Consider the following 55,871-nt stretch of genomic DNA (forward strand, 5'->3'; position numbering starts at 1 on the left):
ACCCCGCGAACACCAACAAGGTCGTGCCCGACTCCAGCCTCACCCCCGCGCTGCTCAACCGCATCACCGCCGACCAGCCCGTCCAACTCAGCAAGACCACCCACGGCTACAGCACGACCGCATCGAAGAGCACGCCGAGCACGAAGGTCGCAACGACCGCGCCAACGAAAACAGGCAGCACAACACCTGCGGGAAAGGCGGCAACCAAACCGATCAACGGCCTCCGCGGCCAGACCGCCGCGCAGGAGACCTGCTCCGTCGCAGCCACCGGCTGACACTTCGAGGTCTCCTAGCCGCCCGGACTTCTGCTCTCAGTGGAGCGGCGGCGAGCCGGTGTCAGCGGGCGTCCCACCGAACGCGCTCCCCAGGCTCACCGTTCGAAGGCAGGCAGGGCCTCGGGAGTCCGCTCACCGGGAGGCGGCAGCGCAGGCCAGGGTTGGTCCCCCTCCCCGTGCGCGGCGACACCGCCGCTCTCCAGCGCCGCCCGCTTGCGGCCGCGCCTGCCAGGTTCACAAAGCCGGCCGGCGGCGAGCATCGTGGGGCGATCAGGCCGCTTGGCCGCGCGGATGACGCGAAGAGATCCAGGACGAGAGAGGATCAGGGATGACCCCTGAGGCGATGCACGCGGCGCTTGCGTCATGGCGCGAGACGTCGACGAAGTCGGCGATCCTGGACTTCCTGCACCTCGTGACAGCAGGTGCAGGTGCGGTTCCGGTCGAGCGCCGGTTGGCGGCTTTCGACGATGACGGGACGCTTGCACCGGAGAAGCCGACCTCCGCGCTGTCGGCGTTCCTGGAGAGCCTGCCCGATGAGCGCCGGGCGGCAACGCTGGTCCAGCACGCAGGAGAGCTCTTCCCCGGTCTCACCGGCCCCGGCACGCAAGAACTCGTGGCTGATCGGTTCGATGGCAAGACGGTCGAGGAGTTCGAGTCGCAGGCTGCGGCGTTCCTGCGCGCGGACCTGCATCCAAGGTTCGGACGCCCGTGGCCGGCTCTGACTTACGCCCCCATGTTCGAGCTCGCCGCCTTGCTGCGCGAACTGCAGTTCACCGTCTACGTCGTCTCGGGCAGCTCCCGTGACTTCCTCCGGACGATGGCGGAGTCCGCGTATGGGGCGCGGCGCGAGCATGTCATCGGTACCGAGGTCGAGGTCGAGTACCGCGACGGACGCCTGGTCCGGAAGCGCAAGCTGAACCTCCCGGACCAGGGCCCAGGGAAGCCGGCGCATCTCTGGGATCGAACCGGTGGTACCGCTCTGCTGGCGGCGGGCAACACCATGGGTGACCTCGAGCTGCTGGACAGTGCTCGTTTCGCGCTACTCGTGAACCACGACGACGCCGATCGTGAGTACTCCTACACCGACCAGCAGGCCCTCGCAGCATCACGAACCCACGGATGGACCACGGTCAGCATGCGCCGAGACTTCGCCACGATCTTCGCGAACGTCTAGCCGACCTGCGGAACCGCGGGGCTGCCGACCGCAGGGCCCCCGATTGCACCGGGGTCCGGGCGACGGGGCCGGTTCGACGTGCGCTCGGTGGAGCCCCCGTCAGCTGCCGGTCGCCGCCCGAGATGACTGTCCGGGCTGCCGCGGTGGGTTCGCTCCGGTCGCCACGGCGACCACGCGTACTACGGGCGGGTCGGTCACGGGAGGTTCAAGAGGGCGGCGAGCTTCGGCAGTCCCCAAGCGAAACCGGCTGCCCCGGTGTTCCAGTTGTGCGCGACGCCGGGGAGCTTCGTGGACTGGACGGTCATGCCGGCCTGCTTGGAAGCGGCGAGCAGCGGAGGAAGCATCCGCCCGTAACGGGCGTCGCGGGCGCCGACGCAGTAGAGCCCGGTTGTGTCGTGGTACGTGCCCGTCCTCCGCATGACCGCGATCGGCTGCGCGGCCTCGTAGGCCGCTTTGCTGCCATGGAACGCCTCTCGCACTGTGCGAGCGACGGAGTGGTCGACGGGGGCGAGCTCCGGTGAGATGGCGAGGAAGGAACCGAAGATCTGCGGATCCGCGGCCGCGAACTGCACCGCGCACGTCGCTCCCTCGGAGAATCCGGCGACGCTCCAGTCCTTGCGGCTGGTCGAGACCGGGAGGTGTCCGAGCACCCAGGTGCGGACGTCGGTGGTGACGTACGTGGCGACATGCCCCATCGGGGAGTCGAGGCACATCGGGTTGTTGCGGAAGGAGCCGAGCTGGTCGGGTACGACGACGATGGGCGCGACGCCCTGGTGGGCCCGTGCGATCGCGTCGAGCTTCGCCTGCAGGCCGCCGGCGATGAACAGGTCCGAGGGGCCCCCTGGCTCACCGGAGAACGCGATGACGACCGGCAGCTTCGGCGGATCAGCGGTCCGCGCCGCGGGCGGCTCGTAGACCCACGCGGGGCGCCCGTTCCAATGCGAGACGAGGCCGGGGATATCCGCCGTCCCCACCGTCCCCTCGGCCGGCATCGACGTCGGCGGCTGCCACTGGTGGAGATCCACTGTCGCGACCGTGGAATGGTGGAGGGACAGGGTGGACGCGCCGGTGACCCCGAGGGCGTCCCCGAGCTTCGGGAAGTACGCGACATCACGGTTGATCATCAGACCGCCCGCGGCGAGGACCGCCGGAATCGCGATCACCGCGACGACCTTCCGCCACCACCGCGTCCGGACGAGATTGACGACCGCGAGCCCGACGCCTGCTCCGGCGGTCGCGGCCGCCGCACGGATGACCTCTGAGGCCGGCACCCCGAACACATCCTGGACGTCGAGGACGAGCCAGACCGCCAGGGATCCCAGCAGCGCGCCAAGACCCGCGGCGGCGAGGGCGATCGGCCACCAGACGCGGAGGCGCCCCCGCACCCCTGGTACCGGCAGCAGGAGGGCGACGACCAGCACCGCGGCGATCCCGTAGACGGGGGCGAGCACCCGGACGGCCTCGATCGGTAACGCGAGGATGGCGCTCACTTCGCTATCGACTGTCGGCTGACGAAGCCTCCGCGCGCGGGAGCGGAGTTCGACCTGCCCGGTCGGTGCTGCAGAAATCCCGGACAGGAGTACGGGGTGGTGTGGAGGCCGAGCGGCTGCAGGGCAGCCTCCCGCGGAGCCTGCGGAGCGGTTGATACCCGGTTCGGGACGTAGCCGACCGACTTGCTCAACTCGAACTTCTCCTCGGCTCGACCCACGTCGGGATTCTGGGCCTCAATCATTCGAGATCAACCGCAGGAGCCACTGAACCGCCTCGGCGAGTCCGAAGACTCAGTCGTCAGGAGGAGTGGAGTCAGGTCATCGGATGGCCGGCTTCCGGCGGAGCGTCGTGAGCGGTGCATGGGGCCCTGCGTGTCCCTCCTACGCGCGGGAGCCACGCGAACGGTCTTCGTCCGCCGGAGGCCTCACGCTCTTGGGGACCACGGTGGAGGACCGGGTGAGTGCGCGCTTGGCCAGTCGTCGTCCATGCCAGCCGACGAGGATCACGACCACTGCGACGACCACGATGATGGCCGCGCCCTCGCCGGCCCCGCGGCTGACGGCCTCGTAGGAACGCCCGGCGACGTATCCGATGATCACGAAGGAACTCCCCCACAGCGCACCGCCGATCGCGTTGAACGCGAGGAACTGTCGGTACGGCATCTCGGAGATCCCCGCGAGGGCGGGCATCAGCGCGCGGGTGAACGCGACGAATCGCCCGAGCAGCACGGCGGGGCGACCGTGCACGCGCATGAAGTCCTCCGCCCGGCGCACTCGTGATTCCAGGAGCCGCAACGGGCCCTTGCGGAGGAGCCGGGGCCCGACCCGTCGTCCGACCGCGTACCCGACGCCGTCACCGAGGATGGCAGCGGCCACCACGACGATGATCATGGCCGGCAGGACGGCGTGCCCTCGGTGGGCCAGCACGCCACCGACGACCGCTGCTGTCTCGCCGGGGATCAGGAAGCCGAAGAACAACGCGTCCTCGGAGAACACCAGCAGGCCGACCGCGAGGTAAGCCAGCCCGGCAGGCAGCGCCAACAGGGTGTGCACAACCGCATGCATCGCGGTCGTCCTTTCGCCGCCGCCATCGCCGCCGCCGGGGTCGCTGGCAGCGAGCTCTCTTGTGCCGAGATCTTGCTCCTTGTGGCTGTGTGCCGGTGCGGGCCTCCTCACGACCTCCGCAATGGGCCGAGGGCCGGCCGCGATCGCGGGTGGTGCTCGCGACGGGAACGAACTCGTTCAGCCGCTTTCGACATGGGAAGCGCTATATGACTGTGCCGTCCCACCCCACCGGTCTCGAGTTACCGGTGGCGAGTCGCATTGGATCCCCCCAACGTGTCCGGAGGCTCACGCGTGGGTACTCCATGGTTTGCCCGGTCTGATCACCTCCGCGAGAGGCGAGGGCGCCGCATCTCGAAGACCTGGCGTTGCAGGGGATGCCGGGACGGTCTTCCCGATCGCGAACCGGCTCCGGTCAGCCACACCGAGGCGGGCGTCCTGACTGCGACGAGACCAGCCACCCACGGAAGGATGAGGGCGAGCCCGAACTCGACGGGGCGGCCGACCTTGCCCGGCTCGACGATCCACAGGACGGCCGGGTGCAGCAGGACGACGATCAGCGCCGGCACTGCGAGCCCGGTCGTGACCGTGGACACTCTGGAAGGGAGCCGGTTGAACAGTGCTTCGGCGACGAGGACCAGCCCGAAGGAGATCGCCACCGCAACGACAGGGCTGAGGTACGGGGTTCCGAGATTGCCTGCCCTCAAGTCGACGGGAGCCGAGACGCGGAGCGCCACGAGGAGGGCCGAGACGGCCAGAAGGAGCGCCCCGACGAGTGCTGGTGCGGGCGTCGGGACGCGGCGCGCGGAAGCACCCGCGATCACGAACACGAGGCAGCTGACACTCGCCCCCACCGATAGTGGGGAATTCGCCAGCCAGGGGCCCGCGTACACGCCGATCGTCAGCGCGGCCAGCCCGACGCACCACTGCCCCCACAGGGGAAGCCAGCAGACGATCCGGTAGAGCAGCACGACGAAGAACAGGGCCGACACGAACCAGAAGGTCTGGAATGGCGGCAGGGCGTAGTAGTCCCGGTACATGAGGTCGGCGATCGACTGCACCGAGAAGGGGTGGCTGGCAAGTGCCGTGAACAAGACCATGACGAGGACAGACCACGTGAGGTACGGGTAGCCGAGAGCCTTCACACGGGCCGACCACTCCTGCCGGAAGGCGCGGTCCCATTTCCACAGGTAGCCGGTGAGGAAGAAGAACACGGGCACGTGCCAGGGGAAGAACAGAAGCCGCGTCGTGTCGTTGGCCCACACATGGGCGACGACGACCGCGACGACGCCGAGTACGCGGACGGCGTCGATTCCGCCAGACCGTTTCGGCCGGGCCAGGTCCGGACCGAGTTCTTGAATCGACATCGGACCTAACTCAGTCAAGGAACGAGCCACGGCTTCGGCCCTACCCGCAGGGGCGAGGCAGGACCGCCGCTCGCCCCAAGCGCCGCCCACCGGAGAGGACGGGTGCCCCCATGGTTGCCGAGCGACCGACTGCGGGTGGAGAGCTCAGGAGTCGAACCTGACAAGGCGCCCCAACAGGCACGCTCCCCTGGGCGGCGCGAGCACCGCGTGGACCACGGTACGGGGAGGCGCTGAGAGGAACGTGAGGACCGGGCAGGACCCCACCTCGACCCACGTCCCTGGGCACCACACCTCGGCCTCGGCGTCGGCGGCCGGATGCGGGTGAGCCGACCGCAGGTTCCCGATGTCGGGTCGCGGTGCTCCGCGCCGGGCGCAGCCCATGCCACCTGAATGGCGTCCTCGGCGTCGACTCGCGATCCAAGCAACCGAGTCCCGAGTGGGAGGCTGCGGCTCCCTCTTTGCAAGATGTCCGGTCGAATCCGTCCACACGTCATGCCGCTGATCGCGCGACGGACGGTCTCGCACCGCTGCACTCCTTGGCCCGTGGCACGGCGCGCGCTCAGTAGGCCGGTCGAGAGGGCAGACCAACCCTTGCGCCCAGTTGTGCTTTGTTCTATAACTCATAGATCATAGGAGGTGCGGCGAGGTGATCCTCACGGTTGATCTGTCCAGTGACGTGCCCCTCTACCAGCAGCTGCGCGACCGCGTGGTGGAGGCGATCGCCGCTGGCGACCTCTCAGAGGGCAGCCCACTGCCGGCGACGAGGACCCTCGCCTCCGACTTCGGGATCAACTTCCATACCGTGAACAAGGCCTACGAACTCCTGCGCCAGCAGGGGCTGATCCGGCTCAACCGCAAGACCGGCGCGGTCGTGATCGCACCCGTTGCCAACCCCACGTTTCGCGCTGACTGGACCGCGCGGGCACGAACGCTGCTCGCCGAAGCGGTCGCACGAGGGGTCCCGGCCGACGAGGTACTCACGGCCTGCCACGACGTGCTCCATACCTTCAACGCTTCACAGCTCGAGGACACCGCATGACTCTCGCAATCGTCCTGTGCTCGGCACTGCTCGCGCTCGTGCTCGCCATCGGTCTGGCGCTGCCCTCCATCGCCGACCCCACCGTGCCCTTCGGAGTGCGGATCCCACCCGCGCATGTCAGTGACCCCGCCATCACCAAGCAGATCCGCCTCTACCGCGGGAGGCTGCTCGGCAGCGGGGTCCTGGCCGCCGCGGGGAGCGTCACGCTCTATTCGGTGACCGGCGAGACGCTGATGCTGCCACTGTCAGTGCTCGTCCTGGTCGGCGCCTGGTACGGATGCTTCGTCCTCGCCCACCACGGGATACGAGCGGCGAAGGCCGCCGGCGGATGGTACGAGGGGACGCGCCAAGGCATCGCGGTGGACACGGAACTGCGGACCCGTCCCCCGCGATTCCCGTGGCTCTGGCTCGCCCCGCCGTTGATCATCACGATCGCGACCGTGCTCATCGGCGTGGTCCGCTACCCCTCGATGCCCGAGATCCTCGCAGTGCACTACACGGCGAACGGCGTGCCGGACCGTCTGGCGGTCAAGTCCGTGAGCACGGCGTTCTCGCTGGTGTTCGTGCAAGTGGGCTTGACCGCACTGCTCGTCGGCATCGCGGCAGCGATCTTCCACAGCAGAGCCGACCTCGACCCGGCCCGGCCCGCGGGCTCCGCCAGGTGGTTCCGCCGCTACACCGTCCTCGGCGCCAAGGCGCTCCTCGGGCTGGCCGCGATGATCGACCTCGGGATGCTCGCATCGTCGCTGCTGATGTGGTCCGGCACGATCACCCCATGGGCACCGCTGACCATCGTCGTTCCCGTCCTGGCCGGCGTGCTTGTGGCCGTCATCGTCCTCGCCCGGAACAACCGGGACTGGGAGCCCGTCGAAGAAGGAACCGGACTCGTTCATCGGGACGACGACAAGCAATGGCGAGGCGGACTCCTCTACATCAACCGCGCCGACCACGCCCTGTTCGTCCCCCGCCGCTACGGCCTCGGCTGGACGGTCAACGCGGGGAACCCACAAGCCGCGATCCTCCTGGCCGGCATCGCCGGCCTGATCACTCTTCTCATCGTCCTCCGCCTCGGGAGGTGACGCCGGCACAGCGAACCCACAGGCCGAACCGACCTGCGCGATCGGCACGACCCGCCTGCGGTCTTTGCTCGACGGCATGGGGCTATGAACAAGCCCGCGTCCCAGACCAACGGTTCATTGCCAATCACTCGCCGGATCGTCCGCACTCCCCCGCGCAGTAGAGAATGAACCAACCCCTCCGCGTCCCGCCTGCTGATTCGTCCTCCTCAACCTCCCACTCGCTCTCAAACCGCCCCCTTGCGTCTCAGCATCAGATCAGACCTTCCAACCACCGAGTTCCCCCGCCTGTCACCTCCTTTCCCTCTTCTCCTCCCATTCCCTCTTCTTCCCTCCTGTCTCTTCTTCTCTTCACTTCTTCTCTTCTTCGAGTTTTGTTCCGTCCTGGCCTGCCTCCTGCACTTGCGAACCACCCACAGCACAAGCCCTCTTTTGGCGCTGTGCTGCGGGTGGTTCGCAAGCAGCCCCGCCTGAGGAGGCAGGCCAGGACGGGACAAAACGAGCCGAAACCCGTCGCCGAACCCATCGTTCCGAACGACGGGGCGAACGACGGGTTCGTGCCGCAGCCCCGTAGCCGTACCCGTCACACGGCCTCCGGGTGGAACGCCGGTCGAGGCGGCGTCTCAATCCTGGCTCCGTAACGCCATGACGAGACGGAGTTCTGAGACAGCTTCTGAGAACCACTCCGGCGAAGCCATCTCAGAGACCGTCCCGTACGCGTACGCAGCAACCGCTCCCCCGCACGCGAGGACCGTCTTTCTCGCCGGAGCCTGCCCGCTCGACGTCGACGGGCACGTGGTGGCCCCAGGCGACTTCATTGAACAGACCTCCGCCTGCATCGAGAACATGGAGCGCGCCCTCGCCGCAGCAGGCGCCACCGTCCACGACGTCGTCTTCGTGCGAGCCCTCGTCGCTTCAGCAGTACAGACGGACCTTGCCAAGGTCTGGGCGGTCGTGCACAACCACTTCGGAAAGCGCACCCCGCCCAGCACCCTCATGGGAGTCACCGTCCTCGGCTGGCCCAACCAGCTCGTAGAGATCGAAGCGGTCGCCGCACTCGTCGACTGACCGCGCTCCTCCACCCAACGACGAGGTCCAGAACTCACCGCCGGCGGAATGCCACACGCCTGCTCGTGAGACGCGATCGATTTCCGGAACTACATCCGGGAGCGAAGCTTCTCCGGCTCGTCCCGGGCGTCTCGGATGCCGGCCGCAACTGCCTTACGGATGATCCAGTAGAGGAGCAAGAGGAGAAGTGCAGGCACGGCGAGGTACAGCAAAGGGATCAGCGCAAACGCGATGCTTGTCACACCCGAGAATCTAGGGCGACGCGCGGCTTTCACGGGAGTGCGGCGCGGCTTCAACCCGTCGAGTCTCAGAGGACGCCGCACCCTGCTGCGACGAATCGGAACCCTGCTCCGAGACGTGCGATCAAGTCGGCCCACTCCTGCCCGCTCGAATCTGTAGGGGCCGGTCGAAGCTGATCGAGTAGTCCACGACCGGACCGGTCGGATCGGCGCCACTACCGTCGAGGCATGGACAGGACGGCGGCGATGCGGCGCTGGGACGGACCGATCACGGTGGTGCTCGGGATCCTCCTCGCTGCGGCCGCTGCGTACGGCTTCGTGATGGTGGGGCTGTCCGCCTTCATCGCGGACAGCTGTGTGGACGTGCACTGCGACGACACCCGCTTCTCCGTCGGCCTCCTGATCGGGCTGGCGGGGCTCCCCGTGGTGCTGGTCGCCGCGACGGTTGCGGCCTTCCGACTCCGCGCTCGAGGCCGCGCCGCCTTCGTCGCTCCGCTGGTCGGGTTCGTCCTCGTGGCGGTCGTGGTGTTCGGCGCGCTCGGGATCGTCTACTCGGCCGTGCCGGGCGCCTCCCTGTTCTGAGTCGCGGACGCACCGACGCTGCGCGACTGCCGGCAGCGCAGGGATGCCCTCCACAATTACGCGATCGCGACACGGTGCTTTCCGGCGTCCGCCCCTGCCCCCGCCGAGCCAAAGGGCTCGCCCCGGGCAACGTGGAACAGCCCCTTCTTCTCGATCAGCCGTCGTGAACGGTCGCGGAGCCTGCCCTCGTCGGATCCGCTCTCGGGTCGGTGTCAGAGCCCTGCTGCTGACCCTTGATCTGGCCATGGAGGCCCGCGGAGACGTCCCAGTGTGTGACGTGACCCCGGACGCTTCCTTCCGGGAGTGGGCGCTTGCGACGCGAACCATCGGCTTCAGCACCTCCTCTGAGTCTCGTCCGGATCGGGAGCGCCGAGGGGCATCTGCGCGTGCCCGTCGTAGGTCGGCCAGTCCGCAGAAAGTCCGCAAAAAGTCCGCAAGCGAGCCACTCTCTGCCTCTACAGCCGTCACCGGGCAGGACAAAAACCGCGAGTTTCCGCGGCTCCAGTCACTGTCCAACACCGTGCGACACGCCGGGGAGAGTTCGAGCTCTACTTCGGGGTCTGACCCTCCGAACTGCGACTCGGGTCGCAGTTCGGGACGCTTCATCCGACGGATGGCTTCTCGAACTGCGACCCGAACTCGCTCGATCGGGCAGCGCGAGTTCGGAGTCTTCGCTTCACGCGCTCGACGAGTGCGTCCCTCCGTGAGCCGACGAGGTCGTCCCCGGTGACACGGATCACCTCCCATCCGGCGTCCCGGAACACCTCGTAGCGCTCGATGTCGTATCGGAACTGCTTCCGGTCGACGCGATGTCCGTCGCCCTCGTACTCGAGCACCAGCCGGGCTGCCCGCCAGACGAGATCGGCGTGGCCGAGGATCCGGCCGACGGAGTCGGTCACCGGCGCGTTGAGCTCCGTGGCCATGACTCCGGCTCGAACGAGCAGCAGTCGAACCCGCGTCTCACCCGGTGACCGCACTCCTTTCCTGGCCTCGCGGAGCGCGTCCTCGAGGTTCGCTGCACCGTTCCGCCTGGTGGCCGCGATGCGACGGCGAAGGACCGCGACGGCGTCGGCCTCGCACAGCGGTGCGCGCTCGAGGAGCTCGTCGGCGACGATGATCGTTTCGTCGAGCGTGAGGGTCGCTCCGAGCTGGCACCAGGCCTCGCTCGCGACGCAGACGGGGATGCCGTCCACCAGCACGGTGAGCGGAGGGCTGGAGAGCCGGTGACCCGCGACACCCGCGGCTCGTGGCGGCATCTGCGGCCGGACCGCACTGACGTGCAGGGGTGCGACGACCTCCAGCCGTTCGGGGAGCGGGAGCCCGTGCAGCAGTGCTGCGGTCGAGTGGCTGAACCACTGCCCCGGCCGGAGCCGGACGAGGTAGGCGCGGCATGCCTCCTCGACCGTGCTGGGCTTCGAGGTGACCTGGACGCCTCGGAACGGACGCGAGACATCACGCCGTCGGAGCCGGCCCTCGGACATCCCGGTCTCCCGGAGGGCGGAACGGTCGAACGGGACGTCGAGGAGGTGTGGTGGAAGCGGCCTCGGTGTGCGCACGCCGGAGAGGATGGCCGACCGAACCGCGCCGGGGGCGACCTATCCACAGGACGATCACCGCACCCGTGGCGCAGTTCGAGCCGCTCTGGGCACCATGCAGCGGCCGGAACTGCGCCATGAGCTGCCGGACCGGTGTTGGTGGCGCACTTCCGGCCGCTTCAGGCCCGGCAGAGCGTCCCGAACTGCGACGCGAACGTCAGGCGAAGAGGCGCTCGAAGACCGCTCGGGCCCGGCGGGTGGCGCGGAGCACGTCCTCCTCGAGGAGGCTCGCGGATCCGGGCGGGTACTCGAGGATCCGCGCGATGCCCTCGAGCTGGCCACGGTCGGTCGGCAGCAGGTCGCTCGTCCGGTTCGTCCAGAGCGTGATCGCGCTCCGCACCCGCGACGCGAGGATCCACGCGTCCCGCAGCTGGGCCGCGTCCTGCCGGCTGACCAGGCGGGCGCCGACCGCGGCGTCCAGCGCGGCGAGGGTGCTCTGCGTGCGCAGCGCCGGCACGCGCGCGGCGTGCTGCAGCTGCAGCAGCTGCACGATCCACTCGACGTCCGAGAGGCCGCCCCGCCCGAGCTTCAGGTGCCGCGTCGCGTCCGCGCCCTTCGGCAGCCGCTCGGTCTCCATCCGCGCCTTGATCCGGCGGATCTCGCGCTGCGCGGCGTCGTCGAGGTCGGCCGGGTACCGCATCCGGTCGGCGAGCTCCTCGAAGTCGAGCACGAGGTCGCGGTCGCCGGCGACGCCGCGGGCCCGGAGCAGGGCCTGGGACTCCCACGTGACCGACCAGCGCGCGTAGTAGGCCTCGTACGAGCGGAACGAGCGGACGACCGGGCCGTTCCGTCCCTCGGGCCGCAGGTCGAAGTCGAGGTCGAGCGGCAGCCGGGGGTCGGTGGTGAGCCGCTTCAGCTCCGAGACGAGCACCTCGGCTTGCCGCTGCGCGACCTCCGGCGCCATGCCCGCGAGACCGCGCTGCACCACGATGACGTCCGCGTCCGAGCCGAACCCGAGCTCCGCTCCCCCGTACCGGCCCATCGCGATGACGGCGAACTCGGGCCACGGCCCGTCGTCGCGCCGCACCGAGCGGAGCGCTCCGGACAGCAGGGCGGTCGTCACGTCGGCGAGCGCCGGCCCGATCTCCTGGATGCTCAGGATGCCGAGCAGGCCGCCGAGCGCGAGCCGCAGCACCTCGCGGCGGCGCGCGGTGCGGAGCGCTGCGGCAGCGGCGTCGCGGGTCGCGTGCCGCAGGACCGTGGCCGACGTCTCCGCCCGCAGGGCCGCCCGCGGCCGCGGCTGCAGGTCCGCGTCGCGCTCCAGCCACGCCACGGCCTCGGGATGCGTCTCCAGCAGCCCGATCACGAACCGCGACTCCGACAGCACCCGTGCGAGCCGTCGCGCCGCGAGGGCGGAGTCGCGGAGCATGCGGAGGTACCAGGCCGTGTCGCCGAGCCGCTCGGAGAGGCGCCGGAACGCGAGCAGGCCCTGATCCGGATCCGGTCCCTCCGCGAACCACTGCAGCAGCACCGGCAGCAGGGTGCGCTGGATCGCCGCACGCCGCGACACCCCCTCGGTCAGCGCGCCGATGTGGCCCAGGGCGCTGCGCGGGTCGCGGTAGCCGATGCTCGCAAGGCGCGCCTCGGCCGCCTCGCTGGTGAGCTGCAGGTCGTCCGCGGGGAGCCGCGCGACGGCGCTGAGCAGCGGGCGGTAGAAGAGCCGCTGGTAGAGCCCGCGGACCCGCGACCGCACGCGTGACCAGCGCTCGAGGAGGTCGTCGCCGTCGGGCGCGAGTCCGCTGCCGCGCGCGAGCTGCCGCAGCTCGCCTGGATCCTCGGGCATGAGGTGGGTGCGCGCCAGCCGCCGCAGCTGCAGTCGATGCTCGAGCAGCCGCAGCACCCGGTAGTCCTCGGCGAACTCGGCCGCCTCGACCCGGCCGACATAGCCGCGCTCGGCCAGGGCCCGGAGTGCCGGCAGCGTCGCCCGCTGCCGTACGCCCTCGTCGGTGCGGCCGTGCACGAGCTGCAGCAGCTGCACCGTGAACTCGACGTCGCGAAGGCCGCCGGGGCCGAGCTTCAGCTGCCGGTCGGCCTGCCCGACCGGGATGTGCTGCTCGACGCGCTCGCGCATCCGCTGCACGTTCGCGACGAAGTCGGGCTGCGCGGACGCCTGCCACACCTTCTCGCGGACGGCCGTCACATAGGCGTCGCCGAGCGCCCGGTCGCCGGCGAGGAACCGCGCCTTCAGCAGAGCCTGGAACTCCCACCCCTGGGCCCACCGCTCGTAGTAGCCGAGGTGCGAGCCGAGCGTCCTCACGAGCGCGCCGTTGCGCCCCTCCGGCCGCAGGTTCGCGTCCACCTGCCAGAGCGCCGGCTCCACGTCGGTGTCGTCGAGCACCCGCATCATCGTGATCGCGAGGCGGGTGGCGACCGGGATGGGATCGTGCGCGGAGCCCGGATCCACAGGGTCGGCGACGAAGATCACGTCGACGTCGCTCACGTAGTTGAGCTCCCGGGCACCGGCCTTGCCCATCCCGATGACGGCGAGTCGGGTGGCGGCCAGCGCGGCGGTGCCCCCGGTCTGGGCGATCTCCCCGCGGGCGACGGCGAGTGCCCCCTCGAGGGCGGCGGCGGCGAGGTCGGCGAGCGCCGCGGCGACGGCCTCGAGCGCCGTGGTGCCGGACTGCTGGCTGAGGTCCCACGCCGCGAGGCGGGTGAGCTCCCTCCGGTACGCGACGCGGAGCGCTCGCCGGCCCGCGACACCGGTCGCCTCCGCGATGCCGTCTCGGGCGCCGACCGCCGCGAGCAGCGCGGCGAGCAGCGCATCCGGCCCGAGCGGCTCGGGGATGGGCGCCTCGAGCACCGCGGACTCCCCCGGATGCCGGATGAGGAAGTCGGTGAGGCCGCTCGACGCGCCGAGCACCGCGACCAGCCGCCGCCCGAACCCCGGCTCCGCGACCGCCCTCGCGACGCGGTCCGGCGCCCGGTCGTGCAGCCGCTCGAGGCCCCCGAGGGCCTCGTCGGGGTCGGCGACGGGGCGCTCGAAGAGCGCGAGCAGCCGCGTGGGATCCGCGTCGATCCGCTCCGCCAGGGCACGGATCCGGTCGGCCGACCCGCTCAGATCGTCGAACCCGGCCCGGGCGAGGTCGGTCAGCCGCAGGGCGCCGGCCGGCGCCCGTCGGTCAGAGGAGCTCGAGGTTCGTGGCGAGCTCATACGGCGTCACCTGCGCGCGGTAGGCCTGCCACTCCCGTCGCTTGTTCGCCAGCACGTAGCGGAACACCTGCTCGCCGAGGGTCTCTGCGACGAGCTCCGACTCCTCGGCGATGCGGATGGCGTGGTCGAGGTTCGTCGGCAGCGGCGAGAAGCCGAGCGCGCGCCGCTCGCCGTCGGACAGCGACCAGACGTCGTCCTCCGCCTCCGGCGGCAGCTCGTAGCCCTCCTCGATGCCCTTCAGGCCCGCCGCCAGCATCAGCGCGAAGGCGAGGTAGGGGTTCGCGGCGGAGTCGATCGCCCGGTACTCGACGCGCGCGGACTGCCCCTTCCGCGGCTTGTAGAGCGGCACGCGCACGAGCGCGGAGCGGTTGTTGTGCCCCCAGCAGACGTAGCTCGGCGCCTCGTCGCCGCCCCAGAGACGCTTGTACGAGTTGACGAACTGGTTCGTGACCGCCGTGATCTCGGGGGCGTGCCGGAGGAGGCCGGCGATGAACTGCCGCCCGATCTTCGACAGCTGGTACTCGCCGCTCGCCGAGTAGAACGCGTTCGCGTCGCCCTCGAACAGCGACATGTGGGTGTGCATGCCGCTGCCCGGCTGGCCGGACATCGGCTTCGGCATGAACGTCGCGTAGACGCCCTGCTCGATCGCCACCTCCTTGATCACCGTGCGGAACGTCATGACGTTGTCCGCGGTGGTGAGCGCGTCGGCGTACCGGAGGTCGATCTCGTTCTGTCCCGGGCCGGCCTCGTGGTGGCTGAACTCGACCGAGATGCCGAGGTCCTCGAGCATCCGCACGCTGCGGCGGCGGAAGTCGTGCGCGGTGCCGCCCGGCACGTTGTCGAAGTAACCCGCTGAGTCCACCGGCTCGGGGCCCTCGGGCCCGATCGTGCTCGACTTCAGGAGGTAGAACTCGATCTCCGGATGCGTGTAGAAGGTGAAGCCGTGGTCGGCCGCCTTCGCGAGCGCCCGCTTCAGCACGTTCCGCGGATCCGCGGCGGCCGGCTGCCCGTCCGGTGTCGTGATGTCGCAGAACATCCTCGCGGTCGGGTCGATCTCGCCGCGCCACGGGAGGATCTGGAAGGTGCTCGCATCGGGCTGCGCGAGCACGTCCGCCTCGTAGGAGCGCGTGAAGCCCTCGATCGCCGAGCCGTCGAACCCGATGCCCTCGGCGAACGCCCCCTCGACCTCGGCGGGGGCGATCGCGACCGACTTCAGGGTGCCGACGACGTCGGTGAACCAGAGGCGGACGAACTTGATGCCGCGTTCCTCGATCGTGCGGAGCACGAAGTCGCGCTGCTTGTCGACCACGTCGGTTGCGTCTCCTCTTCCGGGGGAACCGGGCGCTCCCGGGGCCGTTCCTAAACTAGCGGCCATGCCCATCCTGCGCATCGCGCAGGCGCAGACGAGCCGCCCCGCCGACTGAGCCTCGCCGCGGGCTCCCGTCACTACGCTCGACCCATGGCAGATCCTCGCGCGAAGGTGCGCACCCGGCACTTCCAGCAGGCCAAGGAGTCCGGCATCCGGATCACGGGCCTCACGAGCTACGACGTGCAGACCGCCGAGATCTTCGACCAGGCGGGCATCGACTTCCTGCTCGTCGGCGACTCCGCCGGCAACGTGGTGCTCGGCTACGAGTCCACGGTGCCGGTGACGGTGGACGAGCTCATCCCGCTCACGCGCGCCGTGGCGCACGCCGTGCGACGGGCGTTCGTCATCGCCGACCTGCCGTTCGGCACCTACGAGCTCGGCCCCGACCAGGCGCTGACCACCGCCTTCCGCTTCATGAAGGAGACCGGCTCGCACGCGGTGAAGCTCGAGGGCGGGCGCCGCAGCGCCCGGCAGATCGAGCGGATCGTCTCCGCAGGCATCCCTGTCATGGCGCACATCGGCTTCACCCCCCAGAGCGAGCACCGGCTCGGCGGCCACCGCGTGCAGGGCCGCGGGGCGGATGCGGAGGAGCTGATCGCGGACGCTCAGGCCGTCGAGGACGCGGGCGCCTTCGCCGTCGTGCTCGAGATGGTGCCCTCGGGCGTCGCGAAGCAGGTGACCGAGCTGCTGTCGATCCCCACCATCGGCGTCGGGGCGGGCCCCCACGTCGACGGGCAGCTGATGGTCTGGACCGACTTCGCCGGCCTGACCGCCGGCCGCATCCCGAAGTTCGTGAAGCGCTACGCCGACCTCAGGGCGACGCTGACGGATGCGGTCGAGGCGTTCCGCGAGGACGTCGCCGAGGGCCGCTACCCGTCCGCCGAGCACGAGTACACGGACTGACGGCAGGCCGCCCGCCGGCCGGGTCAGCTGCGGCGGTCGTCCTCGGCCCAGCGGCGGCTGTTCTCGGCGATGCGAGCCGCGGCGCCCTCCGCCTCCTCGCGGCTCGTGTAGGGGCCCGCTCGGTCGGTCCAGGGCGACTGCGCGCCGTGCTCGACCTGGCCGGTCTTCGTGTTGAACCACCACGCGTCGTCGTCGGCCATCGTCGCTCCTCGATCCACCCGGCCCTGATCGGGGCCTGAATCGCATCGTAGGCCTGCAGGATAGATTGGCCCCGTGGCCCAGGCGATCGGCATCGACATCGGCGGGACCGGCATCAAGGGCGGCCTCGTCGACGTGACGACGGGCGAGCTGCTCAGCGACCGGATCAAGCGCCCCACCCCCGAGGGCGGCGAGCCCGATGACATCGTGGAGGTCGTCCACTCGATCCTCGCGGAGCTCGACGACCGCGCCGCGGACGCCCCGATCGGGGTCTGCTTCCCGGCGATCGTGCGGGGCGGCCGCACGATGTCGGCCGCCAACGTCTCGAAGAAGTGGGTCGGCCTCGCTGCGGAGCAGCTCTTCGAGCGCGCCCTCGCCCGCGACATCACGTTCGTGAACGACGCGGATGCCGCCGGCTACGCCGAGAGCGAGTTCGGCGCCGCGAAGGACGTCGACGGCCTCGTGCTCATGACCACGCTCGGCACGGGCATCGGCAGCGCGATCATCTACCGCAACCTCCTCGTCCCGAACGCGGAGCTCGGTCACCTCGACATCGGCGACAAGGTCGACTACGAGACGCACGCCTCCAACGCCGTCCGCGAGCGCAAGGAGCTCAGCTGGAAGCGGTGGGCTGCGCTGCTGCAGACCTACTACGAGAAGCTCGAGTTCCTCTTCTCCCCCGACCTGTTCATCGTCGGCGGGGGCGTCTCCAAGCACTCGGAGGAGTTCCTGCCGCTGCTCGACCTCGCCACCCCGATCGTGCCCGCGGCGCTGCGCAACAACGCCGGGATCCTCGGCGCCGCCGCCCTCGCTGCCCATGGCTCCGGTGACCGGCCCAGCGTCGGTGCAGAGCACCTCGTCCGCGCCACCAACGAGACCGCGCCCCCCGCCTCGTAGACTTGCCCCGGAACGGGCCGGCAGACGGTCGCGTCGGTCACCGCCTGGTGGCCGCCGAGGAACGTCCGGGCTCCGCAGAGCAGGGCGGTGGGTAACGCCCACCCGGGGTGACCCGAGAGCAAGTGCAACAGAGAGCAGACCGCCACGACCGCCTCCGGGCGGCCGGGGTAAGGGTGAAACGGTGGTGTAAGAGACCACCAGGGGTCCGGGTGACCGGACTCGCTGGGTAAACCTCGCCCGGAGCAAGGTCGAACAGGGACCGATTCGGCTGCTCGCCGATGGTCCCGGGTGGACCGCTGGAGGGCTGCGGCAACGCAGTCCCGAGATAGATGGCCGTCACCGCTCCTTCACGGAGCGGGACAGAACCCGGCGTATCGCCGGCCCGTTCCCTCAAGCGCCGAGCATCGGCCGGAGTCCCTGCACGAACGACCGAGGAACCGGCATCCGCGATCCTGCGGATGCGGATCCGAGGACCTGCTGCGTTTGCAACCTCGTCGATCGCGCCGCGGCCCGGTCAGGCGGACGGACCGCCGGCCGGCCGAGTCGGCTCGAGGCCGCTCTCCGCGGTGCGGACCAGGATGCAGTTGCTCTCCGGGTCCAGGACCACCGCGTCGGGCGCCGCAGCGCGCACCTCGGCGAGGTCCGCGCCGGTCAGGGCCATGTTGCTGCCCTGCGAGACGCCGCGCGTGAGCAGCGCCGCCCCGATGCCGTACCGCGTGCGCTGCCGGTCGTACAGCGCCACGAGCGGTGCGGGCAGCTCGGCGACGAGCGCCGCGCGCTCGCCCTGCACCCGCTCCTCGTTCTCCGCGAGGCCCGCCATCGCGTCGTCCCGGTCGGCCTGCAGGGTGCGCACGCGCTCCTCGGCCGCCGCGAGCGCGGTGGCCGTGTCGGACGCGGCCACCTCGGCCGTCTCGACGGCCTCCATCAGCTCCAGCTCGTCGTCCTCGAGCGTGCTTCGCCGCCGGATGAGCGACGCGATCTCCTGCTCGAGGCCCTGCGCATCCTTCGCCGATGAGGTCGAGTTCAGCCGCCCGCGGTCCCGGGTCAGCCGCTGCTCCACGAGGGCGACGTCCGACTCGAGGCGCTTCAGACGCGTCCGGAGGTCCTCCAGCGCGCCCCGCTCGTCGGCGGCGCGGCGGCGCAGCGCCGTCTGCTCGGCGGTCGCGGCCGCGAGGTCGCCCCCCTGCTGCAGCCGGCGGCGGTGGGCGGCGATACGGCCGAGCTCGTCGTCGAGCGCCTGCAGCTCGAGGAGCCGCGCCTGCACCTCCGGAGGGGCGGTCACTCCAGAGACGCTCATCCCTCCACACTATCGACGGCCTGGCGGCCGCCGCTGCGCAGCCGCGACGCAGGTGGGGCTGCGGCACCGGTGCCCGCGATGCGCGCGACCGCCGCGGCGAGGATGCCCAGCACGAAGGCGGCGGCCAGGCCGATCGCGGGCGAGCCGCGCCACGCGCCGTCCCGCGCAACACCGAGCGCGTCGAGCACAGGGCTGTGCTCGCCTGCAGCGAGCAGCCCGTCGACGAGCAGCCAGCCGACCACCACCGCCCCAGCTGCTGCCCAGGTGAGGGCCGCCGACGCCGAACGCACCGCGGCGCGCCGCAGCGGCGCGAGCGTCGCCACGCCCGTCCAGACCGCAGTGGGGACCCCGAGGACCGGGCCGAGCGTTCCAAGCGCAGTCCCCGCATCCATGCCGCCCGCGAGCAGCACGAGGGCCAGCGCCAGGGCGAGCAGCCCGGCCGCGACGGCCCCGAGGCGCGACGAGCGCCCGGCGCTGATCAGAACGGCGGCGGTCTCCCCGGCGGTCGAGACGAGCAGCGCGGGCAGCGGCAGCGCGGCGACGAGCAGCAGCACCGCGAGCGGTCCCGCGGCGGCTGCGGGCGTCGCCCCCGCGAGCACGTCGGCGAACGCCGTCGCAGGATCGCCCACCACCCCGGCGCCACGACCCACGGCCAGCGACAGGACGAGCACCACGAGCCCCGCGACGGCGCTGAGCGCCACCCCGAGTGCCGCGCCGCGTCCCCGCACCCGGCCCGCCGCGGTGCGGGTCGTGTCCGCGGCGGTGATCGCGAGCACGAGGCCGAGCACCGCGAAGGCGGTCGCGCCCGCGGCCACCGCGCTGCCGGGCGGGGGCTCCGCGGCGACGGTCACCGTCACCGCGGGCGCCATGACCGTCAGCAGCCCGAGCGTGCCGACCAGCGCGGCCGCCGAGAGGATCCCGAGCACGACTCGCGTGATGCGGCGAGCCCAGACGGTCGCCACGACCGCACCGAGGCCGGCGATCACCATCGCCGCGACGGATGCGGCCGCGGAGGACGCGCCGCCGACGCCGGTCCGGCCGACGAAGCCCGCCGCGAGATCGCCGACCGCGAGGATCGCGATCGCCGCGGCGAGCAGGCGTGCGGCGAGCAGGACGGCCGCCACGACGACGCCGCCGCGTGGTCCGAAGAGCCGGGCGGCGAGGGCCGGCGAGCCCACCCGATCGGTCTCCGCCGCGGTGACCAGCCGGACCGCCGCCGGCACGGCGACGGCGACGCCGAGGACCATCGCACCGGCGGCGGCGCCTCCCGCGCCGAGCGTGGCGAGCCCGAAGCCGGCGAGCAGCAGCACCGGGGATGCGAACGCGCCGCACCAGAGCAGCAGCATCGCGAGCAGCGAGGGACCGCCGAGCGGCGCCCGCCGTTCCGCGGCATCGGTACCGTCCGCGGCGACGGTGATGGTGCCGGTGACCGGCGAGGCGGGCTCGACCATCGGGGGTAGCGGCACCGCCGCGGTCGCGGCCGCCGAGACGGCGTGGATGCCGGTGTCGACCTCGTCGACGCCGTCGTCCTCCTCGTCCCGCGGGATCAGGGCAGGGATGAGCGCGGGTGCCGGTTCGAGCGCGGGCGGGGCCGCGGGCACAGCCACCTGCGGGTCGGCGCTGCGTGCACGGAAGCGGCGGCGGCGCACCGGCGCGACGGGTCCCGGCTCAGGCTCAGGCGCCGGCTCCGCATCCGCGCTCGGCTCCTGCTCCCGCGACGGGACGGCCGGGATGGGCAGGTCCGGCAGGGGTCCGAGCGACGCACGGGAGAGCGCCATCGTCGGTGCGTCCTCGTCGGCGTGCTCGGCGACGTCGTCGCCCGGCTCCTCCGGGAGGCGGGGACGACCGATCGAGCGCAGCGAGCGCTCCCACGACTCGTAGAGCGTCGGCGGCAGTGCCAGCGGGCCCGTCTCGTGGAGCGGGTCCTGCAGCGCACCCGGCGCGGGCGCGGACGGCGCGACCGCGCTCGCCGGTGCGAGGTCGGCCGAGTCCGCTGCCGCCGGGGCGACATCCGCGACCCCCGGATCCAGCGCGGCGGCCGGGCTCACCGCCGTGACGTCGGCCCGGTCGGGAGCCGCGGGGGCGACATCCGCGACCCCCGGCTCCGGCGCAGCGACATCGTCGAGCGGCCCGGCGTCGGGTGCCGCCATCTCGGGGACCACCGTGCGCACCGGCTGCGTCGTCGGCGGCTCGGCGACCGACTGGGCCGCTCGCCGGCGGCCGGGAGCGGCCACGCCGACGCGGTGCTCCCCCGTCGTGGAGAACGCCTGCGCGCGGGCCGAGCGCGGTGGCACCGGGACGGCGGAGTCGTCGGGGACGACCACGGGCGCCTGGCCGGCGCGGCGGCCGCCGTGCCGGGACGTCTCGACGTGCCGATGGTGCTCCTGGAGCGGCTGCTCCGGCTCGGCGGAGCCCGGCGGGGACACCTTGACCGCCGGAGCACGGCTTTCCGCGCGTCGGGCGGATCGCGGGGCCATCACCTCGGGCCGGGCGTCCTCGGCCTGCGTCGCAGCGGGACCGCGCTCGGAGCCGGGCGCTGCCGCCGCGTTCCGGGGCGCGGCAGCGGGCGAGGGTCTGGCGGCGTCGGCCGCGGGGCGCCGGGAACTGCGCGCCGCGGGCACCGGTGGTTCGGGCGAGATCGCGGGCGGAATCGGCGCTGCGCCCCGGGGGGCCGCAGGCGGACCGAACGGCACCGCGGAGGTCCGCAGCACCGGGACAGCGCCGGTGGGCGCGATCCGCTCGAGCTCGGCGGCGAGTGCGGCGGCGAGCTCGTCGTCGTCGACGATCTGGTCGCCCGGACCGGCTGCCGCATGCCCGCGGGGCCGGTCGTCCGCCATGGCGAGCATCGTATCGACCGCCTGGCGCCTGTCGGGGAGGCGCGGGGAGTTCCCCGCCCTACCCGTCCTGGCTCGCCGGGGACCGGCGCGGCCGCTCGTGCTCGGCGGCTCAGGCCACCGGACGGAGCGGCACGACGTCGTCGGCGACGGCCTCCTGCGAGGCGGGGTGCTCCACCATGGCGATGACCCTGCTCGCCATGAACCGGGCGGTGCGCACGGGCGTGCCGCCTCTGGTCACCTCGGTCACCTCGACGAGGCCGCGACCGTGGGCGATATCCAGCCGCCTGCCTGCCCGAGTCGCCTCGATCTCATACGTCTTCGTGTCGCCGCCCGTGTCCACGACGACCTCGACCCGATCACCCTTCATGACTGCCTCCCTGGCTCTTCACCAGATACAACACCCCGGGTCAGACAGTGATTCCGCAGCCGACGCCCTCGCGGTCGGAGAAGCCGTGGCAGCGTGTCCGGATGCCCGCGCGACAGCCACCCGGCCCGGAGGCGCTCGCGGCGTTCGGCGTGGTCGACGCCCGTCCGGAGCCCCTCCGCGGCGGCGCGGGCACGAGCTGGCGGGCCCGCGGGCACACCGACCTGGTGCTGAAGCCTGTGGGCGGCCCGTCGGCCGAGACGGAGGTCGGCTGGTGGGCCGCAGCGCTTCCGGACGTGCGAGCGAGGGTCTCCGGCATCCGCCTCGTCACGCCGGTGCCGACCGTGGGGGGACGGTGGACCGCCGACGGCTGGCGTGCTGACGTCTGGCTGCCGGGCGAGCCACGACCGGATCGCCCGCTGGATGTGCTGGCGGCCGCGGAGCGGTTGCACGCGGCGCTCGCGCCGCTGCCGGCGCCGTCCTTCCTCCGCGCGCGCTCAGACCGCTGGGCGCTCGCGGACCGGGCGGCCTGGGGCGAGATCGAGATCGAGATCGAGATCCCTGCGCCCTTCGAGGCGCTCGCGCGCCGGCTGCGCCGGCTCACGACACCGAGCGACGAGCCTCCGCAGCTCGTGCATCTGGATCTGCTGGGCAACGTGCTGCTCGCACCCGGCCTCGCTCCGGCGGTGATCGACCTGTCGCCCTACCGGCGCCCGGCCGTGCACGGGTCGGCGGTGGTCGTCGCCGACGCGCTCCTGCGCGGTGGGTCGAGCGAAGCGCTGCTGTCGAGCACGGGATGGGCGGGAACGCCCCCGGCGCTGGCTCGTGCTCTGCTCTTCCGGCTGCTCGACGAGGGGCAGCAGGCGGCCGACGGCACGGCGACGATCGGCCTCGCACCGTACGAGCGCGTCGCGACAACGCTCGAGCGGATGGCCGCGGCGGCCGACTGAGCACGGCCGACGAGTTCACCTGAGGCCGGGCGACGTCTCGATCCGCACGTCGGGGAGCGCGGCGAGGAAGGCGCTCCCCCATCGGCCGGACGCGGTGCCCGAGCCGGGCTCCGCGTCGCCCGCGAGCACGCGCTCCGCCGCGGCCACGGCCGCCTCCGCCGAGAACCGGAAGCCGTCGCCCGTGCGCAGCGACGCCCACGCGGTCGTGCCGTCGGCCACCGTCAGCTCGGCCCAGGCGCGACTGACCGGTTCCCGGTCCCCCTGTCTGGGTCTGGGTCTGGGCCGGCTCGGAGGCAAGGCCGGGAGCCGCTTGGCGGCCGCCGCCACCGCGGGGAGCACGAGCCGGGCCGCGGGGCGCGGCAGCGGCATGGCGACGCCGACCGCGACGGAGTGGATGCCGGTGGTCAGCGGCGTGATCGCGAGGTCGGCAAGTCCGACCGGGACGAGCAGCGGCCCGTTGTCCGGGGCGCGATAGGCGCCGCGGCCGAGCGGCGCTCGCTCGAGCACGCCCGCCTCCAGTCGCCGAGCGCCGGCCCGCACGACCTCGCGGGCGCTCGCTGCGACGCCCCTGCTGCCGCCGTCGGAGCCGATCGCCATGCCGAGCCGGAGCCGCACGCCGTCCGGGATCCGCTCCGTCAGCAGCCGGGCGAGCCCGTCGGTGGCGACGGTGCCGAACCCGACAGCCGGGGTGGCGCTGATTCCGGCCGCGGTGAGCGCGCCGTCGGCCCTCAGCACGGCGAGGACCGGGGCGAGGTCGTTGGAGAGATCGAGGTAGGAGGTGCGGGACGCGATCGCGGCCTTCAGCACCGGCTCTGCCGTGGCGTCGAACGGTCCGGCCACGTTCACGACCACGTCCGCCCGCTCGAGGGCCCGCGGCAGCGCGTCGCCGTCGACGGTGGCGGCGACCCACGGGCGGCCGAGCCGGCGTCCGAGCGCGGCCAGGACCACCTCGTCGCGGCCGACGAGGAGCACGTCGAGGCCGCGGGCGACGGCGACCTCGGCCACGAGCGACCCGGTCCTGCCGGTCGCACCGACCACTGCCAGCACGCCTGGATCCTGGCAGAGACGACACGCCGTGGCGAGGCTCGCTTCGAATCGTGGGCCCTGCCGGGTTCGACTCCCTGGCGCCCCCGCCAGCCGAGCCGGTGGGCCCTGCCGGGTTCGAACCGACGACATCCACGGTGTAAACGTGGCGCTCTACCGACTGAGCTAAAGGCCCTTCCTGACGGAGCCTAGCCACGAGCAGGTGGCGTGACGGAGGGCGATGCTCCCGCAGCGGCACAAGGTCGCCCCACTACACTCGCAGCGCCTCTTCTCTTCGACCAGGAAGTGAGATGCAGTGGCGGTCAACGATCAGAATCCGTACCTCGCCGGCACCCTCGACCGAGACCCGGCCGAGACCGCCGAGTGGAGGGAATCCCTCGACACCCTGGTGGCTCAGGCGGGCCACGAGCGGGCGCGCGAGATCATGCTCAGCCTGCTGAGCCGGTCGCAGGAGCTCCACCTCGGGATCCCGATGGTGCCGACGACCGACTACGTCAACACCATCGCGCCCGAGGACGAGCCCGAGTTCCCCGGCGACGAGGACATCGAGCGCCGGTACCGGGCGTGGATCCGCTGGAACGCGGCGATCACCGTGCACCGGGCGCAGCGGCCCGGCATCGGCGTGGGCGGCCACATCTCCACGTACGCCTCCTCGGCGGCGCTGTACGAGGTCGGCTACAACCACTTCTTCCGCGGCCCCGACTTCCCGGGTGGCGGGGACCAGGTCTTCTTCCAGGGCCATGCCTCGCCCGGCATGTACGCCCGCGCCTTCCTCGAGGGACGGCTCGGCGAGGCGGACCTCGACGGGTTCCGGCAGGAGCGCTCGCGCGCGCCCCACGGCATCCCCTCCTATCCGCACCCGCGGCTCATGCCCGAGTTCTGGCAGTTCCCGACCGTCTCGATGGGGCTCGGGCCGATCAACGCGATCTACCAGGCGCAGCTCGCCAAGTACCTCACCAACCGCGGCGTCAAGGACGCCTCCGAGAGCCACGTGTGGGCGTTCCTCGGCGACGGCGAGATGGACGAGGTCGAGAGCCGCGGCCAGCTGCAGGTGGCGGCGAACGAGGGCCTCGACAACCTCACGTTCGTCGTGAACTGCAACCTGCAGCGCCTCGACGGCCCCGTCCGCGGCAACGGCAAGATCATCCAGGAGCTCGAGAGCTTCTTCCGCGGCGCCGGCTGGAACGTCATCAAGGTGATCTGGGGTCGCGAGTGGGACGACCTGCTCTCCCGCGACACCGAGGGCGCGCTGCTCAAGCTGATGAACTCCACGCCGGACGGCGACTACCAGACCTACAAGGCCGAGAGCGGCGCCTACGTCCGGGAGAACTTCTTCGGCCGCGACCCGCGCGCCGCGAAGCTCGTCGAGGACTACACCGACGAGCAGATCTGGAACCTGAAGCGCGGCGGCCACGACTACCGCAAGGTCTTCGCCGCGTACCAGGCCGCGCTCGAGCACAAGGGCCAGCCGACCGTCATCCTCGCGAAGACGATCAAGGGCTACGGCCTCGGGCCGAACTTCGCGGGCCGCAACGCGACCCACCAGATGAAGAAGCTCACGCTCGACAACCTGAAGCAGTTCCGCGACGAGCTGCGCATCCCGATCACGGACGCGCAGCTCGAGGAGAACCCGTACCTGCCGCCGTACTACCACCCGGGTCAGGACGACGAGGCGATCCAGTACCTGCAGGAGCGCCGCCGCGCGCTCGGCGGCTACCTGCCGCAGCGCCGCACGACGCACACACCGGTCACGCTGCCGGACGAGAAGGCCTACCAGGTCGTGAAGCGCGGCTCCGGCACGCAGGGTGTCGCCACGACGATGGCGTTCGTCCGCCTGCTGAAGGACCTCGTCCGCGCCAAGGACTTCGGCGCCCGCGTGGTGCCGATCATCCCCGACGAGGCCCGCACCTTCGGCATCGACGCCTTCTTCCCGACGGCGAAGATCTACAACCCGCGCGGCCAGCACTACACCTCGGTCGACCGCGAGCTGCTGCTCGCCTACAAGGAGAGCCCGCAGGGCCAGATCCTGCACGTCGGAATCAACGAGGCCGGCGCGGTCGCGGCGTTCACCGCGGTCGGCAGCTCGTACTCGACGCAGGGCGAGCCGCTCATCCCGGTCTACGTCTTCTACTCGATGTTCGGCTTCCAGCGCACCGGCGACGCCCTCTGGGCCGCCGGCGACCAGATGGTCCGCGGGTTCCTGATCGGCGCGACCGCCGGCCGCACCACGCTGACCGGCGAGGGCCTGCAGCACGCCGACGGCCACTCGCTCACCCTCGCCGAGACGAACCCGGCCGTCGTGTCCTACGACCCGGCGTACGGCTACGAGATCGGCCACATCGTGGCGGACGGCCTCGAGCGGATGTACGGCGGCACGCATCCGGACCCGAACGTCATGTACTACCTGACGGTCTACAACGAGCCGATGCCGCAGCCCGCCGAGCCCGAGGGGCTCGACGTCGAGGGCGTCAAGCGCGGGATCTACGAGTTGAAGCACTCGGACGTCGACGGTCCCCGCGTGCAGCTGCTCTCCTCCGGCGTCGGGGTCCCCTGGGTCCTCGAGGCGCAGCAGCTGCTCGCCGAGGACTGGGGCGTCGCCGCGGATGTGTGGAGCGTCACCTCGTGGGGCGAGCTGCGCCGCGACGGCCTGAACGCTGAGCGGGAGGCCTTCCTGAACCCGGGGCAGCCGCGCCGCATGCCGTTCGTGACCGAGCGCCTGAACGGATCCGAGGGCCCGGTCGTCGCGGTCAGCGACTTCGCGCACTCGGTGCCCGACCAGATCCGGCAGTTCGTGCCGCGCAGCTACGCGACGCTCGGGGCGGACGGCTTCGGCTTCTCCGACACCCGCGCGGCCGCGCGCCGGTACTTCCACATCGACGGCCCGAGCGTCGTCGTGCGGGCGCTGGAGCTGCTCGCGGAGGAGGGCAAGGTGGACCGCGAGGTGCCGGCGCAGGCGTTCTCGAAGTACCGCCTCGACGACGTGAACGCGGGCACGACGGGCTCGGCCGGCGGCGAGAGCTGACCGGCCGCCCCCGCCGTGGCCGCCCGGACCAAGCAGGAGACGCTCGCCTGGCTGCGCCAGATCGCCGGTGAGCTCGCCACCGCGACCCTGAAGCGGCTCGAGGACACCCTCCCGTGGTACCGGGAGATGCCCCCGGGCCGGCGCAGCGCGGTGGGGCTGGTCGCCCAGCAGGGCATCCGCTCCTTCATCAGCTGGTACGACGACCCGCAGTCGACTCCGTGGATCGCGGCCGACGTGTTCGGCACCGCCCCGCGCGAGCTGCTGCGGTCGGTCAGTCTGCAGCAGACCCTGCAGCTCATCCGCGCGACGGTCGAGGTCGTCGAGGAGCGGGTCACCCGCGGCACCGACGACTCCGTGCGGGAGGCGATCCTGCTGTACTCGCGGGAGATCGCCTTCGCGGCCGCGGACGTCTATGCCCGGGCCGCCGAGGCTCGGGGCCTGTGGGACGCGCGGCTCGAGGCCCTCGTGGTCGACTCGATCCTCTCCGGCGAGGCCGATGACGCGCTGCCGAGCCGCATCGCCGCGCTCGGCTGGCACGGGCACGGCGAGGTGGCGGTGCTCGTCGGCACCACTCCCCCGGTGCTCGACGTCGACCAGCTGCGGCGCACCGCCCGGCACCTCGCGGCGGACGTGCTGATCGGCGTGCAGGGCAACCGGCTCGTGCTCGTGATCGGCCGCGCGGACGAGCGCAGCGGATGGACGATCGCCGGCCGCGAGGAGGCGGCGCGCGACCGGCTCGCCGAGGAGCCCAAGGACGAGGTGGCGCGGATGGAGGGCGAGCCGGCCGACGACCACCAGCTCTCCTTCCTCGACATCGCGCAGCGCCTCGAGTCCGGGTTCGGACCGGGCGCCGTCGTGCTCGGACATCCGGTGCCCGACCTCGTGGAGGCGTCCCGCAGCGCACGGGCCGCGCTCGCCGGCTTCGCGGTCGTGCGCGCGTGGCGGCGCTCGCCCCGTCCGGTGCTCGCGGACGACCTCCTGCCCGAGCGCGCGCTCGCCGGCGACCCGGTCGCGCGGTCGACGCTCATCGCCCGCATCTACCGTCCGCTGAAGGACCACTCGACCAGCGAGCTGCTCGGCACCCTGTGGGCCTACCTCGACAACGGGCGGTCGCTCGAGGGCACCGCGCGTGAGCTGTTCGTGCATCCGAACACGGTCCGCTACCGGCTGAAGCGGATCACCGATCTCATCGGCTACGACGCCACGGGGCCGCGTGAGGCGCTGATCCTGCACTCGGCGCTGATCCTCGGCGCGATCAGCGAGCCCGTCCCGACGCGGCGGCGCGTCGGGCGCTGACCGCTCCCGTTGTGGGGCACGGACAGCGTTCCCCCTGATTCGTTGGCGCTTCCCGAACGCGCGGTCAGGTGGCGTTCGGCAGACTGGAGCGGTGATCGTCGTCGTCGCGCCCGGCCAGGGCTCGCAGTCGCCCGGGTTCCTCGCGCCGTGGATCGAGGACCCCGCAGCGCGGGAGCACCTCGAGCGGCTCGGTGAGGCCGTCGGCCTCGATCTCGTGCAGCTCGGGACCGAGGCGGATGCCGACACGATCCGCCGCACGGACGTCGCCCAGCCGCTGATCGTCGCGGCCGGGCTGGTCACGCTCGCGGCCCTCCAGCGCCCCGTGACCGCCGTCGCGGGTCACTCCGTCGGCGAGGTCACCGCGGCGGTCGCCGCCGGGATCCTCAGCGAGACCGACGGGATGCGCCTCATCGGGGTGCGCGGTCGCGCGATGGCCGACGCCGCTGCCGTGCGTCCGACCGGCATGTCGGCGGTGCTGGGCGGCGACGAGGACGCGGTGCTCGCCCGCCTCGACGAGCTCGGCCTCGTGCCCGCGAACCGCAACGGCGGCGGCCAGATCGTCGCCGCCGGCGAGCTCGACGCGCTCGAGCGTCTGCAGTCCGAGCCCGTCCGCGGCAGCCGCGTGATCCCGCTGCAGGTCGCCGGCGCGTTCCACAGCGAGGTGATGCGGCCCGCCGTCGGCACGCTCCGCGAGTTCGCGGACACCCTGTCGCCGCAGAACCCGACCGCCCGCATCTGGACGAACCACGACGGCAGCGAGGTGCAGGACGGCGGCGCGTTCGTCGACCTGCTCGTCGCCCAGGTCGCCTCCCCGGTACGGTGGGACCGCACCATGGAGTCGTTCGCCGCCGCCGGGATCACCGGGCTCGTCGAGCTGGCTCCCGCCGGCACCCTCACCGGCCTCGCCAAGCGGGGACTGAAGGGCGTTCCGGCCGTCGCGGTGAAGACGCCGGCGGATCTCGCCGCCGCGCAGGACCTGTTCGATCGGACCGCATGACCGCCCTGCACCAGGCCTCCGGCCACCCCGGTTCCCGCATCCTCGCCTTCGGCGCCTCGCGCGGCGACCTCATCGTCACGAACGACGACATCGCCGGCCCCATCAACTCCTCGGACGAGTGGATCCGGCAGCGGACGGGCATCGTCGAGCGGCGCCGCGCCTCGGAGGCCATGGACACCGTCGACCTCGCGGAGGACGCCTCCAAGCAGGCGATCGCCGCGGCCGGCATCGACCCGAAGCAGATCGGTGCGGTGCTCGTCTCCACCGTGTCGAACAGCGTGCAGACGCCCTCGCTCGCCGCGCTGCTCACCGAGCGCATCGGCGCCTCCCCGGCGCCCGCCTACGACATCTCGGCGGCCTGCGCTGGATACACGTACGGGATCGCGCAGGCGGACTCCTTCATCCGCTCCGGCCTCGCCGAGTACGTGCTCGTCGTCGGCGCCGAGAAGCTCTCGCAGTACGCGAAGCCGACCGACCGGACGATCTCGTTCCTCCTCGGCGACGGTGCGGGCGCGGCGATCCTCGGACCGTCCGACGAGCCCGGCGTCGCCACGACCATCTGGGGCTCCGACGGCTCCCGCTGGGACGCCGTCGGCATGGACAGCACCCTCGCCGCCTACCGCGACGGCGCCGGGGCGGTCGACTGGCCGACGCTGCGGCAGGACGGCCAGGCGGTCTTCCGCTGGGCGGTGTGGGAGATGGCGAAGGTCGCCCAGCACGCGATCGACGCCGCCGGCATCACCTCCGACGACCTCGCCGCCTTCATCCCGCACCAGGCCAACATCCGGATCATCGACGAGCTCGCGAAGCAGCTGAAGCTGCCCGAGCACGTGCTGATCGCCCGCGACATCGTCACCACCGGTAACACGTCCGCCGCGTCGATCCCGCTCGCCGCGCACGCGCTGCTCGCGGAGCACCCCGAGGCGTCCGGCGGCCTCGCGCTGCAGATCGGGTTCGGCGCGGGACTCGTCTTCGGGTCGCAGGTGGTCCGGCTCCCCTGAGGATGCCCGGAGCGCGCCCAATACACTGTCAGCCGTCGAATCCGACCCCGAGCAAGGAGCACAACCCCATGGCCCAGTCCACCGAAGAAGTCCTCAGCGGCCTCGCCGAGCTGATCAGCGACGAGACGGGGATCGCGACCGACACCGTCGAGATGGACAAGTCCTTCACCGACGACCTCGACATCGACTCGATCTCGATGATGACGATCGTCGTGAACGCCGAGGAGAAGTTCGACGTGAAGATCCCCGACGAGGAGGTCAAGAACCTGAAGACGGTCGGCGACGCGGTGACCTTCATCGTCAACGCCCAGAGCTGACCGCCGAGGTTCGAACCGCCCTCATGGCAGCCCCCCGCATCGTCATCACCGGCCTGGGCACGTTCTCGCCGCTCGCGCCGAACGCACCCGACACCTGGTCGGCACTCCTCGACGGCGCCTCCGGTGCCCGGTCGCTCGAGCAGCCGTGGGTCGCCGAGCTCGCCCTCCCGGTGACGTTCGCGGCCCCGTCGGCCGTCGATCCGGAGGCCGTGCTCGATCGCGTCGAGGCCAAGCGCCTCGACCGCGGCAGCCAGTTCTCGCTCCTCGCCGCCCGCGAGGCGTGGAAGGACGCCGGGGAGCCCGACGTCGAGCCGGAGCGGCTCGGCGTCGACTGGGCGACCGGCATCGGTGGCGTCTGGACGCTGCTGAACGCGTGGGACACCCTCCGCGAGAAGGGTCCGCGCCGGGTCCTGCCGATGACGGTGCCGATGCTGATGCCGAACGCGCCCGCGGCGGCCATCGAGATGGAGTTCTCGGCGCGAGCCGGTGCCCGCACCGTGGTGTCGGCGTGCGCGTCGAGCACGGAGTCGCTGGCGAACGCGGTGGAGCACCTGCAGGCGGGGCTCGCGGACGTGATCATCGCGGGCGGCACCGAGGCGAGCATCCATCCGCTGCCGCTCGCGTCGTTCGCGGCGATGCAGGCCCTGTCGAAGCGCAACGACGACCCGGCGCACGCGTCGCGGCCGTACGACGAGGCGCGGGACGGGTTCGTCCTGGGCGAGGGGGCCGCGGCCCTGGTGCTCGAGACCGAGGCCCACGCCAAGGCGCGAGGCGCCCGCATCTACGCGGTGGTCGTGGGATCCGCCGTGACGAGTGACGCGCACCACATCACCGCACCCGACCCGGAGGGCACGGCGGCGGCCCGCGCGATGATCGCCGCGGTGCGCGCGGCGGGGCACGACGTCGCGGACGTCCGGCACATCAACGCGCACGCGACGAGCACGCCGATCGGCGACATCGCCGAGTACAAGGCGCTGAAGCACGTGTTCGGGGATCACCTCGACGAGGTCGTCGTGACCGCCACGAAGGCGTCGACCGGGCACCTGCTCGGCGCGGCCGGTGCGATCGAGGCGCTGTTCACCGTGAAGGCGCTCTCCGAGCGCGTGGTGCCGCCGACGATCAACCTGACGCAGCAGGATCCGGAGATCCCGCTCGACGTGGCTAGGACGCCGCGGAAGCTGCCGGCCGGTGACGTGCTGGCGATCAGCAACTCCTTCGGCTTCGGCGGCCACAACGCCGTGGTGGCCTTCGCCAGCGCCTAGCAGAGCACCTCAGCAGGCTCTGAAGCACTTCGGCAGGCTCCTCCCTCGTTCACGAGGGGCCTGCCGAAGTCGTCTCGGCCTGCCCAAGCGCTCGTGACGACGCGCCACGCACTCCGGAGCGCCACGCCGAGCACGTCAGCCGGTCAGGAGCGATCTGTTGTCCGTGGGGACAACTGCCGGCGCTACAGCGGCAGCAGTTGTCCGCACGGACAGCACTCGCACCGAGGCCGGACGCCGGTCCTGATCGGACCGGCAATCCACGACGTCTTCGATCCGCTTTCGGGTCGAAGACCGCGGTCGCAGTAGGGAAGAGCCCCCGGCCGGTACCCATCCGGACGGGGGCTCTTCTGCCGCAAGATGCTGAGGTTCGAGGGCCGCTACCCATACAGCCCGAACACTGAAGAATTCGCATCCGCTGACGAGAAAACGGTACGGGTCCGAGCGGGTCGGAACCACCGCGACACGCCGCAAGAATTACACGGTTGTGATGCGTCGGGCGTGTCGCATCCAGGTTCAGACGGCGGAGCGGTGGAGCCAGGTCACGGAGGACGATCCGATGGCGTGGCGGAAGGGCTCGAGCTCGTCGTCCCAGGCCTGACCGAGCGCCAGCCGGAGCTCCCGGTGGAGCTCGATGATGCTCGTTCCGGCCGCCTCCATGGCGTTGCGGATGCGGTCCTCGGGGATCACGACGTTGCCGGCGGCGTCGGTCTGCGCGTGGAAGATCCCGAGGTCGGGGGTGTGCAGCCAACGGCTGCCGTCGACACCGTCGCGGGGGTCCTCGGTGACCTCGAAGCGCAGGTGCTCCCATCCGCGGAGCGCGGAAGCGATGGCGGCACCGGTGCCCGGCGCGCCTTCCCAGTAGAAGTCGGTGCGCTGCGAACCGCGGAGCACCGGCTGATCAGCCCAGGTGAAGCTGACGGCACGGCCGATCGCGCGACCGGCCGCCCACACGACGTGGGGGCAGAGCGCGCGAGGCGACGAGTGCACGTACAGCACGCCCCGGGCGGAGGTGGTGACCATGGATTCGTCCTCCGTTCGAACAGATGCGTCTTCCCCAACGACCTGTGGTGAACGGATGAACCGATGCCACCGCTATGAAATTAGCGGAGCCCTATTCGACTCCCCGGAAGTATGCCCGACGACACGCCGGAATCACAAGGCGAGTGTGTCGGCATCGGCGTGCCGGGCGGGAACAGCGCGACGGCGCGCCGGGGATCGAGGAGATCCATGCTCGCCGCACACCGCATCGACCCCCGCCCGGCACGCCGGGACTCACGGGATCAAGGCGAGCTTGCCGCCCGGGTGCCCTTCGGAGAGGAAGGTGAGCGCCTCGGCGGCCTTCTCGAGCGGGTAGGTGCGCGCCACCGGCACCTCGAGCCTCCCCTCTGCGGCCAGTGCCAGCAGCTCGGGCCGCGCACGGTCGCGGAACGCGGCGCTCTCCGGCATGCCGCCGCCGACGACCTCGAAACCCTCGGCCTGCGCGCGCCCGAACGCCGCGATGGTCACGAGCCGGTCCTTCGACACGAGCGCGAGGGACACATCGACGGCCTCGTCGGTGCCGACGCAGTCGAGCGCGGCGGCGTATCCCTCCGGCGCGGCGTCCGCGGCGCGCTGCTGCAGCCCGGCTCCGTACGCGATGGGCTCGCCGCCGAACCGGCGCACCGTCTGGAAGTTCCGCTCGCTCGCCGTCCCGACCGCCCGGATGCCGCGCTCGCGCGCCAGCTGCAGCACGCTGACGCCGACGGCTCCGGAGGCGCCGTGCACGAGGATCGTCTGCCCTTCCTCGACGTCGACCACGCGCAGCATGTCCGCGGCCGTGGCGGCGACGAGGAGCAGGTTGGCTGCGGCGGGGAAGTCGAGCGGGGCGGGCTTGGCGAAGACGTCCTTCGCCGGCACGGTGACGACGGAGGCGTACCCGCCGGCGACCCGGAACGCGACGACCTCGTCGCCGACCGCTCCCCCGCCCGAGGCGAGCTCGGTGTCGGCGCCGAGCGCAACGACGACGCCCGCGACCTCGTAGCCCGGCTTGATGGGGAGGGCGGCGGGATCGCTGCTCCGCTGCCCGGAGAAGCCCTTGTAGTCCGCCGGGTTCACGCCGGCCGCACGGACGGCGATCATCACCTGGCCGGGACCGGGCTGCACCACCTCCTCGTCGACGAGCCGGAGGACGTCGGGGCCGCCGTACTCGGGGGCGAGGACGCGACGGGCGGTGGTCGGGATGTCGTTCGTCATGGCCTCATTCAACGCCCGCCTGATCGGGCGTTCGCACCACGTCGGTCAGGCGTCCGCGTAGGACTCGACCACCGCGACATCGAGGGGGAAGTCGATCGGGAAGTCGCCGAAGAGGAGGCGCCCGGCGGCGGTCGCCGAGACGCGGACGGCCTGCTCCGCCTGCTCGGCGAGCGCTTCCGGGGTGTGCACGAGCACCTCGTCGTGGAGGAAGTAGACGAGGTGAGGACGCTCGGTCAGCGGGCCGGACCCCAGCTGCCAGAGCCGTTTGCGGAGGTCCGCCATCCAGCAGAGCGCCCACTCGGCCGCGGTGCCCTGCACGACGAAGTTGCGGGTGAAGCGCCCCTGGTCGCGAGCGAGGGCGCGCGCACGGCGGATGAGCGCCGCCTCGGCGTCCAGCCCCGCCGCGGCCTGCTGCGCGGCGTGCCAGCCGGCCGACGGCGCCGGCGAGGTGCGACCGAGCAGCGTGGAGACGGTTGAGCCCTGCTCCCCCGCCCGCGCCGCCCGCTCGACGAGGCCCAGCGAGGACGGGAAGCGCTGCGCGAGCCGCGGCACGAGCCGGCCGCCGGCGCCCTGCGTGGCCCCGTAGAGGGCGCCGAGCATCCCGTACTTGGCGGCGTTCCGGTCGGCGACGGCGCCGGTGGCGACGATGCCGTCGTAGAGATCGCGCCCGCGGCCCGCCTGGGCCATGCTGCGGTCGTGCGCCATGCCGGCGAGCACCCGCGGCTCGAGCTGGGCCGCGTCGGCGACGACCAGCCGCCAGCCGGGATCCGCGGTGACCGCCCCGCGGATCTGCTTCGGCAGCTGCATCGCCCCGCCGTTCCGCGTCGCCCAGCGGCCCGTGACGACCCCACCGACGACGTAGTCGGGCCGGAAGCGTCCGTCGGCCACCCAGGTGTCGAGCCAGTGCCAGCCGTTCGCCGCGGCGAGCCGCGCCAGCTTCTTGTACTCGAGCAGCGGGGGGACGACCGGATGCTCGAGGGCGGCCAGCTCGTGGGACCGGGTGGTCTCCACCTGCAGCCCGGTCGAGCGGAGCGCCTTCAGCAGCTCGACGGGCGAGTCGGGGTTGAGGCCGGGTGCCGCGAGCGCCGCCCGGATCTCGCCGGCGAGGCCCTCGAGGACGGCGGGGCGAGTGCCGTCCGGCACGCGGGGGCCGAGGCGCTCCTCGAGCAGGCGCTCGTGCAGGTCGCTGCGCCACGGCAGGCCCGCGTGCCAGATCTCCGCGGCAGCCAGCGCGCCGGCCGACTCCGCCGACAGCAGGAGGCGGAGCGCACCGGGCCGCACAGCCGCCTCCACGGCCTCGGTCTGCCGCTCGAGCTCGGCGAGCGCATCCGCCGCCCCGTGCTCCGACTCCAGCCCGAACAGGGCCACCGGCGCCCCTCGCTGGTCCGCGGGCCCGTCGTCCCATCCGTCGGCCGGCAGGTCCGTGAAGCGGTCGGCGGTCGCCGCGGCGCGGCGGAGGATCGCCCGGGCGAGCCGCAGGTCGTGCGCGCGCTCGACGCGGACCCCCGCGGCGAGCAGCTGCGGGTACACGGCGGCGGTGTCCCACACCCAGCGCGGCCGGGTCGCCTCGAGCCCGGCGACCAGCGCCGGCAGCTCCGCAGCGGAGACCGAGCGGTCGTCGATCACCCTGCGGCCGCCGGCGAGCCGCCGCACGCGCATCCGCTCGCCCGCGGACTCGACGAGCACGTGCCCCGGCGTCTCGGAGGACGCCGGGACGGCCGGTCCGGAGGCGGGGAGGGTCACGGTCCGACCGTACGAGCCGCCTCGGACAGCGTCAGTCGTGCAGCGGCTCCCCGGAGGTGTCGAGCACCTGCTTCTCGCCGGCCTCGATGCGGAACGGGAACCGGTTCTGCTTCGGGGGCAGCGGGCAGTTGAAGTTGTAGCTGAAGGCGCACGGCGGGAGCACCGCGTAGTTGAAGTCGAGCGTGATCGTGCCGTCGGGGTTCGGCGCGAGGAAGAGGAACCGGCCGACGCCGTAGGTGTCGTCGCCGCTGGTCGCGTCGGCGAACACGAGCTGCAGGCGGCGGCCGTCCTTGAACGCGGCGAGGCGGTACTCGGTGCCCTCGACGGTGATGGTGATGTCGCCGGGCACCGGCAGCTCGCGAGTGGCGCCGTCGTCCTTGAGGTGCGAGAAGCCGACGGTCGTGCCCGCGGCGTTCGGCGTGAACGTGCCGGTCACGATCCAGTCCGGGTTGTACGGGAAGGCGGAGATGCCGCCGAACGCCTGGATGTCCTCGGACTGCGCGTCCCAGACCCGGAGGGCGTACTGCCCGTCCTCGCCGCGGATGACCGTGCCGACGGTGTGGTCGTCGAACACGACGGAGCCGGGCTGCGGGTCGTCCTTGCCGCGCACGACGACCTGGCCGTCGACCGGCTCGCCGTCGACCACGATGCCGTCGGCGGCGGTCGCCGTCACCAGCAGGCCGGATGCGCCGTCGGGCCGTGGCGCCCACGTGCCTGGCACGCCCCAGATCGTCTGCTCCTCGCTCACCCACTGGGTGTTGACGAGGGCGAGGAACCCGGTCGGTGTGACGACCGACTGCTCGCGGAGGGTGTGGAAGCGCGCGTACCGCTCCTCGGCGGTGGCCGGAGCCGTGGCGGTGTCGGTCATGGGGTCCTCTCGGAGGGGCGGATGTGCGGTGCAACGGCCGGGACGGCTTCGGCCTTCCCGGCGGCGTCGGTCAGGACGGGTCGAGCTCGATGGACGGCACCCCGAGCGGGTCGAACCCGAGGATCCGGCCGTAGAAGGCGAGGGACGCCTCGCGCGCCCGCACCACCGCGTCGCGGCCGCGGAACCCGTGGCCCTCGCCCGCGAACTCGATGTAGGCGTGCGGGATGCCGCGCTGCTTCAGCGCCGCCGCGAAGGTGAGCGACTGCGAGGGCGGGACGACGCGGTCGTCGGAGCCCTGCAGCAGGAGGACGGGCGTGGTCAGCGTCGCGACGTGGTTGATGGGGGCACGCTCCGTGTACAGATCCGCGGCCTCCGGGTAGGGGCCGATCAGCCCGTCCATGTAGCGGGCCTCGAAGTCGTGGGTGTCGACCGCGAGGGCGACCGCGTCGGCGACGCCGTACCGGGAGACGCCGCAGGCGAAGACGTCGGTGGTCGTGAGTGCGGCGAGCACCGTCCAGCCGCCGGCCGAACCGCCCTCGATGGCGAGGCGAGCGGGATCGGCGATGCCCTGCTCCGCGAGCCCGCGCATCACGGTGACGACGTCGGCGACGTCGGTCACGCCCCACATGCCGCGGAGCCGCTCCCGGTAGGCACGGCCGTAGCCCGTGGATCCGCCGTAGTCGATGTCGACCACGCCGATGCCGCGGCTCGTGTAGTACGCGATCTTCGGCTGGACCCCGACGCCCGCCTGGGCGGTCGGACCGCCGTGCACCAGCGCGACGAACGGTGGCAGCTCGCCGTCCGGCGCCCGGTAGTCGGGGTTCCTGGGCCGGTAGACGACCGAGTGGACGCCGTCGAGGTCGAGCAGCTCGGCCGCGGGGAAGTACTCGAGCGGCAGGCCGTCGACCCCCTCGCGGACGGTCCGGAACGTGCCCGTCGTCAGGTCCAGCTCGCGGAGGGCCGCGGGGTCGGCAGCCGACTCGTCGATGAGGAGCACGCGGTCCCCGGCGGCATCCTGCCACTCGGTGTCGGATCGGTCGACCCGGAGCACCGTGCGGCCCTCCGGCCCGAGCAGCACCTGCTCGTCGGTGCCGAGGCGTGAGGCGGCGAGCACGCGGCCGTCGGTGATCGGCAGGTACCAGCGGGTCCCGAGCACCCAGAGCGGACCGCCGGTCTCGCGGTCCTCCGGCTGCACCGGCTCCGGCTCGCCACCGTCGACCGGCAGGCGGTAGAGGTTCCACCAGCCCGTGCGGTCGGAGATCACGGCGAGCGTGCTGTCATCCAGCCACTCCGGCTGCAGCACGGACTCGGCCGGTCCGCCGAGCAGGGTGCGCATGCGCACGGCGCGATGGTCCTCGAGGTCGCCGACCCGCAGCTCGGTGCCGTCCCACGGCATGTTCGGGTGGTCCCAGGCGATCCAGGCGATCCGGCGCCCGTCCGGCGAGAGCGCCGGCTGGGCGAGGAAGCGCGAGCCCGCCACCACGCGGGTGACGGCCGTCGCGTCGTCGGCCGCGCTGCCGTCGAGCGGCACCCGCACGAGGTCGCGCTCGACGTCGGTCGGCCCGGTCCCGGTGAACGTCTCGCGGATCGCGAGGACCGCGTCGGCCGCCGGGATCAGGCCGCCGTACCGGACGGCCGGGTCCTCGGGCGTGAGCGGGACCGGATCCGCGCCCGCGGCGTCGAGTCGGTGCAGGCGCAGGTCCGCGAAGTCGGCGAAGACGGCCCGCTCCCCCACGGCGGTCCAGGCGCCGCCGCCGTACTCGTGCACGCGGCTTCGGACGTTCCAGGGTGCGGCGACCACCGGTTCGGGCGAGCCGTCGGCGGCCTGCCGGAACAGCCCCGTGCGCCCCTCCGCCGAGATCGGCTCCGACCACCAGATCTCGCCGCCGACGTAGCGGGCCTCGACGGGCCGGTGGGCGCCTTCGGCGGCGGCGGCGGCGTCGAGCGGGGACTCCCACTCGCCGTAGGGAGCGGTGCGGGGCTCGGTCACGCGTCCACGGTAACGGCCGGCGCCGACGACCTCAGGGCACGAGCGCGAGCTTGCCGCCCGGATGGCCGCCGACCAGGGTCCGCAGCGCGCCGGCCGCGTCGGCGAGGGGCACCGTGCCGGCGACCGGCACCTCGATGAGGCCCTGGCCGGCGAGCTCGACCAGTCGCGCACGCGCCGCGTTGCGGAACGCGGTGCCGGGATCCGCCCCCGGACCCGAGCCGAGCGCCTTGCCGCCTGCAGCGAGCACGGCGGCGAACGCCACGATCGTGGCGAGGCGCGCGGGATCGGGCAGCAGGGCGCGAGAGGTCTGGACCGCCTCGTCGGTGCCGATGCAGTCGAGCGCGACGGTGACGCCGTCGGGAGCGAGCGCCCGAACGCGGTCGACGAGCCCGTCGCCGTAGGCGACAGGCTCGGCCCCGAACCGCTCGACGAGGGCTCGGTTGCGGTCGCTCGCCGTCCCGATCACCCGCGCACCCGCGATCCGGGCCAGCTGCACCGCGAGCGTGCCGACCCCGCCCGATGCGCCGTGCACGAGGACGACGTCTCCCGGGCCGACGCCGGTCGCCTCGAGCAGGTGCGCCGCGGTCGTGCCGGCGAGCAGCAGGTTCGCGGCCGCGGGGAAGGACAGCGCCGCGGGCTTCGCGAAGACGTTGTCCGCCTTGGCGACGACCTCGTCGGCCCACGCGCCGATGACGCGATGGGCCAGCACCACCTGCCCGACCTCGAGCGCGCCGGTGGCGCCCACCGCGTCGTCGCCGACGGCGGTGATGACCCCGGCGACCTCGGCGCCCGGCCGGAGCGGCAGCTTGGCTGGGTCGTCGCCGAAGCGTCCCGCGATCTGCTTGGCGTCCGACGGGTTCACCCCGGCGGCGCGCATCCGGATCACGACCCGCCCTGGTGCAGGCGGCGGGACCTCCCGCTCGCGCACCTCGAGCACCTCGGGTCCGCCGTAGCGGGGAGCGATCACCTGCCGGCTCATGCCGTCACTCAACCGCATCGCCGGCCCACGTGCGAGCCGGCGTTGCGGTTCGGTGGAGCCCGACCTAGCATGAGCCTCTCGAACACGTCTTCGAACGCCTGGAGGTGCGGGATGGCCAACACGACGGCCGGGACGGACGGGGCCGCGCTGCTGCGCACGAGCGAGCGCGGCGTCCCCGTGGCGCTCGACTGGCACGCGAGGCGGTACCGCGTGACGGATGCGCCGACTCGCATCGAGGACGCGCTGGGGATGCTGCTGACCCATCCGCTCCCTGTGCGCGGCTGGCGCTTCCAGGGCACGAGCGGTGACGGCACGGAGACCCTCGTCTTCGATGTGCTCCTCTGCGACGACGCATGGCGGGTCGTGAAGACGTACCGCTGAGCGCGCCTCCCCGGCACGGGAGCCCGACCGACCTACCCTGAGCGGATGCGCTTGCGGAAGCGATGGTTCGGCGTGGCCGGGGCGGCCGCGGCCGTGCTGACCGTCGGCGCGCTGCTCGCACCCGCCGCATCCGCCGTGCCGGCCGGCGACCCCACCTGGGCCGAGGTGCAGCAGGCGAAGCACGACGCGACCGCGAAGGCCGCCGAGGTGAAGCGGATCGAGGGCGTGCTCGCGGGACTGGAGAGCCGTGCCGCGGCACTCGGCGCCGCGGCGATCAAGGCGCAGGCCGCGTACGACGCCGCGGAGCGGCAGGTGAAGGCCGCGCAGGCGGCGTACGACGACCTGCAGCGCCAGGTCGCGGCCGCCCATAAGAAGGCGAAGGCCGCCCAGCGGGAAGCGGGCACCGTGGCCACCCAGATGTACCGGAGCGGTGACCCCACGCTCTCCGTCTGGCTCTCCGGTCAGCACGCCGACTCGCTGCTCTACCGGCTGGGCGCGCTGTCACGGATCGGCGACTCGTCCGCAGCGCTGCTCCAGCAGGCCGTCGCGGACGAGCGCAACGCCGCGCACCTCGGCGATCAGGCGAAGGCGCAGGCCGTCATCCGCGATCAGCTCGCTGCGAAGGCGCGATCGCTCTCGGCCAAGGCGAAGGCCGCGCAGGACGCCGCCGACCGCGCCGTCGCCGATACGAAGTCCCGCACCGCGACCCTGCAGGCGCAGCTGAAGTCGCTGCAGGCGACCTCGAGCGCCCTGCAGGCCTCGTACGCCGCAGCCCAGGCCGCGAAGGCGGCCGCGGCTGCCGCGGGCAACGGCGGCGGCGGCGGCGAGTCGCTCGGCTCCGGATCCGCGGGGCCGGGGTCCCTCTCCCCCGCCGGCGCACAGAGCTACGCGCAGGGCCGCATGGGCGCCTACGGCTGGGACGGGTCGCAGTTCGACTGCCTCGTGCGCCTCTGGAACATCGAGTCCGGCTGGCGCTGGGATGCGTACAACCCTTCCTCGGGGGCCTACGGCATCCCGCAGTCCCTCCCCGGCGACAAGATGTCGAGCTCCGGCGGCGACTGGCGCACGAGCTCCGCGACGCAGATCGAGTGGGGCCTCGGCTACATCCAGTCGCGGTACTCGACTCCGTGCGGCGCGTACGCCTTCGAGACGTCGCACGTCCCCTACTGGTACTGAGGCGCGGCCGCTCGTACACGTCCGGTCCGGCGCGGATGCTGCGCCGGCCGGGTCAGCCCGCGAGCGAGCGGTATCCGCTCCGGAAGTAGATGAGCGGCGCCCGCTCGAGTCCTGGCGCCTCCAGCGCACGGACGCGGCCGAGCACGATCATGTGGTCGCCGCCGTCGTGCAGCGCGTGCACGTCGCATTCGATGTGTGCGATGGCCCCGTCGAGCAGCGGGTTGCCGAGCGCACCGGCGTGCCAGGCGACGCCGGCGAACTTGTCGCCGCCGCTGACCGCGAACCGCTCGCTGAGGTCGTCCTGGTCGCGACCGAGCACGTTGACGGCGAACCGACCGCTCGCCTCGATGCGCGGCCAGGTCTTCGACGAGCGCGCCGTGCTCAGCAGCACGAGCGGCGGATCGAGCGAGAGGGACGAGAAGGACTGGCAGGTGAGGCCGGCCGGCCCGTCCGGCGTCGCGCCCGTGACGACGACCACACCGGTGGCGAACCGGGCGAGCACCTGGCGGAAGGTCGCGTCGTCGAAGGCCTCGACGACGGGGCCGGACGGCCGCTCGGCGTCGCCGGGGGCCGCTCCGCGGTCGGTGGTGCTCACGTGGCAAGCCTAGGAGCGCATGATCCGCCGCCCCTGCGAGCGTCGGTCATGGAACGACACGAGGCCGGCCGTCCCGCGGATGCGGATCGGCCGGCCTCGTCGTGGAGCCGGATCAGGCCGGGAGGTGCAGCTTCTGCCCCGGGAAGATCAGGTTCGGGTTCGGCACGATGGACGCGTTGGCGTCGGCGAGGCGCTGCCATCCGCCGTCGGTGTGCAGCTTCGCCGCGATCTTCGCCAGGGTGTCGCCGGAGCGGACCGTGTAGGTCTTGCCGGAGAGCGCGACGTGCGCGACGTGGCGGGGAGCCGCGGAGGACGAGCTCGAGTCGTCCGAGTCCGACGACGAGCTCGAGCGCGACACGTGCGACGACGACGAGTGCGAGCTGCTCGACGAGTGCGAGCTGCTCGAGGAGCTGGAGCTGCTCGAGGCGCCCGAGATCGAGCCGCTGTGGCCGTACAGGCCGAGGCGGGCCGAGCAGGCGGGCCATGCGCCCCAGCCCTGGCTCGCGAGCACCTTCTCGGCGATCGCGATCTGGGTCGACTTGCTCGCGTTCGACGGGCTGCCGGTGCCGCCGAAGGCGTGCCAGGTGCTCATGCTGAACTGCAGGCCGCCGTAGTAGCCGTTGCCCGTGTCGATGGACCAGTTGCCGCTGCTCTCGCACTGGGCGATGGAGTCCCAGGTGGAGACGGAGGCCGCGTTGGCGGGTGCGGCGGTGAGGCCGACGCCGACCGCGGTGAGGGCGGCGAGCGCGAGGCCGCCGGCGGTGAGACGGGTGTTGGACAGGATCTTCATGTACGTGCTCCAGCGGGTCCGCCGACGCTCGTTCCGTCCCCGGATGTCGTTGCGCCGCTGCCCACCCTGACGTATGAGGGTCGTGTGACGGTGCTGCATGTGGGCAGCGCGAAGCGTGGCAGCACCGGGCGTACGTCTCGCCGGATGGGGTTCCGCTTCTCCCTGTGTCGGGCGGATCGCGGCGAGCGGGGTCGAGAGTAGGTGGAAACTCCCAGGATCACAAACCGGTATCAAAACGTCGGCGTGTCGCTGTGACCCCTTGACACGGCTTCCCGATACAAGTACTGGACCTCGGTGGTGGACGGGCAGGGAGCCGCTCGATCGGCAGCGGCACGCTGCTCGGGTGCCGTCGGGACGGCCACTGGGAGCAGGTCGGGAGCGGATCGGACGGCTCACATCAGCCGCCGATGATCGCCATGGGCACTCCCGGTGACCGCACCGAACGGTCAGGCGCCCCCGATAGACAGCCATCATGACCTCCGCATCCGCCTTCTCCGTGCCCGACCAGACCGGCCGGACCGTGATCGTGACCGGCGCGAACAGCGGCCTGGGCTTCGAGACGAGCCGGCGTCTCGCCGCTGCCGGCGCGCACGTCGTGCTGGCGTGCCGCGACCTCGATCGCGGGCACGAGGCCGCCGCTCGGATCGGGGGCAGCACCGAGGTGCGGCAGCTCGACACCGCCTCGCTCGCCTCGGTCCGCGCGTTCGCGGAGGCGATCGACCGTCCGATCGACGTGCTCGTGAACAACGCCGGGATCATGGCGGTCGACGAGGCCCGGAGCGCCGACGGCTTCGAGCTGCAGCTCGCGACGAACTTCCTCGGCGCCTTCGCTCTGACCGGCCTGCTGCTGCCGCGCCTCACCGATCGTGTGGTGATGCTCTCGAGCCAGGCGCACCGCATCGGCCGGATCGCCCTCGACGACCTGAACTGGCGGCGACGGTCCTACTCGAGGTGGCTCGCGTACGGGCAGTCGAAGCTCGCCGACCTGATGTTCGCCTACGACCTGCAGCACCGGTTCACCGCGGCCGGATCCCGCTTGCGTGCCGTCGCGGCGCACCCCGGCGCAGCCAGCACGAACCTCACGCATGGGCTGCACATGCCGCCCTGGGTGGAAGGTGTGTCGGCCGCGCTGGTGAACGGGCTCGGCCAGTCGGCGGAGGGCGGCGCGCTGCCGACGCTGTACGCCGCGACGGTTCGCGACCTGCCGGGCGGCTCCTACATCGGGCCGGACGGCCTCGGCGAGGTGCGGGGCGCTCCGGTGATCGTCGGCTCCACCAAGGCGTCACACAACCGCGACGTCCAGCGGCTGCTGACGTCGGAGGCCGAGCGCCTCACCGGCGTCCCGATCGACGTGCCCGCATGACGTTCGCGGTCACTTGACGTTGACGATGCCGCCGAAGCCCTCCGGCACGACCACGACGTTGCCCGACGCGGCGAGCTTCGAAAGCGTGTCGATGTAGTTCTGCTTCAGCACGTTCGTCGTCAGCGACCGGTTGAGGGTGTCGTTCGCCTTCGCCTTCGCCTCGGCCTGCACCACCTGCTGCTGCGCGGACACCTGCGCGGCCTTCAGGTTGTTCTGCTCGGTCGTGACCTTGATCTGCGCGTTCTGCGCCGCGGCGTAGGCGGCCGTGACGCTCGCCGGCGGCGTGATCTGCTGCAGGCTCACCGAGTCGACCGTCACGCCCGTGTTCCTCCACCGCTGCTCGAGCGCGGTCCGGATGGCGGTGTTCACCTCGATCCGCTTGGTGATCAGCTCCAGCGTCGTGAACTGGTTCGGGGCGTCCCGCACCGTCGACCGGATGTCCTGCGTGATGAACTGCGAGACGAAGTTCGTCTCGTCGCGGAACTGCCGGTAGATCGTCGTGACGGAGGTCGGCCGGATCGAGTACCGGACCGCGATGTCGATGTCGCTGGCGACCCCATCCGCGTCCTGCACGGTGATGTCGGGGCCGAGGGCGGAGCCGCCGGTGTAGTCGGTGGTCGCCTGCTTGCCGGCGAAGACCACCTGCTGGTTGCGGACGTTGAAGGTCTCGACCGTGCTCCACGGCGCCTTCACGTGCAGCCCGGGGGTGACCTCCTGGCCGAGGACGTCGCCCGTCCACGACACGACGACGCTCGCGTCGCCGGTGTCCTGGGCGTAGAAGCTGGAGAGCGCCGCGAAGAGGATCCCGAGCCCGGCAAGGCCGACTCCTGAGGCGGCCGTGATCCTGGCGGCGCGACGACGGGACGCCGCATCGCCCGACCGGCGCCGGAGGACGAGCGCGGCGAGGAGGGTGACGACCGCGAGGACGACGAGGACGATGGCGAAGCCGAACACGGGGAAACGGTATCGGGTCGCCGGCATGAGGAACCCCTGATGAGCCCGGAAGTGGGGGTGACCAGCCGGCGGTGCTCGCGTAGCGTTCGATCATGACCGACGCCATCGTGATCACGCGCACCGTCGATGCCCCGCGGGAGCTCGTGTGGTCGGCGTGGACGACGCCCGAGCAGTTCGCCGTCTGGTTCGGCACGGATCAGGTCGAGGTGCCCGTCGACTCGGTCTCCATGGACGTCAGCCCGGGCGGCACCTGGTCGGTCCGCATGCTCCTCCCCGACGGCGGCGCCATCGACTGGACCGGCGAGTACACCGTGGTCGAGCCGCCGTCGCACCTGGCGCTCACCATGACCGACGACCCGAGCCGGCCGCCCCGCGAGCCGATCGACGTGCGCCTCGAGGAGGCGGACGGGGGCACCCGGATGACGATGCGGCAGTCGGGCGAGCACCTGCCGTCCGAGCAGATCGAGGCGACCACCGCCGGCTGGAACGGCTTCTTCGACGTGCTGGAGCGCATCCTCGCGAACCCGTCACGGTAGGCGGCCGAGCCCCACACGATCGCGGGCGTCCGTCGCGGAGGTCCTGCGGGTCGTCGCCGTGTCCTTGGGCCGCATGCCCGGCGGCGCCGGCCGGCGAGCGGAATGCGCTGGGGTCAGAGCGCCGCGCGGAGTGCGCAGGCGAACGCCCGGTCCCCGGGAGGCGTCGGGTGGAAGGCGTTCGGACCGCTGAGGTGGAACCACGGGTGGGCGCTGTCGACGGTGTGGCCCGTGAACTGCACGTGCACGTAACGGATGTGCGCGCCACCGGCGGCCACCGCCGCGACGGCGCCCGAGATCGTCTGGTTCAGCGCGCCCTGGGCAGCCACGAGCGGGCCCGTGTCGAACAGTGCCGGGTAGCCGGTCACCAGGATCTTCGCCCCGGGCGCCTTCGCGGCGATCCGCCCGTACAGGTGCGCCAGGCTCAGGCCGAGGGCCGGCAGCAGCGCCTGGCGGGCGGCGATCGCCGCGTCGCAGGACGTCGGGGTCGTCGTGCAGATGGCGGCGAGGCCGGAGACGTCGAGATCGTTCGCGCCGACGGTCACGGTCACCAGCCGCACCCCGCGGTTCAGGGCCCACAGCTGGCTGCCGGCGACATCCGCGGTCGTGGCGCCTGCACACGCGACGTCGCGCACGAGACGCACGGAACGCAGCGCGTCGAGGCGGCGCGGATAGCTCGAGCGGGTGTGTGTGCAGTCGGTGGCCTGGCCCGCGGCGTAGGAGTCGCCGAGGGCGACGTAGGTCGTGACCGGCGGCGGGCATGCGACGGCCGGCAGGGCGGATCCGGCGGTGAGCCCGATCGTGGTGAGGAGCGCCCCGGCCACGACCAGCAAGCGAGAACGGGCGGTGGATCGGATGCGCATGGTCCGGACGCTACACACGCGGAACCCCCCGGGCATCGGGAGAAACACGTACGGGGCGACCGCCCGGGAGGATCAGCTCCGCCGGCTGCGGAGGAGCGCGACCGCCCCCACGAGGAGCAGCACGAGCACCACGACGACACCGACGCCGGTGAGGAAGATCCCGGTCTCGCTGGTGGGCCCTCCGGTCACGGTGGCCAGCACGTCCACATCGACGGATCGATCATGACGTCCTCCCCTTCGTGCCGAGCCGCGGGCTCCGGCGAATCCCTTGCAGCACTACAACGGTCGCTCGACCGGACCGTCCGGGCAAGGGATCAGCGGAGACTCTGCGGCCCCTCCCAGCCGCCCGCCGCGGTGCCGTCGAGCCCACGGATCACCGCTGGGTCCAGCGGATCGGTGTGGTCGAGGAGGATGCTCGCCCGGTCGCTCGGCCGCTCCTCCGCCACGTAGATCCGGAAGGCCGCGGTGTACCGGGACTCATAGGCGGCGAGCGCAGCTGCCGCTCCCCCGAGGACCGCAGCGTCCCGGTCGACCCCGCGGCGCTGAGCCACCGCGTCCGGCGCGTCGAGCAGGATCACCTCGTCCCAGTGGTCCCGGAGCGATCCGCTCTGCAGGAACGTGGCGTCGAACAGCACCACGGCGTCGGCGGGCGCGTCCGCCTCCTCGCGCACGACCGCATCCGACGTCAGGTCGTGCACCTTGGTCACGAACCGGCGCGATCCGCCGGGGCCGAGCGGGATCAGCACGTGGTCGCGCAGCGCGTCGAGGTCGTAGGCGTCCTCGTAGTAGCCGCGCGCGGAGTCGCGGCCCTGCCGGTGCCGGATCGCCCGCACGTGGTGGAAGCCGTCCGAGTCGACTCGGACGACCGGTCGGCCGAGGCGCCGGATGGCGTCGGCGAGGTCGTTCGCGAACGTCGTCTTGCCGACGCCGCTCGGCCCGTCGATCCCGACCCGGAGGGGATGCCCGAGGTCGCGCTCCGAGAGATGCGCGGCGAGGCGGTGCAGCAGGTCGTTCCGCTCCATGTCCGAAGTCTGCCGGGGTCAGCTCCAGCCGAGCATCCGCAGCACGGCGGCCGTGACCGCGGCGAGCGCCACGACGACGATGAACGGCGCGCGCAGCAGCAGCGCGCCGATCGCGACGACGAGGCCGGCGGCGCGGGCGTCGAGCACGAGGTGCGGCCCGGTCGAGAAGGTCTGCAGCACGACCAGGGAGGCGAGCAGCGCGGCGGGCAGCATCTCGGTGATCCGCACCGCGCGCGGCTGCTCCAGCCACACCGGTGGCACCGTGTACCCGGCGAGCTTGAAGCCGTACGCGATCGCGGATGCGGCGAGCACCGCGATCCACGCGTTCATTCACCGGCTCCCGGGGCGGCCTTCGCGCTCCAGCGCGCGGGCCAGAACGCGGCGACCAGGGCACCGGCGAGGGCCGCGGCGATGACCGGAAGGCCCGGCGGGATCACGGGGATGAGGACCGTCGTGACGACGGCCCCGACGATCGCGATCGCGACCGGCTCGCGGGACCGCAGCCTCGGCCACAGCAGGGCGATGAACGCCGCCGATGCTGCCGCGTCGAGGCCGAAGCGCTTGGGATCGCCGAGCGCGTCGCCGGCGAGCGCCCCGGCCAGCGTCATGAGGTTCCAGCCGATGTAGACGCCGAGCCCGGTCACCCAGAACCCGAGTCGCCGCAGCGGCCGCGCGGACTGCGAGACCGCGACCGCCGTCGACTCGTCGATCGTCAGCTGCGCGATCGCGAACCGGCGCCAGCCCGCCGGCAGCATCGTCGGAGCCAGTTGGAGCCCGTACAGCGCGTTCCGCAGCCCGAGCAGCGACGAGGCCGCCACCGCGGCGCCGACCGTGCCGCCGCCGCCGAGGATGCCGATGAGCGCGAACTGCGATCCGCCGCTGAACAGCAGCAGCGACAGCAGGCACGTCTGCAGCACGCTCAGCCCGCTCGCGACGGCGAGCGCACCGAAGCTGATGCCGTAGAGCCCCGTCGCGACGGCCACCGACACCCCCTGTCGGACGACGGCGCGACGATCGTCCTGGACGGGAACGGCGGATGCTGCGTCGGTCACCGATCAAGCATGCTGGGCGTTCGCTCCAGGCTCACCGGTCAGGCGCGGCCCCGGACCGCTTCCTTGATCTGCCAGTCGATGGCGCCACCACGAGCCAGAGCAGCGCGAACGAGAAGGCGACGCCGAACGCCCGCAGCGCGACGGAGAGCTCGACGACCGCGGAGCCGTCGCCCGCGTGGTTCTGCGTCAGGGCGACGACGACGCCGGCCCCGAGTACTGCCGGGACGAGGGCGAGCAACGCCAGCCCCCGCTGCCACGGGTTCGTCCTGGGATGGCGCGCCGGTGCTCCCGGTGCGGCCTGCTGCTGGGTGATCGAGGTGGTGGACACCCTCCCGACCCAGCGAAGCGCTCCGCGCGGATCCGGCGACCGGCGCCACCCCAGAACGTGGCGCGACTCCACCCGCGGTCGGGCTCCTCAGTGCCCCTGCACCCGGTATCGGAGGAAGACGACGCCCGCCGGGAACACGCGGCTCTCGACGAGGTCGAGCGCCACCCGGGTCCCCTGCTGCGGGAAGAACGGGACGCCCCCGCCGAGCAGCACCGGGGACAGTCGGATGCGGTACTCGTCGATCAGCCCGGCTGCCGCCGCTTGGCCGGCGAGCATCGCGCCGCCCACGGCGATCTCGCCGTCCCCCGGCTCCGCCCGCAACCGCTCGATCTCGGTCGCGAGGTCGCCGGTCGCGAGCCGCGCGGCACCCTGCACCGACGACAGGGTGGTGGAGAACACGACCTTCGGCAGGGGGTTCCAGAGCCGCGCCCATTCGATCTCCGCGGCACCGAGCGAGGGGTCCTGGTCCGCGGTCTCCCAGGAGAGCATCGTCTCGTACAGCCGCCGGCCCAGCAGATAGGCCCCGACCTTGACCTGCTCGTCCACGATGAACCGGAAGAGCTCCGTGTCCGGCGCGCCCCAGTCGAGCGACCCGTCGGCATCCGCGATGAACCCGTCGGCCGAGACGCCCATGGTGCAGGTCACGAGGTGCATGCGACGATCTTCGCCGCCCCGGGACCGACGTCACCAGGGGGCGAGGGGCAGCCGGATCCTCCCTGAGGCTCCATCCGCCCACGCGCGACCCGGCGCCGGTGCCCGGCGATCAGACCGGGATGATGCGGGCGAGGTGGCATCGCGGGCAGACGAGGTACGGGGTACGGACCCGGTGGACCAGGTCGAAGAGGATGTAGCAGCGCGGGCATTCGATCGAGTCCAGCCGAGGACCCTCGTCCGAGGCGCGCATGGTCGGCGTCCTAACGTCTCGTGCCGGCGGGGAATCGCGGTCGAGCCCGCTCCGGTGAGACCGCGGGTCGACCGGCCGAGATGAGGAACCCGGACCATCCGTAGGTGGCCCATTCGTCGCGCGGAGGCACGCAGACGAGCCGGGGCTTCCACCGGGGCCGCGGTGCGGGAGGCACGAAGGACGGCGCCGGAGGCGTCGATTCCTTCGGCGGTAACGCGGGGGGTCCGCCGGCGTCGGACAGGAACCCACTGACCAGCCCGTCCGTGCCGCAGAACAGGCCCGAATGCAGGATGCCGATATGGGTGCCGGCGCGGCTGTAGAGCGCGTCTTCGCTGAGCCAGGCCTGGGTCCCCCCGGCCAGGCCGACGAGCCGGCCGGGGAGCATCCAAGCACAGACGAGACCGGCGTGATCGAACACCGGCTCCACCGTGGCGGCGCCGACCATGGCGGGCGTCCAGGCGGGCGATCCTGCCGACGACTCGAGGGGAGGTCGCGCTGGGATGAGGGCCGTCGCGGGGTGCATCACTGGCTGCCGGTCGCTTCGCCGGCGATGCCGATGATGGTGCCATCGGGCAGGACCGGCAGGATCGTGGTTCCACTGCTCGCCCGCAGGGCAGCGGTTACGCTGCCCTGCGCTGCGCGCGACCAGTCGCGGTTCTCGCCATCGAAGTGCCCGATTCGCCGGTCCGTCGGCGCGACAGGTGAACGGTGAGCAGACTCGATGCTGACCATCAGCACTCCTCCACGCAGCAACGGAAAGATCCGTTGCCGGGGGCCAGAGCAACGTGGTCAATCTACCAGTGGACTCGGTGGCTGCCAAGGGGGCGTGGCGTGGTGGTCGTGAGCCCGACTCGGCTGCGGGCCAGCAGCGCGCTGCTCCGATCGCGCGAGCCGGCGTTCGCCTCCAGCGTTCCCCTCGACGGGCTCGCGCGGGAGGCCATTACCCGCCGGTTCGACTTCGGGCGGCTGTGACACCGTCATCGGATGCACAGACATCCACGAGCAGGAGGCAAGTGGTCATGGGCAGCGCAAGCCGCGAGGCTCGAACGACCGCGGCATTCGTCTCCCTCACCAACACGCTCGTGTCCGACTTCGACCTCGTCGAGCTGATGCACACGCTGATCGACGCCTGCATCGACCTGATGGACACGGACGCCGGCGGCTTACTGCTGGCGGACGCAGGCGGGGACCTTCAGCTGATGGCCTCATCGGCCGAAGATGTCGACGTCGTCGAGGTCGTACAACTCGCCGCGGAGGCGGGCCCGTGCTGGGACTGCTTCAGGACGGGTCGAGCGATCACCCTCGGCGACATCGAGAAGGACGGCGACCCGTGGCCGGACTTCCAGCGCTCAGCGCTCGAGGAAGGCTACCGGTCCGTCCACGCGACGCCGATGCGCGTCGATGGTCAGACCATCGGCACGATGAATCTGTTCCACGCCACGGTAGGAGCTTTGAACGAACGGGACATCGCCCTCGCCCAAGCACTCACCGACGTTGCGACCATCGCGATCCTCCAGGAACGCGGCACCCGGCACCTGCGCGACCTCAGCACACAGCTGCAACGTGCGCTCGACAGCCGCATCGTCATCGAACAGGCGAAGGGACTGATCGCCCAGTCCCTCGACCTCACCATCGATGAAGCATTCGCCGTCCTCCGCACACACGCCCGATCCACCAACCAGACGTTGCAGACTCTGGCCCGTGCCGTGACTGAGCGGCGCCTCGTGCTCACCGCACAACACCACGCCGCGGCAGGCGGAGGAGGAGACCGACGCGGCCGGTCCTCTGCGTAGGCTCGCCGGCACGCCGCGCGCCTGAAGGGGTTCTCTGGCTGGCGAAGTGGCGTGCCGCTTCGGGGTCAGAGGTCGCCGCTGGTGGCCGCTGGCCTGCCGAGCATGACGATCCACGACCTCCCTCACACGGCGGAATCTCTGGCGGTCGCAGCGGGCGCGACCGTCAAGGCGGTCCAGAAGATGCTCGAGCACGCGTCCGCCTCGACGAGCCTGGACGTCTACACGGACCCCTTCGACGATGACCTGGACGCCGTAGCGCACCGCCTCGATGTGGCCGCGATGCGCTCAGATGTGGTCAAACGGCGGCTCTGGAGCCTCGACCAAGCTGCCCTGGGGCCGAGAGATCCGCATGATTCCGGGCTTGTGGGGCGGACGGGACTTGAACCCGCGACCGAGGGATTATGAGTCCCCTGCTCGAGACCCTTGGTTATAGAGGCTTTCCAGCGGAGACAGATCCGCATGATTCCGGGCTTTTTCGGTTACCTGCACCGGCTCCAGTCACGAGGCTGTGGTGGCAAGTGTGGTCAAAATGTGGTCAAGAAGGCGATCCGAAGTCAGCGGTGATGGGTGAGGTCTCGGGACATTCCTCCAGGAGGTCCGGTTGATCCGAACGGATGAACACAACGAAGGGAGCCAGCCCACCACCTGGTCGCGGCAGCCCACCGAGGTCTCGAGCATTGGAGAACCCATCGACCATCAACTCCGGCCCCGGCTCGAGCGCTTCGCGATCAGCAGACCTCTCAGCCTTGCCTGGCCTTCGCATCGGTGGTTCTCCGCACTTCTTTCGCCAGCCACCGAGCGACGCCGTCGGCGTCATTGCTCCCGATGACCTCGGATGCGGCCTGCCTGAACTCGGCGGTCGCGTTCGCTGTTGCCAGCGACAGGTCGGCGATGCGGGCGAGAGGCAGATCGTTCTGGTTGTCGCCGAAAGAAATCAGCCGTGTCGCACCGAGTCGCTCGAGCAGCTGCTGCCCAGCTGTCGCCTTGGTCGCGTTCGCATCCGTGAGCTCGAGCCAGGTCTCCTCCGGGCGATAGGTGTCCTGCTGCTGGACGATGTGGAGCGAGCGCGCGAGACTCGGACCCGACCGGAGCCGCCGGGTAAGGGGCTCCACCTCATGCCTCCCGCCGATTACTGTGACGTAGAAGACGCGATCCCGGTCGACATCGCTCCAGGAGCGGACGGGGAGCAATCGCGGGTCCCCGCGGCGCGACGATAGGTAGCTGCGGATCCCGCCCGTCTCTGTGCCCTCGAGCCAGCTCACCTTGTCCTCTGTTCCGGACATCCAGTAGACGAGTGGCGAGGCGCCCTGCCGGGCGTACTGGCCCAGGACGTGATCGATCGACTCGCGAGAGATCATGTTCGCCCACTCGATCTCGCCGGTTTCCGGTGCGACGACCATCGCACCGCCGTAGACGATGCCGGGAGCCGCAACAGCAACCCGACGGTGAGCTTCTTCGCCGACAGGAACGAGCGCGCCGTCGCGTAGGTGAAAAGGAGGCCCCGATTTCGGATCAGCGCATTGATGGTGGCCATGGAGGAGGCGCTCAAACGCCCCTCCGAGGTCAGTGGGGTGCCATCCAGATCCGAGATGTACAGGTCCTGTGCTCTCCCGCCGGTCGACGCCATAGGGCCAAAGTACGGTGCGGCGGTCCGAGCCGCAGCGCCCCTGCCGTAAGTCAGCGGCCGATAAGGCGAGCGATTTCCGATTAGTCCGCGGGCTTCCGGCCTATGCCCACCCGGGGTGAGCCGCCGCCATCCTGGTGCGCCTTCAACTTTCCACGTACACGGTCCCCCAGAGGCCGCCGCGCCTCAGCCTTCGCCGCCGCGCATCCTTCCCCAAATCTGCGCCAGTCGCCGATCTCTTAGCCCCGCGCCATCACTGCCCTTTGCTCACCGACTCCCCTACTTGACACACCGTCGCCGCCGCGCCCTGCCTTCGCCACTCCCGCTCGTGAAATGAATTCACTCCTGTTATCACCCACTCCCTCATCTCTATTGACCTTTTGAAAGTCCTTGTCTTCTTGCCCTGTCTTGGTCTGCTTCCTGAATACGCGAACCACCCTCTCTCAAGGAACGCAGAGTGAGGGTGGTTCGCGTACGGCATCCGCCGAGGAAGCAGACCAAGACAGGGCAAGACACCCAAACCCCCGTCGCCAGACCCGTCGTGTTCAACGACGGGGCCGACGACGGGGGTTTCGGTCCAGGCATGAAGTTCGCCTTACCCGGCGTTCGGGTGTCCTGGACAGGCGAGGTAGCACGCACATGCCATCGTCCGATGTACGTCCGACAGTCCCGGTGCCGCGGTCCGAGGAGCCGGTCGGAGTCTCATTACCCGTCGATCGAAGCCCGCCCACAGGGTCGAGGTTTTGAGACGGGTTTTGAGAATCCCCCGGTCCCGATGCAGTTATTCAAGCCGTTTCGCCTATTAAGCGCTCTAAGCGGTCATCGGTCCGCCGATGCAGCGAGCACCACCGTTTCTCACCTGGAGGATGGTTTCTGACCGGGCACGCGTTCGGGGACTACGCCGCCACCATGACCAGAAGTACGCTCCCGCTCGGGGGTGGACACCGTGTCGATTGCGGATGAATGCGTGAGCTTTCTCGCCGAGCGAGGCGTAACGCTCGCTCCCGGCCTCAGCGCTCAAGAGTTCCGAGCGGTCGAGGACACGTTCGGTTTCGAGTTCGGTCCTGACCACCGGGGCCTTCTTCGCCTGGCCCTGCCGAGCGGCGATGACTGGGTCGACTGGCGCCAGGACCCCGAGGACGACCTGCGCTGGCGCCTGGGCAGCCCGACCGAAGGCGTCCTGTTCGATGTGGCCCACAACTCCTACTGGGACGCCGGCTGGGGCCCCAGGCCGGAAGACGACAGCGACGCGGCAGCCCTCGCGAAGCCGCACATCGAGCGTTGGCACAAGCTCGTGCCGATCTTCAGCCACCGCTACACCCCCGCAGCGCCCGCCGGGCCGGGAGCGCCGGTCTTCTCCGTGCACCAGAGCGACGTGATCTTCTACGGCAGCGACCTGCTGGACTACTTCAAGAACGAGTTCGGCTCAGGCGGCATGGACTCTTTCGACGCAGGTCGAGCGGACCTCGCTGCGTATCGACAATGGAGCACGATCGCTCTGGGCTGACAGAGCGTAAGCGGCCGCCCGATGGTCTCAGCCTGACGATCGTTTTCGCGCCAGGTAGTTGCCGACGCTCAGGGGCCCGAGATCTCTTTGCGGAGGTAGACAAGTTCGACGCCCGGCTTCAGGGGTTGACGGTGAGTCTCGCGGTAGCCGTGCCGCTCGTAGAGCCGGAGGTTCGCCGTACTGAGGTGACCGGTGAACAGCACGGCAGATCGTGCCTGTGGCGCGAGTTGCTCCGCAGCGAGCAACAGACGGGTGCCGATCCCCTGTCCCTGGAGGTCCGGAGCTACGGTGAGTCGGCCGATCTCGATTTCATCGCCGACGGTCTTGGTCCGCACCGCGCCGATCAGACGCTGTCCGCGTCGCAGGCCGAGAGCTTGCGCGCTTTGCAGCTCCTGCCGCACCTCGTCGAGGGTCTGCGTCAACGCGGGCAGGAACGCGTCTCGATACAACTGCGCCTCGGTCGCGTACGCCGCCCGCTGTAGGGTCAGCAGCTCTCCGGCGTCGGCCGCTACAAGGGGACGAATATCGTCTGAATCCACGTCGCCATCCTCATGCATACCCCTCACAGAACCATGCTGGGTGCGGTCGGCGTCGAACCGTGAACCTGACGCCAACGCACTGCTGATAGCTTCCGGCCGTGGACGACACGGACGACCTTCACTTGGCGTTAGAGATATCTGACGCGGCACCGCACGTGGCGCTGAGGTTCTTCGAGAACGGCGTTACCGCGACAGCCAAGGCTGACGGGACCCCAGTCACGGAAGCGGACTTGGCGGTTGAGCAGGTAATTCGCGAGACGCGTCCGTCGTCCGACCGTCAGACGCACTGTTGGGCGAAGAGTTCGGGCGGCTCGGAACCTCGGCCCGCATGTGGATCATCGATCCGATCGACGGCACATCCTTCTTCAGCCGTCAGGACCCGAATTGGCGCGTCCAACTCGCCCTCGATGTCGAGGGCCAGACGGAAATTGCAGTGGTCACTGCGCCAGCCTTGGCACGTCGTTGGTGGGCAACTCGAGGCGGCGGGTCCTTCACCTCACGTTGGCCCGATGGAGCAGACCTGAGACGCCTGCAGGTCAGTCGCAGGTCCGACGTGGCTCACGCTCGCCTGCAAGCGATCGCCGGCCCCTCCGCCGCGCATCTGCCTGCGGGAGCCGGCAGCACGCCGATGTCTCCACTGCCCCTGGTCGAGCTCGTCGACGGCCAGATCGACGCATTCCTCGCGGAGCGGTACTACCTCTGGGACCACGCACCCTGGATCCTCATCGTGCAAGAAGCCGGAGGTCGATTCACCACCCGA

54 protein-coding genes, 1 tRNA gene, 1 other RNA gene and 2 pseudogenes (1 of these 58 running past the window's edge) are annotated in these 55,871 nt (G+C 71.6%); 25 read left to right on the forward strand and 33 right to left on the reverse strand.

Features of this window, described 5'->3' with window-relative positions:
• Positions 1 to 275, forward strand: a pseudogene (locus tag VIG76_RS13200) (hypothetical protein); the annotation flags it as partial.
• Between the two features lie 328 nt (positions 276 to 603).
• The gene (locus VIG76_RS13205; protein ID WP_331954906.1) at positions 604 to 1,449 is read left to right on the forward strand and encodes an HAD family hydrolase; all 846 of its coding nucleotides are present in this window, start codon (positions 604 to 606) and stop codon (positions 1,447 to 1,449) included.
• A gap of 194 nt (positions 1,450 to 1,643) precedes the next feature.
• Here the strand turns inward: VIG76_RS13205 and VIG76_RS13210 are convergent, their stop codons facing one another.
• The 3 genes from VIG76_RS13210 to VIG76_RS13220 all read right to left on the reverse strand — a co-directional run bounded on the left by VIG76_RS13210 (position 1,644) and on the right by VIG76_RS13220 (position 5,368).
• Positions 1,644 to 2,939, reverse strand: a complete 1,296-nt coding sequence (locus tag VIG76_RS13210) for an alpha/beta hydrolase (RefSeq protein ID WP_331954908.1) — start codon at positions 2,937 to 2,939, stop codon at positions 1,644 to 1,646.
• Between the two features lie 381 nt (positions 2,940 to 3,320).
• Positions 3,321 to 4,004: a DedA family protein gene (locus VIG76_RS13215; RefSeq protein ID WP_331954910.1), complete on the reverse strand. Its 684-nt coding sequence runs from the start codon at positions 4,002 to 4,004 to the stop codon at positions 3,321 to 3,323.
• A 320-nt stretch (positions 4,005 to 4,324) separates the two neighbouring features.
• Positions 4,325 to 5,368 (reverse strand): acyltransferase family protein, encoded by a 1,044-nt coding sequence (locus tag VIG76_RS13220; RefSeq protein WP_331954912.1) that lies wholly within the window; start codon positions 5,366 to 5,368, stop codon positions 4,325 to 4,327.
• Between the two features lie 646 nt (positions 5,369 to 6,014).
• On the opposite strand from VIG76_RS13220, the gene VIG76_RS13225 reads away from it, so the two are divergent.
• The 4 genes from VIG76_RS13225 (at position 6,015) to VIG76_RS13240 (ending at position 9,372) form a co-directional block, all read left to right on the forward strand.
• On the forward strand, positions 6,015 to 6,407 hold the full coding sequence (locus VIG76_RS13225) for a GntR family transcriptional regulator (RefSeq protein ID WP_331954915.1): 393 nt from the start codon (positions 6,015 to 6,017) through the stop codon (positions 6,405 to 6,407).
• The gene (locus VIG76_RS13230; RefSeq protein ID WP_331954917.1) at positions 6,404 to 7,486 is read left to right on the forward strand and encodes a DUF1648 domain-containing protein; all 1,083 of its coding nucleotides are present in this window, start codon (positions 6,404 to 6,406) and stop codon (positions 7,484 to 7,486) included. The genes VIG76_RS13225 and VIG76_RS13230 overlap by 4 nt, the downstream gene beginning before the upstream one ends.
• 642 nt (positions 7,487 to 8,128) lie before the next feature.
• Positions 8,129 to 8,551 carry a RidA family protein gene (locus VIG76_RS13235; RefSeq protein WP_331954919.1) on the forward strand — a complete coding sequence of 141 codons (423 nt, stop codon included), beginning with the start codon at positions 8,129 to 8,131 and terminating at the stop codon, positions 8,549 to 8,551.
• Between the two features lie 467 nt (positions 8,552 to 9,018).
• Positions 9,019 to 9,372, forward strand: a complete 354-nt coding sequence (locus VIG76_RS13240) for a hypothetical protein (protein WP_331954921.1) — start codon at positions 9,019 to 9,021, stop codon at positions 9,370 to 9,372.
• Between the two features lie 602 nt (positions 9,373 to 9,974).
• Here VIG76_RS13240 and VIG76_RS13245 read toward each other — a convergent pair.
• From VIG76_RS13245 to VIG76_RS13255, 3 genes are all read right to left on the reverse strand, one after another.
• The gene (locus tag VIG76_RS13245) at positions 9,975 to 10,853 is read right to left on the reverse strand and encodes a hypothetical protein (protein WP_331954923.1); all 879 of its coding nucleotides are present in this window, start codon (positions 10,851 to 10,853) and stop codon (positions 9,975 to 9,977) included.
• Positions 10,854 to 11,124: 271 nt separating this feature from the next.
• Positions 11,125 to 14,121: a bifunctional [glutamine synthetase] adenylyltransferase/[glutamine synthetase]-adenylyl-L-tyrosine phosphorylase gene (locus VIG76_RS13250; protein ID WP_331954925.1), complete on the reverse strand. Its 2,997-nt coding sequence runs from the start codon at positions 14,119 to 14,121 to the stop codon at positions 11,125 to 11,127.
• Positions 14,090 to 15,430 (reverse strand): glutamine synthetase family protein, encoded by a 1,341-nt coding sequence (locus tag VIG76_RS13255; RefSeq protein WP_331954927.1) that lies wholly within the window; start codon positions 15,428 to 15,430, stop codon positions 14,090 to 14,092. The genes VIG76_RS13250 and VIG76_RS13255 overlap by 32 nt, the downstream gene beginning before the upstream one ends.
• Positions 15,431 to 15,580: 150 nt before the next feature.
• Between VIG76_RS13255 and panB the strand changes: the two genes are divergently transcribed.
• Entirely contained in the window at positions 15,581 to 16,393 is an 813-nt protein-coding gene (gene panB, locus VIG76_RS13260; RefSeq protein ID WP_331954929.1) for a 3-methyl-2-oxobutanoate hydroxymethyltransferase, read from the forward strand.
• Between the two features lie 23 nt (positions 16,394 to 16,416).
• Here the strand turns inward: panB and VIG76_RS13265 are convergent, their stop codons facing one another.
• A complete protein-coding gene (locus tag VIG76_RS13265) occupies positions 16,417 to 16,593 on the reverse strand; it encodes an SPOR domain-containing protein (protein ID WP_331954931.1) in 177 nt (58 codons plus the stop codon).
• Between the two features lie 73 nt (positions 16,594 to 16,666).
• Between VIG76_RS13265 and ppgK the strand changes: the two genes are divergently transcribed.
• A complete protein-coding gene (gene ppgK / locus VIG76_RS13270) occupies positions 16,667 to 17,488 on the forward strand; it encodes a polyphosphate--glucose phosphotransferase (protein WP_331954933.1) in 822 nt (273 codons plus the stop codon).
• A 12-nt stretch (positions 17,489 to 17,500) separates the two neighbouring features.
• Positions 17,501 to 17,878: RNase P RNA component class A (rnpB, locus tag VIG76_RS13275), an RNA gene on the forward strand.
• Between the two features lie 124 nt (positions 17,879 to 18,002).
• On the opposite strand, the gene VIG76_RS13280 is transcribed toward rnpB, so the two are convergent.
• The 3 genes from VIG76_RS13280 to VIG76_RS13290 form a co-directional block, all read right to left on the reverse strand.
• The gene (locus VIG76_RS13280; protein WP_331954935.1) at positions 18,003 to 18,785 is read right to left on the reverse strand and encodes a zinc ribbon domain-containing protein; all 783 of its coding nucleotides are present in this window, start codon (positions 18,783 to 18,785) and stop codon (positions 18,003 to 18,005) included.
• Positions 18,782 to 21,622, reverse strand: coding sequence for a hypothetical protein (locus VIG76_RS13285; RefSeq protein WP_331954937.1), 2,841 nt, complete (start codon positions 21,620 to 21,622; stop codon positions 18,782 to 18,784). The genes VIG76_RS13280 and VIG76_RS13285 overlap by 4 nt, the downstream gene beginning before the upstream one ends.
• Positions 21,623 to 21,731: 109 nt before the next feature.
• A complete protein-coding gene (locus VIG76_RS13290) occupies positions 21,732 to 21,989 on the reverse strand; it encodes a hypothetical protein (RefSeq protein WP_331954939.1) in 258 nt (85 codons plus the stop codon).
• Between the two features lie 101 nt (positions 21,990 to 22,090).
• Between VIG76_RS13290 and VIG76_RS13295 the strand changes: the two genes are divergently transcribed.
• Entirely contained in the window at positions 22,091 to 22,936 is an 846-nt protein-coding gene (locus VIG76_RS13295; RefSeq protein WP_331954941.1) for an aminoglycoside phosphotransferase/kinase family protein, read from the forward strand.
• 15 nt (positions 22,937 to 22,951) lie between these two features.
• Here VIG76_RS13295 and VIG76_RS13300 read toward each other — a convergent pair whose 3' ends face one another.
• Complete coding sequence (locus tag VIG76_RS13300) at positions 22,952 to 23,983, reverse strand: saccharopine dehydrogenase NADP-binding domain-containing protein (RefSeq protein ID WP_331954943.1); 1,032 nt, start codon at positions 23,981 to 23,983, stop codon at positions 22,952 to 22,954.
• A 99-nt stretch (positions 23,984 to 24,082) separates the two neighbouring features.
• A tRNA-Val gene (locus VIG76_RS13305) sits at positions 24,083 to 24,155 on the reverse strand.
• A 120-nt stretch (positions 24,156 to 24,275) separates the two neighbouring features.
• Between VIG76_RS13305 and aceE the strand changes: the two genes are divergently transcribed.
• The 6 genes from aceE to VIG76_RS13335 all read left to right on the forward strand — a co-directional run bounded on the left by aceE (position 24,276) and on the right by VIG76_RS13335 (position 31,875).
• A complete protein-coding gene (aceE, locus tag VIG76_RS13310; RefSeq protein ID WP_331954945.1) occupies positions 24,276 to 27,002 on the forward strand; it encodes a pyruvate dehydrogenase (acetyl-transferring), homodimeric type in 2,727 nt (908 codons plus the stop codon).
• A gap of 15 nt (positions 27,003 to 27,017) precedes the next feature.
• Positions 27,018 to 28,298 (forward strand): PucR family transcriptional regulator, encoded by a 1,281-nt coding sequence (locus tag VIG76_RS13315; protein WP_331954947.1) that lies wholly within the window; start codon positions 27,018 to 27,020, stop codon positions 28,296 to 28,298.
• A gap of 91 nt (positions 28,299 to 28,389) precedes the next feature.
• A complete protein-coding gene (locus tag VIG76_RS13320; RefSeq protein ID WP_331954949.1) occupies positions 28,390 to 29,295 on the forward strand; it encodes an ACP S-malonyltransferase in 906 nt (301 codons plus the stop codon).
• Complete coding sequence (locus VIG76_RS13325) at positions 29,292 to 30,296, forward strand: beta-ketoacyl-ACP synthase III (protein WP_331954951.1); 1,005 nt, start codon at positions 29,292 to 29,294, stop codon at positions 30,294 to 30,296. The genes VIG76_RS13320 and VIG76_RS13325 overlap by 4 nt, the downstream gene beginning before the upstream one ends.
• A 68-nt stretch (positions 30,297 to 30,364) precedes the next feature.
• On the forward strand, positions 30,365 to 30,613 hold the full coding sequence (locus VIG76_RS13330) for an acyl carrier protein (RefSeq protein ID WP_331954953.1): 249 nt from the start codon (positions 30,365 to 30,367) through the stop codon (positions 30,611 to 30,613).
• A gap of 23 nt (positions 30,614 to 30,636) precedes the next feature.
• Positions 30,637 to 31,875, forward strand: coding sequence for a beta-ketoacyl-[acyl-carrier-protein] synthase family protein (locus VIG76_RS13335; RefSeq protein ID WP_331954955.1), 1,239 nt, complete (start codon positions 30,637 to 30,639; stop codon positions 31,873 to 31,875).
• A 513-nt stretch (positions 31,876 to 32,388) separates the two neighbouring features.
• Here the strand turns inward: VIG76_RS13335 and VIG76_RS13340 are convergent.
• The 6 genes from VIG76_RS13340 to VIG76_RS13365 form a co-directional block, all read right to left on the reverse strand.
• Positions 32,389 to 32,895 (reverse strand): DUF3145 domain-containing protein, encoded by a 507-nt coding sequence (locus tag VIG76_RS13340; protein ID WP_331954957.1) that lies wholly within the window; start codon positions 32,893 to 32,895, stop codon positions 32,389 to 32,391.
• Between the two features lie 252 nt (positions 32,896 to 33,147).
• A complete protein-coding gene (locus VIG76_RS13345; RefSeq protein WP_331954959.1) occupies positions 33,148 to 34,107 on the reverse strand; it encodes an NADP-dependent oxidoreductase in 960 nt (319 codons plus the stop codon).
• Between the two features lie 45 nt (positions 34,108 to 34,152).
• Positions 34,153 to 35,850, reverse strand: a complete 1,698-nt coding sequence (locus tag VIG76_RS13350) for a bifunctional 3'-5' exonuclease/DNA polymerase (protein WP_331954961.1) — start codon at positions 35,848 to 35,850, stop codon at positions 34,153 to 34,155.
• A 31-nt stretch (positions 35,851 to 35,881) separates the two neighbouring features.
• Positions 35,882 to 36,718, reverse strand: coding sequence for a DUF1684 domain-containing protein (locus VIG76_RS13355; protein WP_331954963.1), 837 nt, complete (start codon positions 36,716 to 36,718; stop codon positions 35,882 to 35,884).
• A gap of 70 nt (positions 36,719 to 36,788) precedes the next feature.
• Positions 36,789 to 38,708, reverse strand: a complete 1,920-nt coding sequence (locus VIG76_RS13360; protein ID WP_331954965.1) for a S9 family peptidase — start codon at positions 38,706 to 38,708, stop codon at positions 36,789 to 36,791.
• A gap of 31 nt (positions 38,709 to 38,739) precedes the next feature.
• On the reverse strand, positions 38,740 to 39,687 hold the full coding sequence (locus tag VIG76_RS13365) for an NADP-dependent oxidoreductase (protein WP_331954967.1): 948 nt from the start codon (positions 39,685 to 39,687) through the stop codon (positions 38,740 to 38,742).
• 111 nt (positions 39,688 to 39,798) lie between these two features.
• On the opposite strand from VIG76_RS13365, the gene VIG76_RS13370 reads away from it, so the two are divergent.
• Positions 39,799 to 40,068, forward strand: a complete 270-nt coding sequence (locus VIG76_RS13370; protein ID WP_331954969.1) for a hypothetical protein — start codon at positions 39,799 to 39,801, stop codon at positions 40,066 to 40,068.
• A gap of 45 nt (positions 40,069 to 40,113) precedes the next feature.
• Positions 40,114 to 41,244: a coiled-coil domain-containing protein gene (locus VIG76_RS13375; RefSeq protein WP_331954971.1), complete on the forward strand. Its 1,131-nt coding sequence runs from the start codon at positions 40,114 to 40,116 to the stop codon at positions 41,242 to 41,244.
• Between the two features lie 52 nt (positions 41,245 to 41,296).
• On the opposite strand, the gene VIG76_RS13380 is transcribed toward VIG76_RS13375, so the two are convergent.
• Positions 41,297 to 41,839: a flavin reductase family protein gene (locus VIG76_RS13380; RefSeq protein WP_331954973.1), complete on the reverse strand. Its 543-nt coding sequence runs from the start codon at positions 41,837 to 41,839 to the stop codon at positions 41,297 to 41,299.
• A gap of 112 nt (positions 41,840 to 41,951) precedes the next feature.
• The gene (locus VIG76_RS13385; RefSeq protein ID WP_331954975.1) at positions 41,952 to 42,629 is read right to left on the reverse strand and encodes a transglycosylase family protein; all 678 of its coding nucleotides are present in this window, start codon (positions 42,627 to 42,629) and stop codon (positions 41,952 to 41,954) included.
• Between the two features lie 472 nt (positions 42,630 to 43,101).
• Here VIG76_RS13385 and VIG76_RS13390 point away from each other — a divergent pair, with 472 nt between their 5' ends.
• Positions 43,102 to 43,992: an oxidoreductase gene (locus VIG76_RS13390; RefSeq protein ID WP_331954977.1), complete on the forward strand. Its 891-nt coding sequence runs from the start codon at positions 43,102 to 43,104 to the stop codon at positions 43,990 to 43,992.
• Positions 43,993 to 44,001: 9 nt separating this feature from the next.
• Here VIG76_RS13390 and VIG76_RS13395 read toward each other — a convergent pair whose 3' ends face one another.
• Positions 44,002 to 44,946, reverse strand: a complete 945-nt coding sequence (locus tag VIG76_RS13395; RefSeq protein WP_331954979.1) for an SPFH domain-containing protein — start codon at positions 44,944 to 44,946, stop codon at positions 44,002 to 44,004.
• A gap of 92 nt (positions 44,947 to 45,038) precedes the next feature.
• Between VIG76_RS13395 and VIG76_RS13400 the strand changes: the two genes are divergently transcribed.
• A complete protein-coding gene (locus VIG76_RS13400) occupies positions 45,039 to 45,482 on the forward strand; it encodes an SRPBCC family protein (protein WP_331954981.1) in 444 nt (147 codons plus the stop codon).
• Positions 45,483 to 45,595: 113 nt separating this feature from the next.
• Here the strand turns inward: VIG76_RS13400 and VIG76_RS13405 are convergent, their stop codons facing one another.
• The 9 genes from VIG76_RS13405 to VIG76_RS13440 form a co-directional block, all read right to left on the reverse strand.
• Positions 45,596 to 46,342, reverse strand: coding sequence for a GDSL-type esterase/lipase family protein (locus VIG76_RS13405; protein ID WP_331954983.1), 747 nt, complete (start codon positions 46,340 to 46,342; stop codon positions 45,596 to 45,598).
• Between the two features lie 72 nt (positions 46,343 to 46,414).
• Positions 46,415 to 46,543 carry a hypothetical protein gene (locus tag VIG76_RS13410; protein WP_331954985.1) on the reverse strand — a complete coding sequence of 43 codons (129 nt, stop codon included), beginning with the start codon at positions 46,541 to 46,543 and terminating at the stop codon, positions 46,415 to 46,417.
• Positions 46,544 to 46,656: 113 nt separating this feature from the next.
• The gene (locus VIG76_RS13415) at positions 46,657 to 47,364 is read right to left on the reverse strand and encodes a nucleoside/nucleotide kinase family protein (protein WP_331954987.1); all 708 of its coding nucleotides are present in this window, start codon (positions 47,362 to 47,364) and stop codon (positions 46,657 to 46,659) included.
• Between the two features lie 18 nt (positions 47,365 to 47,382).
• Positions 47,383 to 47,694, reverse strand: a complete 312-nt coding sequence (locus VIG76_RS13420; protein ID WP_331954989.1) for an AzlD domain-containing protein — start codon at positions 47,692 to 47,694, stop codon at positions 47,383 to 47,385.
• Positions 47,691 to 48,416, reverse strand: a complete 726-nt coding sequence (locus VIG76_RS13425) for an AzlC family ABC transporter permease (RefSeq protein WP_331954991.1) — start codon at positions 48,414 to 48,416, stop codon at positions 47,691 to 47,693. The genes VIG76_RS13420 and VIG76_RS13425 overlap by 4 nt, the downstream gene beginning before the upstream one ends.
• 31 nt (positions 48,417 to 48,447) lie before the next feature.
• A complete protein-coding gene (locus VIG76_RS13430; protein WP_331954993.1) occupies positions 48,448 to 48,744 on the reverse strand; it encodes a hypothetical protein in 297 nt (98 codons plus the stop codon).
• Between the two features lie 87 nt (positions 48,745 to 48,831).
• The gene (locus VIG76_RS13435; RefSeq protein WP_331954995.1) at positions 48,832 to 49,398 is read right to left on the reverse strand and encodes a dihydrofolate reductase family protein; all 567 of its coding nucleotides are present in this window, start codon (positions 49,396 to 49,398) and stop codon (positions 48,832 to 48,834) included.
• A gap of 260 nt (positions 49,399 to 49,658) precedes the next feature.
• Positions 49,659 to 50,171, reverse strand: a complete 513-nt coding sequence (locus VIG76_RS15205) for a 4-fold beta flower protein (RefSeq protein ID WP_414640646.1) — start codon at positions 50,169 to 50,171, stop codon at positions 49,659 to 49,661.
• On the reverse strand, positions 50,171 to 50,380 hold the full coding sequence (locus VIG76_RS13440) for a hypothetical protein (RefSeq protein WP_331954997.1): 210 nt from the start codon (positions 50,378 to 50,380) through the stop codon (positions 50,171 to 50,173). The genes VIG76_RS15205 and VIG76_RS13440 overlap by 1 nt, the downstream gene beginning before the upstream one ends.
• A 99-nt stretch (positions 50,381 to 50,479) precedes the next feature.
• Here VIG76_RS13440 and VIG76_RS13445 point away from each other — a divergent pair, with 99 nt between their 5' ends.
• The 3 genes from VIG76_RS13445 (at position 50,480) to VIG76_RS13455 (ending at position 51,846) form a co-directional block, all read left to right on the forward strand.
• A complete protein-coding gene (locus VIG76_RS13445; protein ID WP_331954999.1) occupies positions 50,480 to 50,620 on the forward strand; it encodes a hypothetical protein in 141 nt (46 codons plus the stop codon).
• Positions 50,621 to 50,667: 47 nt separating this feature from the next.
• The gene (locus VIG76_RS13450; protein ID WP_331955001.1) at positions 50,668 to 51,441 is read left to right on the forward strand and encodes a GAF and ANTAR domain-containing protein; all 774 of its coding nucleotides are present in this window, start codon (positions 50,668 to 50,670) and stop codon (positions 51,439 to 51,441) included.
• Between the two features lie 102 nt (positions 51,442 to 51,543).
• Positions 51,544 to 51,846, forward strand: coding sequence for a site-specific integrase (locus tag VIG76_RS13455; protein WP_331955003.1), 303 nt, complete (start codon positions 51,544 to 51,546; stop codon positions 51,844 to 51,846).
• Positions 51,847 to 52,181: 335 nt separating this feature from the next.
• Here VIG76_RS13455 and VIG76_RS13460 read toward each other — a convergent pair whose 3' ends face one another.
• Both VIG76_RS13460 and VIG76_RS15210 read right to left on the reverse strand, forming a co-directional pair.
• Positions 52,182 to 52,859 (reverse strand): HAD hydrolase family protein, encoded by a 678-nt coding sequence (locus VIG76_RS13460; protein ID WP_331955069.1) that lies wholly within the window; start codon positions 52,857 to 52,859, stop codon positions 52,182 to 52,184.
• Positions 52,796 to 53,068 carry an HAD family hydrolase gene (locus VIG76_RS15210; RefSeq protein WP_414640647.1) on the reverse strand — a complete coding sequence of 91 codons (273 nt, stop codon included), beginning with the start codon at positions 53,066 to 53,068 and terminating at the stop codon, positions 52,796 to 52,798. The genes VIG76_RS13460 and VIG76_RS15210 overlap by 64 nt, the downstream gene beginning before the upstream one ends.
• Before the next feature lie 934 nt (positions 53,069 to 54,002).
• On the opposite strand from VIG76_RS15210, the gene VIG76_RS13465 reads away from it, so the two are divergent.
• Positions 54,003 to 54,572, forward strand: coding sequence for a hypothetical protein (locus VIG76_RS13465; RefSeq protein WP_331955005.1), 570 nt, complete (start codon positions 54,003 to 54,005; stop codon positions 54,570 to 54,572).
• 68 nt (positions 54,573 to 54,640) lie between these two features.
• On the opposite strand, the gene VIG76_RS13470 is transcribed toward VIG76_RS13465, so the two are convergent.
• Positions 54,641 to 55,111 carry a GNAT family N-acetyltransferase gene (locus tag VIG76_RS13470; protein ID WP_331955007.1) on the reverse strand — a complete coding sequence of 157 codons (471 nt, stop codon included), beginning with the start codon at positions 55,109 to 55,111 and terminating at the stop codon, positions 54,641 to 54,643.
• A gap of 283 nt (positions 55,112 to 55,394) precedes the next feature.
• On the opposite strand from VIG76_RS13470, the pseudogene VIG76_RS13475 reads away from it, so the two are divergent.
• Positions 55,395 to 55,871 (forward strand): annotated as a pseudogene (locus tag VIG76_RS13475) (inositol monophosphatase family protein); its annotated part runs 114 nt beyond the window's last position; the annotation flags it as partial.

The organism is Amnibacterium sp. (genome assembly GCF_036559085.1).
Taxonomy (GTDB): domain Bacteria; phylum Actinomycetota; class Actinomycetes; order Actinomycetales; family Microbacteriaceae; genus Amnibacterium.

Bases quoted from the DNA above. Each gene is read 5' to 3' on its own strand.
- VIG76_RS13205 (WP_331954906.1), top strand. From the start codon at position 604: ATGACCCCTGAGGCGATGCACGCGGCGCTTGCGTCATGGCGCGAGACG.
- VIG76_RS13215 (WP_331954910.1), bottom strand. From the start codon at position 4,004: ATGCATGCGGTTGTGCACACCCTGTTGGCGCTGCCTGCCGGGCTGGCT.
- VIG76_RS13220 (WP_331954912.1), bottom strand. From the start codon at position 5,368: ATGTCGATTCAAGAACTCGGTCCGGACCTGGCCCGGCCGAAACGGTCT.
- VIG76_RS13230 (WP_331954917.1), top strand. From the start codon at position 6,404: ATGACTCTCGCAATCGTCCTGTGCTCGGCACTGCTCGCGCTCGTGCTC.
- VIG76_RS13235 (WP_331954919.1), top strand. From the start codon at position 8,129: ATGACGAGACGGAGTTCTGAGACAGCTTCTGAGAACCACTCCGGCGAA.
- VIG76_RS13240 (WP_331954921.1), top strand. From the start codon at position 9,019: ATGGACAGGACGGCGGCGATGCGGCGCTGGGACGGACCGATCACGGTG.
- VIG76_RS13245 (WP_331954923.1), bottom strand. From the start codon at position 10,853: ATGTCCGAGGGCCGGCTCCGACGGCGTGATGTCTCGCGTCCGTTCCGA.
- VIG76_RS13250 (WP_331954925.1), bottom strand. From the start codon at position 14,121: ATGAGCTCGCCACGAACCTCGAGCTCCTCTGACCGACGGGCGCCGGCC.
- panB (WP_331954929.1), top strand. From the start codon at position 15,581: ATGGCAGATCCTCGCGCGAAGGTGCGCACCCGGCACTTCCAGCAGGCC.
- VIG76_RS13265 (WP_331954931.1), bottom strand. From the start codon at position 16,593: ATGGCCGACGACGACGCGTGGTGGTTCAACACGAAGACCGGCCAGGTC.
- VIG76_RS13280 (WP_331954935.1), bottom strand. From the start codon at position 18,785: ATGAGCGTCTCTGGAGTGACCGCCCCTCCGGAGGTGCAGGCGCGGCTC.
- VIG76_RS13285 (WP_331954937.1), bottom strand. From the start codon at position 21,622: ATGGCGGACGACCGGCCCCGCGGGCATGCGGCAGCCGGTCCGGGCGAC.
- VIG76_RS13290 (WP_331954939.1), bottom strand. From the start codon at position 21,989: ATGAAGGGTGATCGGGTCGAGGTCGTCGTGGACACGGGCGGCGACACG.
- VIG76_RS13295 (WP_331954941.1), top strand. From the start codon at position 22,091: ATGCCCGCGCGACAGCCACCCGGCCCGGAGGCGCTCGCGGCGTTCGGC.
- VIG76_RS13325 (WP_331954951.1), top strand. From the start codon at position 29,292: ATGACCGCCCTGCACCAGGCCTCCGGCCACCCCGGTTCCCGCATCCTC.
- VIG76_RS13330 (WP_331954953.1), top strand. From the start codon at position 30,365: ATGGCCCAGTCCACCGAAGAAGTCCTCAGCGGCCTCGCCGAGCTGATC.
- VIG76_RS13335 (WP_331954955.1), top strand. From the start codon at position 30,637: ATGGCAGCCCCCCGCATCGTCATCACCGGCCTGGGCACGTTCTCGCCG.
- VIG76_RS13340 (WP_331954957.1), bottom strand. From the start codon at position 32,895: ATGGTCACCACCTCCGCCCGGGGCGTGCTGTACGTGCACTCGTCGCCT.
- VIG76_RS13345 (WP_331954959.1), bottom strand. From the start codon at position 34,107: ATGACGAACGACATCCCGACCACCGCCCGTCGCGTCCTCGCCCCCGAG.
- VIG76_RS13355 (WP_331954963.1), bottom strand. From the start codon at position 36,718: ATGACCGACACCGCCACGGCTCCGGCCACCGCCGAGGAGCGGTACGCG.
- VIG76_RS13365 (WP_331954967.1), bottom strand. From the start codon at position 39,687: ATGAGCCGGCAGGTGATCGCTCCCCGCTACGGCGGACCCGAGGTGCTC.
- VIG76_RS13370 (WP_331954969.1), top strand. From the start codon at position 39,799: ATGGCCAACACGACGGCCGGGACGGACGGGGCCGCGCTGCTGCGCACG.
- VIG76_RS13375 (WP_331954971.1), top strand. From the start codon at position 40,114: ATGCGCTTGCGGAAGCGATGGTTCGGCGTGGCCGGGGCGGCCGCGGCC.
- VIG76_RS13385 (WP_331954975.1), bottom strand. From the start codon at position 42,629: ATGAAGATCCTGTCCAACACCCGTCTCACCGCCGGCGGCCTCGCGCTC.
- VIG76_RS13390 (WP_331954977.1), top strand. From the start codon at position 43,102: ATGACCTCCGCATCCGCCTTCTCCGTGCCCGACCAGACCGGCCGGACC.
- VIG76_RS13400 (WP_331954981.1), top strand. From the start codon at position 45,039: ATGACCGACGCCATCGTGATCACGCGCACCGTCGATGCCCCGCGGGAG.
- VIG76_RS13405 (WP_331954983.1), bottom strand. From the start codon at position 46,342: ATGCGCATCCGATCCACCGCCCGTTCTCGCTTGCTGGTCGTGGCCGGG.
- VIG76_RS13415 (WP_331954987.1), bottom strand. From the start codon at position 47,364: ATGGAGCGGAACGACCTGCTGCACCGCCTCGCCGCGCATCTCTCGGAG.
- VIG76_RS13420 (WP_331954989.1), bottom strand. From the start codon at position 47,694: ATGAACGCGTGGATCGCGGTGCTCGCCGCATCCGCGATCGCGTACGGC.
- VIG76_RS13435 (WP_331954995.1), bottom strand. From the start codon at position 49,398: ATGCACCTCGTGACCTGCACCATGGGCGTCTCGGCCGACGGGTTCATC.
- VIG76_RS15205 (WP_414640646.1), bottom strand. From the start codon at position 50,171: ATGCACCCCGCGACGGCCCTCATCCCAGCGCGACCTCCCCTCGAGTCG.
- VIG76_RS13440 (WP_331954997.1), bottom strand. From the start codon at position 50,380: ATGGTCAGCATCGAGTCTGCTCACCGTTCACCTGTCGCGCCGACGGAC.
- VIG76_RS13450 (WP_331955001.1), top strand. From the start codon at position 50,668: ATGGGCAGCGCAAGCCGCGAGGCTCGAACGACCGCGGCATTCGTCTCC.
- VIG76_RS13455 (WP_331955003.1), top strand. From the start codon at position 51,544: ATGACGATCCACGACCTCCCTCACACGGCGGAATCTCTGGCGGTCGCA.
- VIG76_RS15210 (WP_414640647.1), bottom strand. From the start codon at position 53,068: ATGGCGTCGACCGGCGGGAGAGCACAGGACCTGTACATCTCGGATCTG.